56 protein-coding genes and 4 pseudogenes (2 of these 60 running past the window's edge) are annotated in these 57,313 nt (G+C 66.0%); 39 read left to right on the top strand and 21 right to left on the bottom strand.

Annotated elements, in window-relative coordinates:
- On the bottom strand, positions 1–894 hold the beginning of the coding sequence (locus AC5Y42_RS02240) for an FUSC family protein (protein WP_499895846.1). 1,182 nt of this gene lie to the left of the window's left edge; only the first 894 of its 2,076 coding nucleotides appear in the window; its start codon is at positions 892–894; the stop codon falls past the left edge of the window.
- A 70-nt stretch (positions 895–964) separates the two neighbouring features.
- On the opposite strand from AC5Y42_RS02240, the gene galT reads away from it, so the two are divergent.
- The 10 genes from galT to AC5Y42_RS02290 all read left to right on the top strand — a co-directional run bounded on the left by galT (position 965) and on the right by AC5Y42_RS02290 (position 8,071).
- A complete protein-coding gene (gene galT, locus AC5Y42_RS02245) occupies positions 965–2,038 on the top strand; it encodes a galactose-1-phosphate uridylyltransferase (RefSeq protein ID WP_499895439.1) in 1,074 nt (357 codons plus the stop codon).
- Complete coding sequence (locus AC5Y42_RS02250) at positions 2,035–3,126, top strand: galactokinase (protein ID WP_499895441.1); 1,092 nt, start codon at positions 2,035–2,037, stop codon at positions 3,124–3,126. The genes galT and AC5Y42_RS02250 overlap by 4 nt, the downstream gene beginning before the upstream one ends.
- Before the next feature lie 20 nt (positions 3,127–3,146).
- On the top strand, positions 3,147–3,359 hold the full coding sequence (locus AC5Y42_RS02255) for a type II toxin-antitoxin system VapB family antitoxin (protein WP_499895442.1): 213 nt from the start codon (positions 3,147–3,149) through the stop codon (positions 3,357–3,359).
- Entirely contained in the window at positions 3,356–3,760 is a 405-nt protein-coding gene (vapC, locus tag AC5Y42_RS02260; protein WP_499895443.1) for a type II toxin-antitoxin system VapC family toxin, read from the top strand. The genes AC5Y42_RS02255 and vapC (AC5Y42_RS02260) overlap by 4 nt, the downstream gene beginning before the upstream one ends.
- 51 nt (positions 3,761–3,811) lie before the next feature.
- Positions 3,812–4,072 (top strand): type II toxin-antitoxin system Phd/YefM family antitoxin, encoded by a 261-nt coding sequence (locus AC5Y42_RS02265; protein WP_499895444.1) that lies wholly within the window; start codon positions 3,812–3,814, stop codon positions 4,070–4,072.
- On the top strand, positions 4,069–4,476 hold the full coding sequence (locus tag AC5Y42_RS02270) for a type II toxin-antitoxin system VapC family toxin (protein ID WP_499895445.1): 408 nt from the start codon (positions 4,069–4,071) through the stop codon (positions 4,474–4,476). Before AC5Y42_RS02265 ends, AC5Y42_RS02270 begins: the two co-directional genes overlap by 4 nt.
- Before the next feature lie 47 nt (positions 4,477–4,523).
- The gene (locus AC5Y42_RS02275) at positions 4,524–5,270 is read left to right on the top strand and encodes a Mut7-C RNAse domain-containing protein (RefSeq protein WP_499895447.1); all 747 of its coding nucleotides are present in this window, start codon (positions 4,524–4,526) and stop codon (positions 5,268–5,270) included.
- The gene (locus AC5Y42_RS02280) at positions 5,267–6,433 is read left to right on the top strand and encodes an FAD-binding domain (protein ID WP_499895448.1); all 1,167 of its coding nucleotides are present in this window, start codon (positions 5,267–5,269) and stop codon (positions 6,431–6,433) included. Before AC5Y42_RS02275 ends, AC5Y42_RS02280 begins: the two co-directional genes overlap by 4 nt.
- A gap of 186 nt (positions 6,434–6,619) precedes the next feature.
- On the top strand, positions 6,620–7,111 hold the full coding sequence (locus AC5Y42_RS02285) for a DUF309 domain-containing protein (RefSeq protein WP_499895450.1): 492 nt from the start codon (positions 6,620–6,622) through the stop codon (positions 7,109–7,111).
- 21 nt (positions 7,112–7,132) lie between these two features.
- Positions 7,133–8,071, top strand: a complete 939-nt coding sequence (locus AC5Y42_RS02290) for a class I SAM-dependent methyltransferase (RefSeq protein ID WP_499895452.1) — start codon at positions 7,133–7,135, stop codon at positions 8,069–8,071.
- An 18-nt stretch (positions 8,072–8,089) separates the two neighbouring features.
- Here the strand turns inward: AC5Y42_RS02290 and AC5Y42_RS02295 are convergent, their stop codons facing one another.
- From AC5Y42_RS02295 to AC5Y42_RS02305, 3 genes are all read right to left on the bottom strand, one after another.
- Positions 8,090–8,518, bottom strand: coding sequence for a type II toxin-antitoxin system VapC family toxin (locus AC5Y42_RS02295; protein ID WP_499895453.1), 429 nt, complete (start codon positions 8,516–8,518; stop codon positions 8,090–8,092).
- Positions 8,515–8,766, bottom strand: a complete 252-nt coding sequence (locus AC5Y42_RS02300) for a FitA-like ribbon-helix-helix domain-containing protein (RefSeq protein ID WP_499895454.1) — start codon at positions 8,764–8,766, stop codon at positions 8,515–8,517. The genes AC5Y42_RS02295 and AC5Y42_RS02300 overlap by 4 nt, the downstream gene beginning before the upstream one ends.
- Positions 8,767–8,904: 138 nt before the next feature.
- The gene (locus AC5Y42_RS02305) at positions 8,905–11,268 is read right to left on the bottom strand and encodes a lysylphosphatidylglycerol synthase transmembrane domain-containing protein (RefSeq protein WP_499895456.1); all 2,364 of its coding nucleotides are present in this window, start codon (positions 11,266–11,268) and stop codon (positions 8,905–8,907) included.
- 116 nt (positions 11,269–11,384) lie between these two features.
- Here AC5Y42_RS02305 and AC5Y42_RS02310 point away from each other — a divergent pair.
- The 7 genes and pseudogenes from AC5Y42_RS02310 to vapC (AC5Y42_RS02340) all read left to right on the top strand — a co-directional run.
- Positions 11,385–13,685, top strand: a pseudogene (locus AC5Y42_RS02310) (GH92 family glycosyl hydrolase); the annotation flags it as partial.
- A 31-nt stretch (positions 13,686–13,716) separates the two neighbouring features.
- Positions 13,717–14,592, top strand: coding sequence for a DMT family transporter (locus AC5Y42_RS02315; RefSeq protein WP_499895458.1), 876 nt, complete (start codon positions 13,717–13,719; stop codon positions 14,590–14,592).
- A gap of 53 nt (positions 14,593–14,645) precedes the next feature.
- Positions 14,646–15,046, top strand: a pseudogene (locus tag AC5Y42_RS02320) (PIN domain-containing protein).
- A 130-nt stretch (positions 15,047–15,176) separates the two neighbouring features.
- Complete coding sequence (locus AC5Y42_RS02325; RefSeq protein WP_499895460.1) at positions 15,177–15,446, top strand: type II toxin-antitoxin system VapB family antitoxin; 270 nt, start codon at positions 15,177–15,179, stop codon at positions 15,444–15,446.
- Positions 15,443–15,841 (top strand): type II toxin-antitoxin system VapC family toxin, encoded by a 399-nt coding sequence (locus AC5Y42_RS02330; protein ID WP_499895461.1) that lies wholly within the window; start codon positions 15,443–15,445, stop codon positions 15,839–15,841. The genes AC5Y42_RS02325 and AC5Y42_RS02330 overlap by 4 nt, the downstream gene beginning before the upstream one ends.
- Before the next feature lie 167 nt (positions 15,842–16,008).
- Complete coding sequence (locus AC5Y42_RS02335; RefSeq protein ID WP_499895463.1) at positions 16,009–16,206, top strand: type II toxin-antitoxin system VapB family antitoxin; 198 nt, start codon at positions 16,009–16,011, stop codon at positions 16,204–16,206.
- Positions 16,203–16,601, top strand: a complete 399-nt coding sequence (gene vapC / locus AC5Y42_RS02340; RefSeq protein ID WP_499895465.1) for a type II toxin-antitoxin system VapC family toxin — start codon at positions 16,203–16,205, stop codon at positions 16,599–16,601. The genes AC5Y42_RS02335 and vapC (AC5Y42_RS02340) overlap by 4 nt, the downstream gene beginning before the upstream one ends.
- 38 nt (positions 16,602–16,639) lie before the next feature.
- Here vapC (AC5Y42_RS02340) and AC5Y42_RS02345 read toward each other — a convergent pair whose 3' ends face one another.
- Positions 16,640–16,885 (bottom strand): type II toxin-antitoxin system TacA family antitoxin, encoded by a 246-nt coding sequence (locus AC5Y42_RS02345; protein WP_499895467.1) that lies wholly within the window; start codon positions 16,883–16,885, stop codon positions 16,640–16,642.
- 193 nt (positions 16,886–17,078) lie between these two features.
- Between AC5Y42_RS02345 and AC5Y42_RS02350 the strand changes: the two genes are divergently transcribed.
- Complete coding sequence (locus AC5Y42_RS02350) at positions 17,079–17,876, top strand: hypothetical protein (RefSeq protein WP_499895469.1); 798 nt, start codon at positions 17,079–17,081, stop codon at positions 17,874–17,876.
- A 28-nt stretch (positions 17,877–17,904) separates the two neighbouring features.
- Positions 17,905–18,792 (top strand): annotated as a pseudogene (locus AC5Y42_RS02355) (ADP-ribosylglycohydrolase family protein); the annotation flags it as partial.
- A gap of 615 nt (positions 18,793–19,407) precedes the next feature.
- Here the strand turns inward: AC5Y42_RS02355 and tpx are convergent.
- A complete protein-coding gene (tpx, locus tag AC5Y42_RS02360; RefSeq protein ID WP_499895471.1) occupies positions 19,408–19,911 on the bottom strand; it encodes a thiol peroxidase in 504 nt (167 codons plus the stop codon).
- 58 nt (positions 19,912–19,969) lie between these two features.
- Between tpx and AC5Y42_RS02365 the strand changes: the two genes are divergently transcribed.
- Complete coding sequence (locus AC5Y42_RS02365; protein WP_499895472.1) at positions 19,970–20,239, top strand: hypothetical protein; 270 nt, start codon at positions 19,970–19,972, stop codon at positions 20,237–20,239.
- Positions 20,240–20,549: 310 nt separating this feature from the next.
- Positions 20,550–22,475 (top strand): DNA/RNA helicase domain-containing protein, encoded by a 1,926-nt coding sequence (locus tag AC5Y42_RS02370; protein WP_499895474.1) that lies wholly within the window; start codon positions 20,550–20,552, stop codon positions 22,473–22,475.
- A 212-nt stretch (positions 22,476–22,687) separates the two neighbouring features.
- Here AC5Y42_RS02370 and AC5Y42_RS02375 read toward each other — a convergent pair.
- A pseudogene (locus tag AC5Y42_RS02375) lies at positions 22,688–24,081 on the bottom strand (ISNCY family transposase).
- A 244-nt stretch (positions 24,082–24,325) separates the two neighbouring features.
- On the opposite strand from AC5Y42_RS02375, the gene AC5Y42_RS02380 reads away from it, so the two are divergent.
- The gene (locus AC5Y42_RS02380) at positions 24,326–27,424 is read left to right on the top strand and encodes a DEAD/DEAH box helicase (RefSeq protein ID WP_499895475.1); all 3,099 of its coding nucleotides are present in this window, start codon (positions 24,326–24,328) and stop codon (positions 27,422–27,424) included.
- Positions 27,425–27,607: 183 nt separating this feature from the next.
- Here the strand turns inward: AC5Y42_RS02380 and AC5Y42_RS02385 are convergent, their stop codons facing one another.
- The 5 genes from AC5Y42_RS02385 to AC5Y42_RS02405 form a co-directional block, all read right to left on the bottom strand.
- Complete coding sequence (locus AC5Y42_RS02385) at positions 27,608–28,684, bottom strand: HNH endonuclease (protein WP_499895477.1); 1,077 nt, start codon at positions 28,682–28,684, stop codon at positions 27,608–27,610.
- Between the two features lie 584 nt (positions 28,685–29,268).
- Positions 29,269–30,258, bottom strand: coding sequence for an SDR family oxidoreductase (locus AC5Y42_RS02390; protein ID WP_499895479.1), 990 nt, complete (start codon positions 30,256–30,258; stop codon positions 29,269–29,271).
- A 35-nt stretch (positions 30,259–30,293) separates the two neighbouring features.
- Entirely contained in the window at positions 30,294–30,605 is a 312-nt protein-coding gene (locus AC5Y42_RS02395; protein WP_499895481.1) for an EthD family reductase, read from the bottom strand.
- Positions 30,605–32,656 carry a phenylacetic acid degradation bifunctional protein PaaZ gene (paaZ, locus tag AC5Y42_RS02400; RefSeq protein WP_499895483.1) on the bottom strand — a complete coding sequence of 684 codons (2,052 nt, stop codon included), beginning with the start codon at positions 32,654–32,656 and terminating at the stop codon, positions 30,605–30,607. Before paaZ ends, AC5Y42_RS02395 begins: the two co-directional genes overlap by 1 nt.
- A 105-nt stretch (positions 32,657–32,761) precedes the next feature.
- Positions 32,762–33,385, bottom strand: a complete 624-nt coding sequence (locus AC5Y42_RS02405; RefSeq protein ID WP_499895484.1) for a TetR/AcrR family transcriptional regulator — start codon at positions 33,383–33,385, stop codon at positions 32,762–32,764.
- Positions 33,386–33,482: 97 nt separating this feature from the next.
- Here AC5Y42_RS02405 and AC5Y42_RS02410 point away from each other — a divergent pair, with 97 nt between their 5' ends.
- The 9 genes from AC5Y42_RS02410 to paaK are packed head-to-tail and all read left to right on the top strand — an operon-like array spanning position 33,483 to position 40,895.
- Positions 33,483–34,220 carry an enoyl-CoA hydratase/isomerase family protein gene (locus AC5Y42_RS02410; RefSeq protein WP_499895847.1) on the top strand — a complete coding sequence of 246 codons (738 nt, stop codon included), beginning with the start codon at positions 33,483–33,485 and terminating at the stop codon, positions 34,218–34,220.
- Positions 34,217–35,080: a 3-hydroxyacyl-CoA dehydrogenase family protein gene (locus AC5Y42_RS02415; protein ID WP_499895486.1), complete on the top strand. Its 864-nt coding sequence runs from the start codon at positions 34,217–34,219 to the stop codon at positions 35,078–35,080. The genes AC5Y42_RS02410 and AC5Y42_RS02415 overlap by 4 nt, the downstream gene beginning before the upstream one ends.
- A complete protein-coding gene (locus AC5Y42_RS02420; protein WP_499895487.1) occupies positions 35,077–35,862 on the top strand; it encodes an enoyl-CoA hydratase/isomerase family protein in 786 nt (261 codons plus the stop codon). Before AC5Y42_RS02415 ends, AC5Y42_RS02420 begins: the two co-directional genes overlap by 4 nt.
- Entirely contained in the window at positions 35,862–36,791 is a 930-nt protein-coding gene (gene paaA, locus AC5Y42_RS02425; RefSeq protein WP_499895489.1) for a 1,2-phenylacetyl-CoA epoxidase subunit PaaA, read from the top strand. Before AC5Y42_RS02420 ends, paaA begins: the two co-directional genes overlap by 1 nt.
- Positions 36,772–37,071, top strand: coding sequence for a 1,2-phenylacetyl-CoA epoxidase subunit PaaB (gene paaB / locus AC5Y42_RS02430; RefSeq protein ID WP_499895490.1), 300 nt, complete (start codon positions 36,772–36,774; stop codon positions 37,069–37,071). Before paaA ends, paaB begins: the two co-directional genes overlap by 20 nt.
- A 14-nt stretch (positions 37,072–37,085) precedes the next feature.
- A complete protein-coding gene (gene paaC, locus AC5Y42_RS02435) occupies positions 37,086–37,994 on the top strand; it encodes a 1,2-phenylacetyl-CoA epoxidase subunit PaaC (RefSeq protein WP_499895492.1) in 909 nt (302 codons plus the stop codon).
- A complete protein-coding gene (paaD, locus tag AC5Y42_RS02440; protein WP_499895494.1) occupies positions 37,988–38,491 on the top strand; it encodes a 1,2-phenylacetyl-CoA epoxidase subunit PaaD in 504 nt (167 codons plus the stop codon). Before paaC ends, paaD begins: the two co-directional genes overlap by 7 nt.
- 1 nt (position 38,492) lies before the next feature.
- Positions 38,493–39,560 carry a 1,2-phenylacetyl-CoA epoxidase subunit PaaE gene (paaE, locus tag AC5Y42_RS02445; RefSeq protein WP_499895495.1) on the top strand — a complete coding sequence of 356 codons (1,068 nt, stop codon included), beginning with the start codon at positions 38,493–38,495 and terminating at the stop codon, positions 39,558–39,560.
- Between the two features lie 15 nt (positions 39,561–39,575).
- Positions 39,576–40,895, top strand: a complete 1,320-nt coding sequence (gene paaK, locus AC5Y42_RS02450; RefSeq protein ID WP_499895497.1) for a phenylacetate--CoA ligase PaaK — start codon at positions 39,576–39,578, stop codon at positions 40,893–40,895.
- Between the two features lie 86 nt (positions 40,896–40,981).
- On the opposite strand, the gene AC5Y42_RS02455 is transcribed toward paaK, so the two are convergent.
- From AC5Y42_RS02455 to AC5Y42_RS02490, 8 genes are read right to left on the bottom strand one after another with little or no spacing between them, the layout of a single operon-like run.
- Entirely contained in the window at positions 40,982–41,887 is a 906-nt protein-coding gene (locus AC5Y42_RS02455) for a DUF1028 domain-containing protein (protein WP_499895499.1), read from the bottom strand.
- Complete coding sequence (locus tag AC5Y42_RS02460; RefSeq protein WP_499895500.1) at positions 41,888–42,274, bottom strand: SCP2 sterol-binding domain-containing protein; 387 nt, start codon at positions 42,272–42,274, stop codon at positions 41,888–41,890.
- A complete protein-coding gene (locus tag AC5Y42_RS02465; RefSeq protein WP_499895501.1) occupies positions 42,271–44,610 on the bottom strand; it encodes a xanthine dehydrogenase family protein molybdopterin-binding subunit in 2,340 nt (779 codons plus the stop codon). Before AC5Y42_RS02465 ends, AC5Y42_RS02460 begins: the two co-directional genes overlap by 4 nt.
- Positions 44,607–45,092: a (2Fe-2S)-binding protein gene (locus AC5Y42_RS02470; RefSeq protein WP_499895503.1), complete on the bottom strand. Its 486-nt coding sequence runs from the start codon at positions 45,090–45,092 to the stop codon at positions 44,607–44,609. The genes AC5Y42_RS02465 and AC5Y42_RS02470 overlap by 4 nt, the downstream gene beginning before the upstream one ends.
- A complete protein-coding gene (locus tag AC5Y42_RS02475; RefSeq protein WP_499895504.1) occupies positions 45,089–45,889 on the bottom strand; it encodes an FAD binding domain-containing protein in 801 nt (266 codons plus the stop codon). The genes AC5Y42_RS02470 and AC5Y42_RS02475 overlap by 4 nt, the downstream gene beginning before the upstream one ends.
- A gap of 8 nt (positions 45,890–45,897) precedes the next feature.
- The gene (locus AC5Y42_RS02480) at positions 45,898–46,674 is read right to left on the bottom strand and encodes an alpha/beta fold hydrolase (protein WP_499895506.1); all 777 of its coding nucleotides are present in this window, start codon (positions 46,672–46,674) and stop codon (positions 45,898–45,900) included.
- Positions 46,675–46,693: 19 nt separating this feature from the next.
- Positions 46,694–47,122, bottom strand: coding sequence for a YybH family protein (locus tag AC5Y42_RS02485; protein WP_499895508.1), 429 nt, complete (start codon positions 47,120–47,122; stop codon positions 46,694–46,696).
- Positions 47,123–47,141: 19 nt separating this feature from the next.
- On the bottom strand, positions 47,142–48,119 hold the full coding sequence (locus tag AC5Y42_RS02490) for an LLM class flavin-dependent oxidoreductase (protein ID WP_499895509.1): 978 nt from the start codon (positions 48,117–48,119) through the stop codon (positions 47,142–47,144).
- Positions 48,120–48,248: 129 nt separating this feature from the next.
- Here AC5Y42_RS02490 and AC5Y42_RS02495 point away from each other — a divergent pair, with 129 nt between their 5' ends.
- The 4 genes from AC5Y42_RS02495 to AC5Y42_RS02510 are packed head-to-tail and all read left to right on the top strand — an operon-like array spanning position 48,249 to position 52,448.
- The gene (locus tag AC5Y42_RS02495) at positions 48,249–48,878 is read left to right on the top strand and encodes a TetR/AcrR family transcriptional regulator (RefSeq protein WP_499895510.1); all 630 of its coding nucleotides are present in this window, start codon (positions 48,249–48,251) and stop codon (positions 48,876–48,878) included.
- Entirely contained in the window at positions 48,875–50,116 is a 1,242-nt protein-coding gene (locus AC5Y42_RS02500; RefSeq protein WP_499895512.1) for a metal-dependent hydrolase family protein, read from the top strand. Before AC5Y42_RS02495 ends, AC5Y42_RS02500 begins: the two co-directional genes overlap by 4 nt.
- A complete protein-coding gene (locus AC5Y42_RS02505) occupies positions 50,113–51,348 on the top strand; it encodes an XdhC family protein (RefSeq protein ID WP_499895513.1) in 1,236 nt (411 codons plus the stop codon). The genes AC5Y42_RS02500 and AC5Y42_RS02505 overlap by 4 nt, the downstream gene beginning before the upstream one ends.
- Positions 51,349–51,359: 11 nt before the next feature.
- A complete protein-coding gene (locus AC5Y42_RS02510) occupies positions 51,360–52,448 on the top strand; it encodes a Glu/Leu/Phe/Val dehydrogenase family protein (RefSeq protein WP_499895514.1) in 1,089 nt (362 codons plus the stop codon).
- Here the strand turns inward: AC5Y42_RS02510 and AC5Y42_RS02515 are convergent.
- The gene (locus AC5Y42_RS02515; protein ID WP_499895516.1) at positions 52,404–52,853 is read right to left on the bottom strand and encodes an Lrp/AsnC family transcriptional regulator; all 450 of its coding nucleotides are present in this window, start codon (positions 52,851–52,853) and stop codon (positions 52,404–52,406) included. The genes AC5Y42_RS02510 and AC5Y42_RS02515 overlap by 45 nt on opposite strands.
- A gap of 157 nt (positions 52,854–53,010) precedes the next feature.
- Here AC5Y42_RS02515 and pdhA point away from each other — a divergent pair, with 157 nt between their 5' ends.
- From pdhA to lpdA, 4 genes are all read left to right on the top strand, one after another.
- Positions 53,011–54,126, top strand: a complete 1,116-nt coding sequence (gene pdhA / locus AC5Y42_RS02520) for a pyruvate dehydrogenase (acetyl-transferring) E1 component subunit alpha (protein WP_499895848.1) — start codon at positions 53,011–53,013, stop codon at positions 54,124–54,126.
- Between the two features lie 5 nt (positions 54,127–54,131).
- Positions 54,132–55,124, top strand: a complete 993-nt coding sequence (locus AC5Y42_RS02525) for an alpha-ketoacid dehydrogenase subunit beta (protein ID WP_499895517.1) — start codon at positions 54,132–54,134, stop codon at positions 55,122–55,124.
- A 150-nt stretch (positions 55,125–55,274) separates the two neighbouring features.
- On the top strand, positions 55,275–56,435 hold the full coding sequence (locus tag AC5Y42_RS02530) for a dihydrolipoamide acetyltransferase family protein (RefSeq protein ID WP_499895518.1): 1,161 nt from the start codon (positions 55,275–55,277) through the stop codon (positions 56,433–56,435).
- A protein-coding gene (gene lpdA, locus AC5Y42_RS02535) for a dihydrolipoyl dehydrogenase (RefSeq protein ID WP_499895520.1) crosses the window boundary here: on the top strand, positions 56,435–57,313 show its 5' portion. The gene runs 486 nt beyond the window's last position; only the first 879 of its 1,365 coding nucleotides appear in the window; it begins with the start codon at positions 56,435–56,437; the stop codon falls past the right edge of the window. The genes AC5Y42_RS02530 and lpdA overlap by 1 nt, the downstream gene beginning before the upstream one ends.

Raw genomic sequence — 57,313 nt, forward strand, 5'->3', positions numbered from 1 at the left:
CGCCAGGCCAGCAGCCCGCTGCAACTCACCGGACTGGGGCGCCCGGATGGCCCTGGCGAGCTGAGCAAGTGTTAAGGCCAGGCCGGCGCGGGCAGCAGCGGGGATGTCGGCGTCCGCGGCTCGTGCGCCGGCCGTCGCGACCCGTTCGACGGTGAGCTCGGCGTCGAACAACCACAACGCCAGCTGCTCGCCGGTGACCCCGGCCCACACCGCGGCCGGGTTGACCTTGTCTTCGATCTGGCTTTGCACCATCAACGCGGTCTCGTTGAGCCGCGCGGTGCGGACCCGCAGCCGGCGGCGGCGTCGCTCATCGAACCGGCCGGCCTGCAGCGCCTCGGCGGTGGTGTCGACGACGATGGCCATCCGCGCCCGCAGTGAACGCATGCTGGCCCGCAGCACGCGTTCGGGTCGGTCGGGCAACACGTACACGCCGAGCACCAAACTGCAGATGGTGCCGACCACGATGGCGCCGATCAGCCACGGCAACTCGGTGGTGCGGGCATGCAGGAACAACGTGAAGAAGTACGACATGAACGTGACCATCCCCAGCGCCCGTCCCCGCGGACCGAACCGGCGGACGTAGACCGCGCCGAACACGACCAGCACGAACACGGCGTCGCTGACCACCTTGTACGGTCCGAGCAGCGTGCCGGCCGAGACGGCCACCGCCGCGGGCAGCGGCAGCAGCAGCATGGTGATCTTCTGTCGGCGCGGGTCGGGCTCGTTGACCGATCGCGCGGAAATCATGGTGATCAGCACACCCAGCAGCGCCACGGTGACGGGCTGGCCGGTCGCCCTGGTCAGCAGGTAAAGGATGGCCAGGGCGCAGGCCAGCGCGGCGGTAGTGCGGCCGGCCATCCGCAGCCGCAGCAGGCCGGGATCGGTGCCGATCACCCAGTTCTGCGCGCGCTCATAGCGCGCGGTGATCCGGGTGTCGTCCACGCTGTCGATTATTGTTCGACGCGTGACGGCGCCGATCCGCGCGGAGCTGGCCGATGGCCGTGACCTGCTGTTCTTCGCGCTGCCCGGCCATGTTCCGGCACCGGTTGCCGATCAGCGGCCATTGCCGAAGCGTGACGGGCTCCACTCGCAGTTGCGATTCGACCGGTCGACTGGGCAGTGGGTGATCGTCGCCGCGCTGCGCCAAGACCGCACCTACAAACCGCCGCCCGATCAATGCCCGCTGTGTCCGGGACCGACCGGGCTCACCAGCGAGGTGCCCGCGCCGGATTACGACGTCGTCGTCTTCGAAAACCGGTTCCCGAGCCTGTCCGGCGCGGGCGAGTCAGCGCTGGCGGTGCCGGAGGGGTTCGTGTCGGTGCCGGGCCGCGGCCGCTGCGAGGTGATCTGCTATTCCAGCAATCACACCGGTTCGTTCGCCGCCCTGGAACCGCCGCATGCCCGCCTGGTTGTGGAGGCGTGGCGACACCGCACCGCCGATCTGATGGCGCTACCCGGGGTTGAGCAGGTGTTCTGCTTCGAGAACCGCGGTGAGGAGATCGGAGTGACGCTGAATCATCCGCACGGTCAGATTTACGGCTATCCCTATCTGACCCCGCGAACTGCGACCATGCTGGGCCAGGCTGGTGAGCATCGAAAACAATACGGCGGCAATCTTTTTGCTGACCTGCTCGAGCGTGAGGTGGCAGACGGGAGTCGCATTGTCGCGCGCACCGAGCTGTTCACGGCGTTCGTGCCGTTCGCCGCACGCTGGCCGGTAGAGGTGCACATCTATCCGAACCGGTTCGTGCACAACCTCGTCGAACTCGATGCGGCAGAGCTGGACGGGTTCGCTTCGATTTATCTCGACGTGCTGCAGCGGTTCGATCGGATGTATTCCGCGCCGCTGCCGTACATGTCGGCACTGCATCAGTACACCGAAGCCCAGCGGGAGGGCTACTTTCATGTCGAGCTGATGTCGATTCGTCGCAGCGCCACCGCGCTCAAGTACCTGGCGGCCTCCGAGTCGGCCATGGATGCGTTCATCAGCGACGTGACACCGGAGAGTGTGGCTGGGCGGCTGCGAGAACTCGCGTGACGGTCCGGTATTCCGCACCGGGGCGAATAAACCTGATCGGCGAGCACACCGACTACAACCTCGGTTTCGCGTTGCCGATCGCGTTGCCGCAGCGCACTGCGGTGACGTTCGTGCCCGAGGACACCGATGCGATCACGGTGTGCAGCGACGGCGTCGACGGCTCGGTGCGGATTCCGCTCGACACGGCGCCCGGCGAGGTGACCGGCTGGGCCGGGTATGTGGCCGGGGTGGTGTGGGCGCTGCGCAGCGCCGGCCACCCGGTGCCCGGCGGTGCGATGTCGATCACCAGCGACGTCCCGATCGGGTCGGGCCTGTCGTCCTCGGCGGCATTGGAATGTGCTGCGTTGGGCGCGATGCTGTCCGCCGCCGGTCACAACATCGACCGCATGGAGCAGGCCCGGTTGGCGCAGCGCGCGGAAAACGACTATGTCGGTGTCCCAACGGGTTTGCTGGACCAGTTGGCGTCGCTGTTCGGTGCACCGTCGACGGCGCTGCTGATCGATTTTCGTGAACTTACCGTGGCGCCGGTGGCGTTTGATCCCGGCGCTTGCGGTGTGGCGCTGCTGCTGATCGATTCCCGGGCCCGGCACACTCACGCGGGCGGCGAGTACGCCGCCCGTCGCGCATCCTGCGAGCGCGTTGCCGCCCAGCTGCACGTGCCGTCGCTGCGTGACATCGGGGACGTTTCGGCGCTGGACGGTGTTGGTGACCCGATCGATGCTCGTCGTGCCCGCCATGTGCTGACCGAAAATCAGCGTGTCGTCGCTCTCGTTGCCGCCCTGGGTGATTCCGACTTCGTCGAAGCCGGGCGGCTCTTCACCGCCTCCCACCTCTCGATGCGTGACGACTTCGAGATCACCACCGCGCACATTGATCTGATCGCCGACAGCGCGGTGCGCGCGGGGGCGCTGGGTGCCCGGATGACGGGCGGTGGCTTTGGCGGCTGTGTCATCGCGCTGGTGCCGGTCGATCGGGTGGCGGCAGTCAGCGAGGCGGTGCGACGCGCGGTGCGCGAAGCGGGTTATGACGAGCCGGCGATCACCCGTACCCACGCCGCCCGCGGTGCTGGTCTGACGCCGACCGTGTAGTTGAGGTGCATGATTGGTGTATGTCGCGCACCAATATCGACCTCGATGACGAACTCACTGCCGAGGTGATGCGCAGGTTCGGCCTTACGACAAAGCAGGCAGCAGTGGACCTTGCGCTGCGTCGCTTGGTGGGTGCTCCGTTGAGCCGTGAGTTCCTGCTTAGTCTCGAAGGCGTTGGCTGGGAAGGCGACCTCGATGGTTTGCGGAGCGAGCGACCAGACGAATTTGCATGAGCCTCGTCGACACCTCCGCGTGGATCGAATACCTTCGCGCGACGGGATCGGCCGCCGCGATTGAGGTGCGCCGGTTGCTCTCCGAAGAAGCAAACCAGGTCGCGATGTGTGAGGCCATCGCAATGGAGATTTTGGCCGGAGCGATCGATGACGGCAGACATGCAAAGCTCGAGCAGCTAGTGAATGGTCTGCCGTCGTTGTCTGTCGACGATGCCGTCGATTTCCGGGTGGCGGCGGGTATATACCGCGCTGCTCGGCGGGCGGGTCAGACGATTCGGAGCCTCAACGACTGTTTGATCGCTGCGATCGCAATTCGCCACGGCGCGCGTATGGTTCACCGAGACGCCGACTTCGACGTCATCGCGGGGATTACCGACCTGGTTGCCGCATCGTTTCCATAACCGGCCGCGCGGGTGCCGGCAGTGATGCTACGAATGTGCTACATTCGTAGCATGTCCGAGGTAGCTTCCCGTGAGCTGCGCAACGACACGGCGGGCGTGCTTCGCCGCGTGCGAGCGGGGGAGAATGTCACCATCACGGTCAGTGGGCGCGCCGTCGCGGTTCTCACAGCAGTTCAACCGCAGCGTCGACGTTGGCTGAACAAAACCGAGTTCCTGACGAGATTGCGCCGCGCACAAGCCGATCCAGGTTTACGCGACGACCTCGCGGCGCTCGCCGGCGACACGACAGACGAGCTCGGGCCGATCGTATGAACGATATGCCCGACGCGGGTCTGCTCGACACATCAGTGTTCATCGCAACCGAAACCGGACGACAACTCGACGAGGCGCTGATACCGGCGGAAGTCGCCACCACTGTCATCACCCTCGCCGAACTCAACGCCGGCGTACTGGCTGCCAGGACTTCTGGCATCCGGGCGCGACGATTGGCCACCCTTGAGTCTGTTAGCGACATGGAAACGTTGCCCGTCGATGAGGATGCCGCGCGCATGTGGGCGCGGCTGCGTATACATCTCGCCGAGAGCGGCGGCCGCGTCCGGATCAACGATTTGTGGATCGCGGCGATCGCGGCATCGCGGGCACTGCCGATCATCACCCAGGATGGCGACTTCACCGCCCTCAACGGCGTCGCTGACCTCACTGTCGTCCGGGTCTGATCGGGCACGGCGTTGCACGGTGGCGAGGCCCTGCGCGAGCATGAGGAATGGTCGGCTATGTGGACGTACGGGCCTACGCCGAGCTCAACGACTTCGTGGGCGCCGAGATGCGCGGTGCGACCGTGCGTCGGCCGTTCCGATCGCATCAGACAGTCAAGGATGTGCTGGAGGCGATGGGCATTCCGCACACCGAGGTCGACCTGATCCTGGTCAATGGTGATCCCAAGGACTTTGGCTTCCGCCCAACAGCGGGCGACCGCATTGCCGCGTATCCGATGTTCGAGGCGCTCGATGTGGGGTCGACGGCGCGGCTGCGGCCGGTGCCGTTGCGCGATCCGCGCTTTGTCGTCGACGTCAACCTCGGCCGGCTCGCCCGGCTGCTGCGTGTGCTCGGCTTCGACGTGTGGTGGTCGCATGACGCCGACGACCAGACCCTTGCCGATATCAGCCTGCGGCAGCAGCGGATTCTGCTGACTCGCGACCGCGGACTGCTGAAGCGTCGCGCGATCACCCATGGTCTGTTCGTGCACGCAGAGCAGCCCGAAGAACAGACGCTCGAGGTGATCCGGCGGCTGGACTTGCGCCAACGGCTGGCGCCGCTGACCCGGTGTCTGCGGTGCAACGGCACGCTGGCCGACGTCTCCAAAGGCGAGGTGATCGAGCACCTCGAACCGTTGACCCGCCGCTACTACGACGAATTCCGTCGCTGCACCGACTGCGGTCAAATCTATTGGCCCGGTTCACATCACGCAGGCTTGGCGGCTTTCGTCGAAAGACTCCAGGACCAGTTGTGAGAATCGCAATCAGTGGCGCAGGCGTGGCGGGGACGGCGCTCGCCTACTGGCTGCACCGCACTGGCCACACCCCGACGCTGATCGAGCAGGCGCCGAAGTTCCGCACCGGCGGCTACATGATCGACTTCTGGGGCGTCGGCTACCAAGTGGCCCAACGGATGGGCATCGAGAAATCAATCCTCGACGCCGGATACGACATTCAACTCCTCCGCTCCCTCGGCCCGAATGGTCAGGTGAACGCAGACCTGGACGTCGGCGTGTTTCGTCGGGTGCTCGGAGCCGACTTCACCAGCCTGCCCCGGGGCGATTTGGCCGCCGCGATGTACACCACCATCGATGGTGAGGTCGAAACGATTTTCGGCGACAGCATCACCGCCATCGACGAACACGACGACAATGTGCGCCTGAGCTTCGAGAACAGCGCGCCGCGTGATTTCGACCTCGTCATCGGCGCCGACGGGCTGCACTCCAACGTGCGTCGTCTCGTCTTCGGGCCGGAAGACGACTTCGAGCACTACCTCGGCTGCAAGGTCGCCGCGTGTGTGGTCGACGGCTACCGGCCCCGCGACGACCTGATCTACGTCACCTACAACGCTCCCGGCCGACAGGTCGGGCGCTGCTCGCTGCGCGGCGATCGCACCATGTTCCTGTTCGTCTTCCGCGCCGAACACGATGACGCCCGCGTGGCGCCAAAAAACCAGCTGCGCAACCAGTTCGGTGATGCCGGCTGGGAATGCCGGGACATCCTGGCAGCACTCGACCGAGTTGACGACCTGTACTTCGACGTCGTCAGCCAGATCCGGATGGACCGATGGTCGCGCGGCCGGGTACTGCTGGTCGGCGACGCGGCCGGCTGCATCTCGCTGCTCGGAGGCGAGGGCACCGGATTGGCGATCACCGAGGCGTACGTGCTGGCCGGAGAACTGGACCGCGCTGCCGACGACCATCGCCGCGCCTTCGATGCCTACGAGGCGCGGCTACGTCCGTTCATCGAGAGTAAGCAAGCCGGCGCGGTGAGGCTGATCTCGTTCTTCACCGCGCGAACCCGGTTCGGGCTGTGGTTGCGCAACGTGGTGATGCGCACGATGAACTTCGGGCCGCTGGCCACGCTGTTCGCCGGCAGCGTGCGCGACGACTTCGACCTGCCCGACTACGGCATATGAGCTGCCTGCAGTCACATCTGCCACGCCAGTCACCGGCAGGAGGCATGTGGATGTTTGCCCGCCTCTGAGCGACTAATGCGGTGCAGCAGGCCGCCAAGTCGCTCAGAGGCGGGCACATCGGCACATGCCAAAGATTCTGAGACGCCTGGGACCGTCATTCGGGGCGGCGCACGCCATGATGGATGGATGGCCGAACGCGATCGGGACGAATCCGGGCGAGCCCGCAATGCTCGCCCGCGCGATGCGCTGGGCCGGCCGCTTCCCTATGGCAGTGACGGCATACCCCGCATTCCCGACGACCTCGAGCTGAGCCCGGCGGAAACCCTGACCTATGCGCAGCAGCTGTTGGATCAGGGCATGGCCTTCAACGCCCACGAGGTGCTTGAGGCGGCTTGGAAGAACGGGCCCGACGACGAGCGATCCCTCTGGCAAGGCCTGGCCCAGCTCGCGGTGGGCCTCACCCACGTCCAGCGCGGCAACCCCAAGGGTGCCATCAGCCTGCTGCGCAGCGCCTCAGGTCGTCTTTCGCGCAGCGACGGCCGCTACGACATCGACGTCGATGGCTTGACGGATTTCGCCGACGCGCTGGTCAGCGACCTCACCGCCGGCATCGAGGTCACCGCGGATCGGCTACGACCCTGCCTCACAGAAAGCTCACGTACCGTCGGCGACGAGTAGTGCTGGTGAGGAGGAGCGACGGTGCCGAGAAGCGACAACGACACATGGGACATCACCGAAAGTGTGGGCGCGACGGCGCTCGGTGTGGCCGCGGCGCGCGCCGCGGAAACCGAGAGCGAGAACCCGCTGATCGACGATCCGTTCGCGCGGGTCTTCCTCGACGCCGCCGGCGAAGGCATGTGGACCTGGTTCGCGGCTCCCAACCTGCCCGATGAGGTCATCGAAGCTGCCCCGGAACTGCCGCTGCGGATGCAATCGATGCTCAACTACATGGCTTCCCGCACAGCGTTTTTCGACCGGTTCTTCATCGATGCGGCCAACGCCGGCGTGCGACAGGCGGTGATTTTGGCGGCCGGGCTGGATTCGCGGTCGTGGCGGCTTCCGTGGCCCGACGGGATGATTGTCTACGAGCTCGACCAGCCCAAGGTGCTCGAGTTCAAGTCGTCGACCCTTTGGCAAACCGGCGCCAAGCCGACCGCCGGGCTGGTCAACGTCACCGTCGACCTGCGGCAGGACTGGCCAAAAGAGCTGCAGCAGGCCGGGTTTGATCCCGCCGCGCCGAGTGTGTGGTCGGCCGAGGGGTTGCTGCCGTTTCTGCCGGCCGCCGCGCAGGACCTGTTGTTCGAGCGGATTCAGGAGTTGAGCGCGCCCGGCAGCCGGATTGCGGTGGAGGCGCCGGGCCCGGGCTTCAACGATGCGGACGTCCACGCCAAGCAGCGCAACCAGATGCAGCGGATCCGCGACATCATCGCCAAACTGGACGAGTCCCGCGACATCCCCGACGTCCAGGACCTGTGGTACATGGAGGATCGCACCGACGTCGGCGAGTGGCTGCGTGGACACGGCTGGGACGTCGACGTGGTGGCGGCCGAGAAGCTGATGGCCGGCTACAACCGCCCGCCGGCCGATGTCGAGGACTCGGCGCCGCACAGTCTGTTCGTATCGGCGCAGCGGTTGTAGCCGACGGCAACGCTCCGGTCAATCCGCTGTCAGGTGCCACGGGTTGATGACGGGTACACCGGCCGCTTCGAAGGGTGCGGTGTCTCGGGTGGCGACCGCCATGCCGTTGTTGGCCGCTGTTGCTGCGATATACCCGTCTGCGGCGCCGATCGCGATTCCGGCCGCCCGGGCCTTGGTCATCAGGTCCGCGTAGCTCTGGGAGGCAGATAGATCGAACGCCAAAACCCGCCCGGCAAATAAGGGCAGCACGCGGCGTTCCAGGTTTTCATGTAGACGGGCCCGGCGCTGGCCGGCCGACAACGAGGCAACACCGAAGCGCAGTTCAGCAACTGTTATGGCGGATAGGAAGAGCGTTTCGATCGGCTGGGCGTCCATCCATTCGACGACACGCGTATCCGGGGCTGTGCGCAGCGGCTCTGAGATGACGTTCGTGTCGACCAAAATCATGGGATGCTGATCGGCTGAGCCGGCGTGCTGTCACGCTGCTCAAAGACCGCGAAGTCCTCATCGGTGAGTTTGGCACGGCGGCCGATGTCAGCCAGCAGGGAACCGAGCTTGATGCGGCCCTCTGGCTTTACTGCTTCTTCCAAGATGGCGCGGACCTCGGCTTCCGTACTGCGGCCGTGCAGCGCAGCACGTACCCGAAGAGCACGGTGCACCTCGGTAGGCAAGTTGCGCACTGTTAGGACCGACACAAGTCATTTCTTCCATCTGCAGTCGATGCAGTCATTATATGCATATGCATGCAACGTGGGCGCTCCGGTGGGAGAGCGCCCCTTCGCGCCGACGCTACGGGTGCGGCATAGCCGACGCACTTCAGCCGACGGCGGCTGTTAGATCATTTCGTTGCGGGTGAGCCAGCGCATCACCGGCCAGCCGACGAAAACCGGTAGCCAACAGGTCAATACGCGATACAGCAACACGGACGGCACGCCGACCGCGGCAGGGACGCCGAAGGCGGCCAGCCCACCGATCAGCGCCGCTTCGACGGCGCCCACCCCGCCGGGAGTGGGCGCGGCTGAGGCCAGCGTCCCGCCGACCATCGTCACCACGGTGACGGCGACGAAGGTGGTGCCACCGCCAAAGGCTTCGACGCTGGCCCACAGCGCCAACGCCGCACCGAGAGTCGTTCCGGCAGCACCTAATACGATCAGCGCCAGTCGTTTCGGTTCACGGGAGAGCGCGGCGAGGTCGCTGCTCACCTCGGTCAACTTGGGCCGCATCTCGGTGGCCAGCCAGCGCCGCAGCCTGGGGACGGCCAGGAATACGCCCACCGCGCCCAGCGCCACGCCCGCGATCAGGTACAGCACGGTGGCACTCGGCACGAAGTGCGACAGATCGGTCGAGGCGCCGGCCGCGGTGCTGAACAGGATCAGCAACGCGATGTGGACGATCACCTGGACCGACTGCTGCAGCGCCACCGCCGCGGTGGCCCGCACCGCGTTGAGTGCGCCCTTCTGCAAAAACCGGGTGCTCAGCGCCAGCCCGCCCACGCCGGCCGGGGTGGTAGTGGCCGCAAACGTGTTGGCCACCTGCATAATCGAGAGGTTCTTGAAGCTCACCAACCCGTCGGCGCAGGCCCACAGTGCTGCTGCCGCGCCGACATACGTCAACGCTGACACCGCCAACCCCAGCAGTGCCCACCACCAGTTCGCCCGGCCCAGTTCGGAAAAGAATGTCGGCACGGTGCTGATAAATGGATAGGCCACGTAGACCAGCGCCACCAGCAACACCAGTTGGATGAGTTGGCTGCGGGTGAACCGGGTAATTGTCGCGGCCTGGATTTGATCGGCCCCGGTTTGGTGCATCACCTCCGTGCGGGCCTGAGCGATGACAGCGCGCGGATCGGTCACCGCATCTCGGATACGCCGGGGCACAGCGGTTTTGGTGAGTCGGCGCGACGCGGTCAGCACGGTGTCCTTGCCGAACGCGTCGATGGCCGCGCTTACCGCCGATTGCGCACCATAGCGCGCCGAGGTGGTCACCAACAGCTGGGCGATGTCGGATTGCAGTTGGACGTCGGTGGCACCGTATTCGGCGTGGCGGTACCCGCCGAACAGCACGGCGCCCTCGTCGACCGTGATCTCGCTGCCACGCAAGTCACCATGCGCGATCTGGTGATCGTGCAGGCTGCGCAGCGCCGTCCACACCCGGGCAGCCGGAGTCGTCGCGCACTCATCGATCGCAGCACCACGAGCGGGCTTGTGCGCGTACAACGTCCAGCCGCGGTCGAGCGCACCGACGGCGATCGTCGATGTGTTGGCAAGCCCGACATCGCCGATGGCAATCGAGAGCAGCGCGCGATGTTCGACGGCGCGTTGCAGGGAGGCGTGCAGCGGCGCGGTCTCGCTGCGGCGCAGTCTGAACTTGCGCCAGAGTTGGCGCAGTGCGCCGCCGCTGCGTTGATGCGGGCCGTACAGCTCGATCACCGCTGGATGCTCGGCGGCGGCGGACAGGATCAGCGGCCCACGCCCGGCCGGCTGCAGCACGGTGAGCCCGGAGACGACGAATCCGCGCTGCGCCAATGCGCGCACCGCACCGTCGAGCGGCACCTCCAGCGCCGGCGTCCCCGAGATCAGCACCACCAGCGCACCGACCCACCAGCCCACCGCCAGTCCCAGCAACGAGCGGGCCGGCACGATGGCACTGACCACGAGATGGATCGGCACGAAGGCCAGCAGCAGTGCCCACCACCAGCGTCGCCAGCGGGCGGGCAGCCAGGGTCCGGACACGGTGAGCATCGCGGCGAGCATCGCGATCCAGCGCGGGTCGTCGAGAAACTGCGACAGCACCGTGGACAGCCGGTCCCTGAGGTCGAAGTGCCAGCGGGGTGCGGCGATGCCTTTGCTGTTGATCGACAGCGGCAGGATGGCCAGCAGCCCGGCGGCCGCGTAGGCGCCGAGCAGTGTCCACTGCCGGGCGACGATCAGCCCGATCAGGATCATGAACGGCAACGCCAGGATCGCGATGCCGTAGGCCAGGTACACCAGATTGGACTGAGTGGGGGAGAGCAACCCGATGATCTGCGAGACAGATTTCTCCAGCGTCATCCACTGCCTGCGGGTGATCAACGAGCTGGCGATCACGACCGCGAGGAACAGCCCGGCCAGCACCAGCCGCAGGATGTCGTTGGTGCGCCGGGTCAGCGGTTGCAGCAAGCTGCCGGACACGGTGATCTCGCGTCCGTCGACTCGCATGTCTCAATGGTCCTATGGTTCGGCGCCGCGGCTGGCGGCGGCTCGCCGCCAACTTAGCCGGATACCGGCGTCGTAGAAACACCTCCGGAGCAGACAGCTTTGCAGTAGAGACAGTTATGCGGTCACGAAGGCCCTTCGCCGTGCTTGTCGCGGTGGTGTGCATGGTGATGTGGGTTGCGCCCGTCGCTCACGCTGAAGAGGCCGGGTTCGTCGCGCACCCAGTGAGCTACGTCGACACGCTGATCGGCACCGGGACCGGCGGCGAGATGGTCGGGGAGATCAACAACTTCCCCGGTGCTTCGGTGCCGTTCGGGATGGTGCAGTACTCGCCGGACACCACCCGCACCTACGCCGGCTACAACCACGCCAACGAGCGCTCCACCGGATTCAGCATGACCCACGCCTCGGTGGGCTGCGCGGCGTTCGGCGACATTCCGATGCTGCCGACCACCACTCCGATCGGCGCGCAACCGTGGCACGCCTGGGAGCGGATCGCCCACGACGACACCGAAGTGGGGGTGCCCGGCTACTACACCGTGCGCTTCCCTGACACCGGCGTGATCGCCGAACTCACCGCCACGACCCGCACCGGCGTCGGCCGGTTCCGCTATCCCGACGACGGCCGGCCCGCCCTGCTCCAGGTGCGCCCGGGCGGATCGATCGCGGGCAACTCCGCGGCCAGCATCGCGATCGGCGAGGACAACACCACGATCACCGGATCGGCGACCACCGGGGGTTTCTGCGGTGCAAAGAACACCTACACCGTGTATTTCGCGATGACGTTCAGCCGGCCGTTCACCTCCTACGGCACCTGGGACGGCGACTCGGTTTCGGCCGGTGCCCGCAGCGCGGAGTCGAAACACAGTGGGGGATACGTCCAGTTTCCGGCCGGCTCGGTGCTCGAAGTGCGGACCGCGCTGTCATACGTCAGTGTCGAGGGAGCGCAGGCGAACCTGGCCGCCGAGGGCCGAGCAAGCTTCGACGACGCTCGTGCTGCCGCTTCCAACGAATGGAACGCGATGCTGTCACGCATCGCGGTGGCCGGCGGCAACGACGCCGACATCACAACCTTCTACACCGCGCTGTATCGATCGTTCTTGCACCCCAACACTTTCAACGACGTCGACGGACGCTACATCGGATTCGACGGGGTCATCCACGCCGTTGCCAAGGGGCACACCCAGTACGCCAACTTCTCCGACTGGGACACCTACCGCTGCCTGGCTGCGTTGCAGGCACTGCTGTTTCCACAGCGAGCCAGCGACATGGCGCAGTCGCTGGTGAACGACGCCGCGCAGAGCGGGTCGTTTCCGCGTTGGGCCCTGGCGAATTCGTCGACCGGCATCATGACCGGAGATAACCCGGCTCCGCTCATCGTCAACCTCTACACTTACGGTGCAACGGATTTCGACGTGAAAACCACGCTGTACTTCATGGTGAAGACGGCGACCGACGGCGGTGCCGGACGCGACGGCTACGTGGAGCGACCGGGAATCACCAGCTACCTCACGCATGGCTACGCGCCGCAGACCCAGGCGTTCGGCGCCGGCCACGACATCGCCGGCGCTTCGATCACGCTGGAGTGGTCGGTGGACGACTTCACCATCTCCCGATTCGCCGACGCACTCGGATACACCGCGATCGCCGCCGAATTCGGCAATCGGGCGCAGTATTGGCACAACGTGTTCAATCCGGCCACCGGGTACATCTCGCCCCGCAGTGCCGACGGCGCGTTTCCCGACGGCCCCGGGTTCGTCGAACCTGCCTCAGAGGCGTTCGGCCAGGCCGGGTTCGACGAGGGCAACGCCGAGCAATACCTCTGGCTGGTCCCGCAGAATGTCGACGGACTCGTGGCCGCGCTCGGCGGCCGCCAGGCGGCAGTCGACCGGCTGGACCGCTTCACGACCGAACTCAATGTCGGCCCCAACCAGCCGTATCTGTGGATCGGCAACGAGCCGGACTTCGGGGTGCCGTGGCTCTACAACTACATCGGCCAACCGTGGAAGACCCAACAGACGGTCGACCGGGTGCGTCGCGAACTGTTCGGCCCCACGCCCGACGGCGAGCCGGGCAACGACGACTTGGGCGCGGAGTCCAGCTGGTACGTGTGGGCCGCTCTTGGCCTGTACCCAGCTACGCCGGGAACGCCGATCCTCACGGTGAACACGCCGCTGTTCGACCGCGCCGAGATCGCGCTGCCCGCAGGACAATTCATCCGCATTTCCGCGCCCGGTGCATCGAACGGCTTGACGTACATCAACGGCCTGGCGATCGACGGCCAGCCCACCGATCAGACCTATCTTCCGGAGTCGATCATCCACACGGGCGGCGACCTCGCGTTCTCGCTCTCGCCGGTCCCGAACCGGGCGTGGGGCAGCGCCGAATCCGCCGCGCCGCCGTCGTTCGGTGGAGGCAGCGAAGGAGCATGACTGGCCGTATCGTCGGTGTGTGCTGACCGGGTTACTGCTCGCGCTCTGCTGCTCGGTGTGCTACGGCACGGCGACGGTGCTGCAGGCGATGGCGACGCGATCGGTGGAAGCCGGCAGCGGCTCGGGTATCGACGCGGTGTTGCTGTTGCGCGCCGTGCGGCAGTGGCGCTATCTAGCCGGCTTCGGCCTGGACGGCCTCGGCTTTGTACTACAGGTGGTGGCGCTGCGCTTGGTGCCGATCTACATCGTCGCCGCGGCGATCGCCGCCTCGCTGGCAGTCACCGCCATCGTGGCCGCGTGGCTGCTGTCGGCGCGCCTGTCATCAGTCGAGTGGACAGCCGTGGCCGTGGTCTGTGCGGGCCTGGCGATGCTGGGGCTCGCTGCCGGACCGGAGGGTTCCCGGCGCGGGCCGGCCGGGCTCGCCTGGGCCCTGCTGGGGGTGGTCGCCGCGGTGTTCGTCGCCGGCGCTGTGGGAGGCCGATTGAGCGACCGCCCCCGCGCACTGGTTCTGGGGCTTGGCGCCGGAACCGGTTTCGGTGTCGTCGAGGTCGGCGTGCGCCTGGTCGATCCGATCGATCCCACCGCAGCCACGTTCTATACCAACCCGGCTCTGTACGCGGTGCTCGCAGGCGGGACCGCAGGGTTTCTGTTGCTGACGTCTGCGCTGAACCGCGGATCTGTGACGACGGCTGTCGCGGGAATGGTTGTGGGAGAAACGATCGGGCCGGCGCTCATCGGAGTGGTATGGCTCGGTGACCGCACTCGCGGCGGCCTCGGCTGGATGGTTTTCGTCGGCTTCGCCATAGCAGTCGCCGGAACACTGGTGCTGGCCCGATTCGGCGAAGCGCCTGCTGCTGAACCTACGAAGAACCTGCCGACGCAGCCACACGTGTAATAGCCGGCTCATTGCGGCGGCGAGACGAAACTCACCTGCCCGCTGTTGGGCGGATGAACCACCGTGATGCCGACGTCGGTGCAGGCTTGGATGCCGGGACGTGGCTGCGGGTCGGTAGGCCAATTCCGTTGTCCGGCAACGTAGAACAACGCTGCCGAGTTGGGTTTTGCGCCGGGGCTAAACCGGCTTTGATAGATGCCGCTCGCTGCGACTTTCGTGTCAACCGCCGCTGGTGGCGTTGCCGGTTGAATACCTCACGCCGTCGATCGAAGATGGAGCCCTAGAAGTTCAGCTACTGCTCGCTGACAAAGGGATGCACCGTGGGCCCTCGATACCCGACCTGATCATTGCCGCGACCGCCGAGCTCACAGGCTTGATCGTCCTACACGTCGACAAGGACTTCGACGTCATCGCAAATGTCACAGGGCAATCAATGGAGCGACTGAATACCTGATGGGTTGCGCCGGGTTCCCACTACGTCATTACACAGGGTCAAATGCTGGACGACGACTGACCAAGCAGCGATTTGGTCCGGACGATTCGCAGCGTATAGACGCTATATACGGATACGGTATCTTTATACCATGGGGTTGAACATCAAGAATGAGCACACCACCGCACTGGTGCGAGAACTGGCCCAACGGACCGGCCTGACCCAGACCGGCGCGATCGAGGCGGCGGTGCAGGCCAAGCTGACCGAACTCGACCGCGGCCAGACCGCACAGGATGATGCGCGGCGGGTGAAGGCACAGCAATTGCTGGATGAGTTGCGCACGTCGCTCACCGACGCCGAGCGCGCGGAACTCAAAGCCGCCGAGCGACAACTCTATGACGACGCCGGACTACCTTCGTGATCGTCGACACCTCGGCGATCGTCGCGATCGTCCTGGGCGAAACACACTCCGACGGTCTCGCCGCGGCTTTGGCCGACACGCCGGCACCGAAGATGTCGGCGGCAACCGCCGTAGAAGTCAACGCCGTTCTGACCCGCCGCCTGCGGCCCGAGGACCAACGACGGGTCGAGCGTCTGCTCGAGGTGTGGGAAATCGAACTGGTGCCGTTCGATGCGCAGCAAGCCGAAATCGCCAGCAGGGCTTACCGCGATTTCGGCCGCGGCAGCGGGCATCCGGCGGCGCTCAACCTCGGCGATTGTTTTTCCTACGCCCTGGCGCAGGTGACCGGTGAGCCATTGCTATACGTGGGTGGCGATTTCGTTCACACCGACATCAGCGCCGCTTTCCCGGTGTAGGCGGCACAACATCAGACGCATAAATGCGTAATGGCCACAGCAGCCTCGGCAGTCACCGCGGGGAAGGATTTATTGATGTGCCCGCCTTTGCGCGACAAGACGATCAGTGCCACAGCGGTCGTGCGGGCACGCCTGCCTTACACAACACCTGGTGTAAGTTGATGTGTATGCGGACCAACATTGACATCGACGACGAGGTCTTGCGGGAGGCCCAACGCTTGGTCGGGATGCGGACGAAGCGTGAGACGGTGAACCTGGCACTGCGTGAACTGGTTGCCCGGCATCGCCAGATCGGCATCCTTGAACTGCGCGGGAAGGTGCACTGGGAAGGCGATTTGGCGCAGAGTCGTCGCGGCCGGTCGTGATCGTTGTCGACACCAGCGTCTGGATTGACGTATTGAACGATGCCCCCTCCACCCAGGCCCAGCGTTGTGTGGAGCTGATTGAATCGGGAGAACCCATCGCCCTCACCGATGTCATCCTGACGGAGGTGCTCCAGGGGCTGCGGTCGGACCGGGAGGCGGCGTTGGTGGAGCGGCATTTGCGCGCCTTTCCGATCCTTCGTCTGGAGGATGTTGATGATTTCGTGCTTGCCGCCAAGCTGTATCGCACGGCACGACGCGCCGGCGTGACCATCCGGAAGACGCTCGACTGTTTGATCGCCGCCCCTTGCGTGCGTACCGGTGCGCCGCTGCTGCATGCCGATCACGACTTCGACCGCCTTGCCGGCTGCACACCGCTTCGGATCTGGTCAAGCTGACACGGAGAACCGCAGGCGCGGGCCGGCATCGGTCAGAGTCACGTGGGAGTAGGGCCGCCGGCGAGCAAGTCGGAGAATGCTTGGCCGCTTCGCCGTGCACGATCGCCGCCGCCGTGAATGACGCCCAGTACGTCGCTGAAGTCCTCGTGCGGGTCGGCGGTCAGGACCGCGTCCGCGCGCTGGGTGGCAGCCTGGCGAATGAATTCCGACAACGAGACGCCGGTTATCGAAGCCGCGCGTTGCAGCCTCTTTTCGAGCTCGGGGTCCAGTCGGAGTGACTTCACGACGGTCAGCGTATCGCGCTAGATGCAGCCCGTGATACGCCTCCGGCAACCGCCTCGAAGCTCCACCCGCGGCGGACCCTACGGCCAGTGCAACCGGACTTGTCGGTACCCCGCGCTACCTTGATGTCGGCTTCATGAGACGCCGCCGGTAAGGGCGTTTCGCGGGGGAGGCATCGGGCATGAGGAGGTATCTATGGCGCATTTTCCGGATCACTCAGCGGCGGGATCGCGGGTCGTTTTGCTCGGCGACCACGACACGGTGCAGCACCGTGACGAGCTGTCCGGGCTTGCGGCGCAGCAGAACTGCGTCATCGCCGACGCTTTCGGGTTCGCGGAGGGCGCGGCGGCGTCGACCGATGACCTGACCGAGGTCGACGCGGTGGTCTCGGCGCTGGGTTGCGCGATCGCCGGCCGGATGGACGTCTGGGTGCCCTTCCTGTGCCCGGACCTCGGACGCGAGCAGCACTGGCGACGGCTGGGTCTGGTGCTGCAGCGCCACGGCCTCAACCTTCGGTTCGGCCGGCAACTCGAGTCGTTTCCGACCACCGGCGGGTACAGCGAGATCGACTTCGCGCTGCGGCGCGAAGTCCAGGTGGTCGACGAGCTCGACCATGCGGCGCTGGCGGCGGTGGGAGCCGAAAGCCTCGGGCGGGAAATCGAACTGGCGCTGGTGGCCGCGGGCGCCTCGGCGTCGGTGACGCCGACGGCGCGACGGGTTCCGTCGGGTGTTGGCACCGAGGCGAGTTCGGACACCGAAAGCGTTTCGGCGCCGATCCTTCCGGCGCCGACGACGCCGTGGTCGCAGCGTCAGCCGATGCTCAAGCGCTACGTGCGTTGGCTGGTGCACGGCTGCGGTGTCACGCAGGCGGCCACGGCGCGGGTGCTGAACTCGACGGGCCAGCGCACGCCCAAAGGCCGCCCCTGGCAGCCGGCGACGGTGTCAGCACTGCTCAACGGCCGCTACGACCACGGCGCCAAGGCCTGCCGGTGATCGACCCAGGCCCTGAAGGAGGTAACGCATGAAACTTGATGCCGCACAATTGGACCGGGCTTGTGGAGTGCTGCTGGCGACCGCCGCCGGCGACGCGTTGGGTGCACCGTTCGAGTTCGGCGACCCGCTGGGGCCCGACGCGAAGGTCGCGATCGATGACGAGGTCAGCACGCGTTCGATCTGGGAGACCGGTGAATGGACCGATGACACGTCGATGGCGATTGCGATCGCCGAGGTCGCGGAAACCGGCGTGGATCTGCGGGATGAGACCGCGCAAGACGCGGTCGTGCGCCGCTGGCATCAGTGGGCAAACGAGCCGGGCACCAAAGACGTCGGCATTCAAACTCGTGCGGTATTGAGTGCAGTGGGCCGGCAGGGACTCTCGGCGGCGGCCGCCCGCCAGGCGTCGTCGGCGGAGCACCGGCGGGAGGGCAGGAGCGCGGGCAACGGCTCGTTGATGCGGACCGCCCCAGTGGCGTTGGCCTACCTGCACGACGAAGTCGGTTTGGTGGAGGCGGCGCGCGCAATCAGCGCGCTAACTCACCATGAGCCGGACAACGCGGATGCGTGTGTGTTGTGGTGCTGCGCGATCCGCCACGGTGTCCTGACCGGTGACTTGGACGTGCGGATTGGGTTGGATCACCTCGATGCCGCGGCGCAGACCCGGTGGTCGGCGCTGATCGATACCGCCGAGCGGTCACAGCCGGCGGACTTCACCAAGAACGGGTGGGTGGTCGAGGCGCTGCAAGGAGCGTGGTCGGCGATCTCGACGACGCCGGTGCCGCAGGAGGATCCGGCAGCCGCGGTGTTCCACGCCGATCATCTGCGGTTGGCACTGGAAGCGGCCGTGCGTGGTGGGCGGGACACCGACACCGTCGCCGCGATCGCCGGTGGGCTGCTCGGCGCGGTGTGGGGCGCGTCGGCGGTGCCCGCGCAGTGGCGGCGCCGGCTGCACGGTTGGCCGGGGTGGAACGCGCGCAAGCTGGTCGCTGTCGCGACCACCATCGCGCTGCGCGGCCAACCGGATACCTTCGACTACGGCTACGCGACGATCCCAGAGCAGGGACCGCTCTTCAAGCATCCGCACGATGACGGGGTGTGGGTTGCCGGCGTGCGGGCGCTCAAGTCATTGCCCGACGGCGTCGGTGCGGTCGCATCACTGTGCCGGGTCGGCGATTTCGACCTGCCCGATACGGCCGAGCACCTGGACGTGCGGCTCATCGATCGGGTCGGCGAGAGCCCGAACCTCGACTTCGTGCTGTACGACACCGTGCGCGCGATCGAACAGTTCCGCGCCGAGGGCAAGACCGTGCTGTTCCACTGTGTGCAAGCGATCAGCCGCACGCCAACCATCGCGGCCCTCTACGGCGCGCGTCGCAAGGGCATCACCATCGAGGACGCGCTCAACGACGTCACCGCCCTGCTGCCAGGTGCGTGGCGAACGACGAATTCCGACGAGCGCTGCACCGGCTGCACCCGGAGCCGGACGCTGCGTCGTAGAGGCGGCCTGGCGCGGCTGAAGACAGCGGCGTTACGCCGAGGAGTTCACTGCGGACAGCGCCGCGTCGTAGTTGGGCTCCTGGGCAATTTCGGGGACAAGTTCCGAGTACGCGACCTTGCCGTCGGTGCCGATCACCACGACGGCGCGTGCCAGCAAGCCGGCCATCGGGCCGTCAGCCAGGGTGACGCCGTAGTCCTCGCCGAAGCTGTCGTGGAACGCCGATGCTGACTTGACGTTCTCGATGCCCTCGGCGCCGCAGAACCGCGCCTGCGCAAAGGGGAGGTCTTTGGAGACGCACAGTACCGAGGCACCGCTGCCGGCGGCACGCTCGTTAAAGGTCCGCACGCTGGTCGCGCACACCGGGGTGTCGATGGATGGAAAGATGTTGAGCAGCAGGGGCTTATCGCGGAACTGGTCGCTGCTGACCGCGCCGAGGTCGGTGCCGGTCAAGGTGAAGTCGGGAGCCGAGGAGCCGACGGCCGGGAGCTCGCCAACTGTGTTGATCGCATTTCCACGCAAAGTTATCTGTGCCATGGGGACAGTCTGCCAAGCGCCATCCGTTGCTTCGGACGAGGGTCCGTAGCACGGGTGGGTGTGCTGGATCGTCGTCACGAGCCACGCAGGCGAGGCACAAGTCAAGCGCTGGGTTCTGCCCCACCGCCATCCCTGGCTGCAGGCGGGATTGCGCGCCAAGGTCCCCATCGAGCCGACGGCCAACAGCCGGCGATCAGGCGACTTCAAGACACCCACTCAGGAGCTGAACACTATCCAGAAGCTTCGCGGGGAGGTCGCCCAGCCTGAAGCAACCATCCGCCAGCTCAAGCAGATCGTGCAGGTACTCGCACTTGAAAAACACGATTGAAGGACCGCAAACGGCGAGCGTCCCGCCAACGGACTCAGTGGTTCCCGACAGGAGGATGGGCCACAGGCAGCGTTCGGCGGGCGATCCACGACACGAGCGACAGTCGGCGCTAGTGCGGCCGTTCGGTTCGGACGGCATATTGCAGTGTTTCAAAGCCAACCCTGCCCTAACATGACCTCTGCGGCCCGACGGACTTCCCCGGCGTTCTGTAGCCGGCACGGATATGTCCCCACCCGCACGGATGTATTCGTGCTGCTCTGGGGACCTCGACGTGACGCTCATTCGGACGACTGCGGCTCGTGTTCGTGAAATGGCGCCTGAGTCATTGGTTGAGCAGTTGCTGGAGCAGATGCTGTATCGGACTGGTCGCCGGGCTGCACCCGCCGAGCAGGCCTCGTGGAAGCGCAGTCTTCCGGTCTTGGCTGCCGACCTTGCCGATGCTGGCCTCGGCGAGGTCGAGATGCTGGTCGAGTATCACCTTCCATTGACATCTCAACGGGCCGATGTCGTCCTCGCTGGCACTCACCCCCGGACGGGCGGGGTGTCATACGTCGTTGTCGAGTTGAAGCAGTGGTCAGCGGCCTACACTTTTGAAGGCGACCCGGAGATCGTTGAAGTGCCGGGGGCCCCTGGGGGACCGCGGCTGCATCCGGTGATTCAGGTGCGCGGCTACTGCGAGTACCTCCTGGACTTCGCGCGCGTGGTGGCGGATTATCCCGATTCGGTGGCCGGGATGGCCTATCTGCACAACGCCTCGAATCCCGCTCTGGTCAAAGATTTGCTGGCCGTGCCGATCTCTACGTCGGGCCGCCTCTTTACCGCAGGTGAAAAGGGTGCCATGCTCGACTTCCTTCGGTCTCGCCTAGCTCCGGGGCCCGGACGGCAGGCGGCCGATCTGTTGGTGAACTCTCCGGTGGCTCCGTCCAAACAGCTACTGAAGCTCGCTGCCGCGGAGATCCGCGACCGGCCGCAGTTCCGCTTGATCGGAAACCAGCAGCTGGCAGTCGATTTGGTCATGCACGCCGTCGAGCACGCGCGTGCCGGAAATAGCAAGCGGGTGATCGCTGTAACCGGCGGCCCCGGCAGCGGCAAGAGCGTCATCGCGCTGTCTCTTGTCGGCGAGTTGGCACGACGGGGCCGTACCGTCATCCATGCGACGGGGTCGCGCTCCTTCACCCAGACGCTCAGGAAGGTCGCCGCCGTCAGGGCTCCTAAGGTCAAAAGACTGTTCAAGTATTTCAATCAATTCATCACGGCTGATCCCAACGGCTTGGACGTCCTGGTCATGGATGAGGCTCATCGCATCCGGAAAACGTCGGTCGACCGGTTCACCCGCGCGGAGTTGCGCACCGATCGCTCGCAGATCGACGAACTCATCGCCGCTGCACGGGTCCCAGTTTTTCTGCTCGACGAACACCAAGTGGTGCGCCCCGGTGAGATGGGAACCCTCAAGCAGATCGAGCACCACGCACGGCACCTCGGACTCGACCTTCAGCATATTGAGCTCGGCGAACAGTTCCGCTGCGGTGAAAGTAGGGAATACGTGCACTGGGTGGTCGGGCTGCTTGGACTCGACGGCGCTCATCCACCGGTGGCATGGTCCGGTGATCCCCAGTTCCACGTCCGCTTTGCTGAGACTCCTGAGGAGTTGGAGCATTATCTGCTAAGCCAATCGCACCAGGGATACTCGGCACGTATCACAGCCGGGTATTGCTGGCCATGGAGCGACGCACGGAAAGACGGGACGCTCATGCCAGACGTTCGGATAGGGACGTGGTCGCGACCGTGGAACAGCAAGAGCGACAGGCGGGTCGGAGAGGTGCCTCCCAGCTCACTATGGGCGACTGACGACGGCGGATTCGAGCAGGTGGGCTGCATCTACACCGCCCAGGGTTTCGAATTCGACTGGAGCGGTGTGATTCTCGGACCCGATCTCGTGTGGCGCGACGGGCGGTTTGTGACGGTCCGCAGTGCAAATAGGGATCCCGAATTTCGAAACTCGAAGACAGTGCCCGACAACAGGTTCGATATCCTCGTGCGTCACGTTTACAAGGTCCTTCTGACGCGCGGGATGGTCGGAACAGTCATCTACTCCACCGACCGCGAGACGCGGGAGGCGCTACGCATGCTTGTCGCCGCTACTCAACGCGTGGAGCATTCCTGGCCTATGGCGGGGGTAGCCGCCGCCACAGATACCAGCGACTGCACGGAGGGCGGTCCGTTCGTAGCGGGGTAATCGCGCCGACGGTCCCACAGACAGGGAACGAGCGCAAGCGCCTGGGCTCAAGCACGAACGACTACTGCGATGAGGCGAGGAAGGCCCTAGCAAAGCATTAGGACTCCGGCAGCGGGTGCTTAGCTACTAAGACCTGAAAAAGGGTTTCGCCGGGATGGTGGCGGTCAGCGGTGACCGGGTTTTGGGTTGGCCGGTCGGCTGTGGTGTCGGTTTCATGCTGCCAGGGTGCTGATCTTGACCAAGTTGTGGGCGAACACGCCATGTCCGCACCAGGTTCGGACACCATCGATGCCGGTGAGGTGTGTGCGGTTCCAGCCGTAGCTTCGTTTGAGGTGGTTGATCCGGCCTTCGGATCCGGTGCGCCATTTGATTTTTTCGCGGAAGGATCGTCGGTGCTCGAACTCGCGACGGGCCGTACCGGGATTGCTCATCCGGGGAATTGCCGCGTTACGCACGCCGAGCTGGTGTAGGTCACGTTCGACCGACGCGAGACCGTAGCCGCGATCGGCTGTCACTGCCCGTGGTGAGCGCCCGGTTCAGCGGGTGATCCGTTTTGATCGCCGGCGCCAATTGCGGTGCACCGGTGGGGTTTCCGATCTCGACGCTGTGGTCGAGGATCACTCCGTCGGCGTTGTCAACAACCTGGGCTTTGTAGCCGAACTCGACCGGTTTGCCCAGCCGTCCCTTGCGGATCGGGCGAGCATCCACATCGTGGAGACTGACCACTCGCTGCGCCGACTCAGGCATTACCCCGGCCAAACGGCTGCGGGTCTGGGCCACCACCCGCTGGGTGCGCTCCACCACCGTGGTGAGGTGGTTGATCGCCTGGCTGAGCCGGCCCCGACGCGCCCCAACAGCAGCGCGCATCACGCGTTTGGCGTTGCGCAGTACCACCGCAGCCTCGCGAGAGACCTGCTCGGCGATGTCGGCGAACTCCCCAGTAATGCGCCGCACCGCGGCCTGGGACCTGATCACGCTGCTGCTGTCCACGCAGCCGCAGCTTGGACGCGATCGACCGAGCCCGTCGACCCGCCGCACGGCGCCGGTCACGAGCCCGGGTGCGGGTAGCACCGCCAGCGGCTTTGATCCGCGCGATGGTGCGACACATCGACCCGACCGCCTTGGCCAGCAGCCCCGAATCGGTCGGATAGCCGGCATCGGCCTCCACCACCGTGGTGTCGGCGCGCACCCGATCGGTACGCAGCAACTTGCCGGCGGCCGCCTTGGCCAACAGCGCCTCGTTGAGCCCGGCTATCGCGTCATCGCCACAACGGCCGGTGATCTTCATCAATGTCGTGGGATGCGGCACCCGCATACGCAGCGGAATCCGGCAAAACCGCTGCCAGGAGATCGAATCGGCCACCTCGCGACACAGCAGCTCATAGCCCAGCCGGTAGCGAAACTTCAATAACATCAATCGCAGATAAGTCTCCATCGGGATCGACGGGCGGCCGATCCGCGCATCGAAATACGCCGCGAACGGCGCGAAGAACACCGGATCGTCCAGCAGCGCATCCACCCGACCCAATTCCGTCGGCAACACCAACAGCTCCGGCGGCAAGATCGCGTCCCACAACGTCGCCTGGTCGATTACAATTCTGAACACGATGGCCTCGATCCCTTCTAGCCCAAGGGGTTGAGGCCATGTTCCCTGTCCAAGGCGTTCCAATCCCGAACCAACGCGCCGACTTCAGGTCTTAGTAGCTAGAGGGACCACGGCTCGAAGCATGACCGGGCTAAGCAACGCCTGAGCCAATTCCTCCGCGTCTTCACGGTGCCGAGTGTGCGGCATGACTGTAGTGGCTTGATTGTGAGCCAGGTGTCGGACCGCTCCTGCTACCGTCCCGAGCGTGGACGAGGGTCTCTACGAGTCGCTGCTGACGGAGCGGTTGAACCAGGCACTGGCCGCGCGAGCCGAAGTACGCGCCGAGATTGAGCCGGTCGACGAGGCCGAACAACCGCTGACCATCGCGCGACACCTGACGCCGCTCATCGAGCGGTCCTTACGCGGGGCGGCAACGCCGGAGGCGCGCGCGGCATTGGTGCGCAAGATCTTGGTTGCGTTGGCCGATCCCGACGTGATGGGCGAGGCGCTACACCAACGCGACCCCAGCAGGATTGAGCGCCTGGATGGCGTCGTGGCGGCCAACCGACTCGGGATCGCTAGGTTGCCGCGGCCGGCTACCCCATTGTCGGACGCCGCGCTAATGACCAATGCCCGCAATGAGCCGACATTGGCCGCCGAGTTGCGGGCCGAGCTAGCCAGCGCCAATCAAGTGGATTTGTTGTGTGCGTTCGTCAAATGGCAGGGCCTGCGGCTGCTCGAAGGGCCACTTACCGAGCTGCGTGAGCGCGCCGTGCCGTTGCGGATCATTACGACCACCTATTTGGGCGCTACGGATGCTCGTGCGCTCGACGCTTTGGTGGACGAGTTCGGGGCCGAGGTCCGGGTGAACTACGAAACTGACCGTACCCGGTTGCACGCCAAGGCGTGGCTGTTGCGGCGCAACACGGGTTTTCATACGGCGTATGTCGGCTCGAGCAACCTGTCGCATGCGGCACTGGTTGATGGACTGGAATGGAATGTGCGCCTCTCGGCGGTGTCGACGCCGCATCTGCTGGAGAAGTTCCGGGCGACCTTCGAATCCTACTGGGAAAACCGCGAGTTCGAGCGCTACCAGCCCACTGTTGACGGCGACCGGCTCCGTGCCGCGCTAGACGTGGCCGCGGGCGGCCGCCAACGCGACCGACTCACGGTCACTCTATCTGGCCTGGAGGTTCAGCCCAAGCCATACCAAGCCGAGATGCTCGAAGAACTCGACGCCGAACGTGTGCTGCATGATCGCCACCGCAATCTGATCGTGGCAGCCACCGGAACTGGCAAGACGGTCGTTGCCGCGCTCGACTATCGCCGATTGGTTCGCGAGATCCATGGCGGCGACTTGACATTGCTGTTTGTGGCGCATCGCAAGGAAATCCTGCAACAGGCCCGCCGCATGTATCAGGAAGTGGTGACCGATCCAACATTCGGTGAACTGTTGGTCGACGGTAACGAGCCGATCAAGTGGCGCCACGTATTCGCCAGCATCCAATCGCTATCCGACGGCCGACTTTCCAAGCTAGAGCCCAACCACTTCGACGTGGTGGTGATCGACGAGTTCCACCATGCCGAGGCTGCCTCCTACCGTCGATTGCTTAGCCATGTGCAACCCATGGAGCTGCTTGGGCTGACCGCAACGCCAGAGCGCGGTGACGGCGTGGATGTGCGGGAGTTCTTCGGCGGTCGCGTGGCCGCCGAGCTCCGGCTCTGGGAGGCGCTGGAGCAAAACCTGTTGTGTCCCTTCCACTACTTTGGCGTTCACGACCAGACTGACCTCGGTGAGCTGCAGTGGAGGCGCGGCGGATATGACCTTGCTGCGCTGAGTCACCTGTACACCGGCAACGACGCCCGCACGCGCATCGTGCTCAAGGAGCTGCAAGACAAGGTGGCTGACGTGGCCGCGATGCGCGCTTTGGGGTTCTGCGTGAGTGTCGATCATGCCCGTTACATGGCGGGCAGGTTTGCTGCCGCGGGTATTCCGGCGCGTGTTGTGTCTGGCGAGACGTCGGCCATCGAGCGCCAGGCGGCACTGAATGCGTTGCGTAACAGGGAAATCAATGTCCTATTTGCCGTCGATCTCTTCAATGAAGGTCTGGATATCCCTGAGGTCGACACTGTGTTGCTTTTACGACCGACTGAAAGCGCCACAGTCTTCCTACAACAACTCGGCCGTGGTCTGCGGTTAACGCCGGGCAAGACCGTGCTGACCGCGTTGGACTTCGTTGGCAATCAACGTCGCGAGTTCCGTTTCGACCAGCGCTTCCGGGCGCTAACCGGGCTGAGCCGCAAGGCCCTTGTTCGACAATTGGCGCAGGGGTTTCCATTCCTGCCTTCGGGTAGCCAGATCGTGCTTGACGCCGTGGCGCGAGACCTGGTGCTGGAAAATATCCGCCAGCAGGTGGCGCCGCGCTGGGCGGCCTTAGTCTCTGAAGTGCGAGACCACCCGAACGCCGATCTCGCCTCCTATCTCGATGCTTCGGGTCACGGACTGGAAGATGTGTTGCGCTCCGGTCGGTCGTGGACGGCGTTGTGCCGTGAAGCCGGAAAGCTCGCTGCCGAACCCGGCCCGCGTGAGCGTGAGTTGGTCAAGCGGGTTCGCGCGCTAGCCCATGTCGATGACCGCCTGCGCCACGACGGCTACCGAAAGATCTTGGACGGTGATGTGCAGGAAGTCGGTCCTACTGAGGAGCGGTTGGCCGAGATGCTGTTGTATTCACTGTTTCCCGATGGCGGCGGATTCGACAGCGCCGCAGCGGGACTTGCGGTGGCCATGCAAGAGCCGGTGGTCGACGAGATGCGCCAGATTATCGACATCGCCTTCGAGACTGCGCACCGCAGCACGTATTCGCTGGGCGAACTCATCCCTTTGCTGAGCGATCTACCGCTGGCACTGCACGCCAGCTACTCCCGCGAGGAGATTCTAGCGGCGCTGGGTGTGGCTTCGCGGCGCCGACCGAGCACCTTCCGTGAGGGCGTTGTATGGTGCGAGGGCATCAACACCGACGCCTTCTTGATCACGTTGAGGAAGACGGAGACGGACTACTCACCTACGACGATGTACCGCGACTTCGCCCTCAGTCCGGAGCTATTCCATTGGGAATCGCAGTCGACAATTTCTTCAGTATCGCCGACGGGACAACGCTATATCCACCATCGCCACCGCGATTCACATATCCTTTTGTTCGTCCGTGAGGCCAAGACCAACACGCTGGGCACCGCGCCGTATGTCTTTCTCGGACCAGCGGACTACATGTCGCACGAAGGTGATCGACCGATGGCGATCACCTGGCGGCTGCAGCGGGCGATGCCGACGGAGGTGTTTATGGCGTCGCGTGCCGCGGTGGCATGAGGATTCTGTGTTGTGGCCCGAATAATTGCGAGCGCAAGCGACGCGGTTACAACAACAGCTTGGAATATTCGATGCCAAGCTCAGTTACGCAGAACAGCCCATTGGACGCGACCACCTCGAGCTGAAGCGAAGTGGTGATTTGCCGGTATGGCGGCGGCCCTATTCACTCCCGCTCATTACAGCTCATCCCCACTTCGGCAGGAAGCCGATATCCAGCCGCTCAGTCTGCTTGTAACCCGACCACGTCGGGACTCCGACGGGCTGCCCGCGATAGATACCGCGAGCAGCGGCCACGACACGGTCATGCTGCGTTGGCCACTGAATCTGGGATGCGATCTGCTCCAGCACCCCTCGGTCGCGGTCCAGCACCCGGTCGACTATCGACACCGCCGGCAAAGCACCGCTCTTGTCGCCATTACAGCGCGCGCATGCCAGCACGAGGTTGGCCAGACCGTCGATACCGACCAGGGACCACGGCAGCACGTGATCGACCGGATTGTTGGACGGAAGGTAGGTTCCGCAGTAGAAGCAGTGCGGGCCGAATGCTTCCTTAAACGGCTCGCGGACTGCGGCCAGTGCGGTGCGTTCACGACCGAACAGGTGACCTGCGACGTCGGGTACTTTGTCGTAGAGGAACTTGTTCATCCGACGCACGTCATCAACCCACATGATCTCCAGCGCCGGCTTGAGTAGCCCGGCCAATCGTGCGAGACCGTGCGCCACACCGGGTTTAAGTTGTATCGCGTCGCCGTGGGTCCGCAGGGTCGACCGCGACACTTGGTCATGCAAGAACGAGTCGTCGTATAGAAATGGGTCACTCGCGGACGACCCCGGCAGTTTTTGCAGCCGATGCAGCGGCTGCTGCGCAAGGCACAGCGCGATCTCGTCGATGGCGCTTCGATATATGGCAGGCGCGCGCAATCTGGCAATGTCCACCGACACGGTGGTGCCTGTGACCCCGGCCGCTTTGCGTAGCGCAGTCGTGGCATTCAGAATTCGCGCCCGCGGCTGCGTCGATTGGCGTAATTCGTTGCCCTCGAACGGGCGCGCCTGCTGCCAGTAGATCTCCAGTACCCGGTGCGCCAGATCGGCAATCGGTACCTCCAGCACATCGCTGGACTGCCCGGGCATGTTCTCGATGCAGTGATCGATCAATGCCATCAACGTGGCCAGCTTGTAGGTGGCCGTGCGCTGGCCGGTCTCCAGGATCGCGACCACGCGTTGCCCGAGCAGAAGCGGGTCGGCGGTTTCATCGCTCACGGCGCACCCTCGCCGGACGGGTCGGATAGAACGGCACCACCGCATTATTGCGATCGGACGGGACAACATGGGCACACTTGCGCGGGACAAGATGCCCGGCAATATTCGGGCCTCCGGACACACACCTCGTGTAACGACGCTGCGCCTGGGCGAGTACCGAGCCGCGTTGCACGACAAGTTGCTTGAACAGGTCGACGAGCTCATCACCGCTCATATTACTAAGTCCTCACTGCGATTACCGGCGCTCAAGGCCTCACGCTCGACAGCATTGTCGCTGTTGAAGAACGTAAGCGCACGGCGAAAGGAGATTCGGGCATGCGGCTATGCTGAACACGTTGACCATTAAACGGGTCACCGCGGCAATCCGCCGGGAGGTCTCACTCGGCAAACAGCGCAAGGTAGCTACCTGTAGCCGTAGGTGCAGCTGCTCCCATATCTCCCATATGTATCTGCTGAGACTGTCCGCAGTAACGAGTGCCGAGGCGGCGGCTCACCCGCAACGGCGTTGATCGCGGGTCATGACCAGCATCCCGAATCAAGCCTGAGAAGTCCATGACGGCTCCGGGTCGGCGCCGGCCGCAGACTTAACCCCTCGCCGGAACGAACACGTCCTTCATCTCGCGAAGCCACGACTTCAACGGCAGCGCCTCAAAACCAAGCATCTCAGGGGTGAAGTGTCGTTCGGTGCCGTGCAAGCTGTTGCCGTTCTTCAGCAGCTCTTCGATGAAGGGAACTTCGTGGTGACAGTAGGTGAGGATGTACTCGGCGGCGTCATCGCGGCGGTAATAGGTGCGCAGCCCGACGCCGAGTTCGCGCAGGAACGCCTCGTCGCTGCCGTCGTAGCTGATCGGCACGCCCCACGCATCGCTCATCATCTTCGGGATGGTGCTGAACCTGACCAAGTCGTCGACGCCGTTCTCCAGATGAACCGTCTCGCCAATCTCGGTCAACGACGGATCCAGCAGCAACTCAGCAACGCAACGCCCGATGTCGCGAGTGGCAATGAAATTCATCGGCCGGTCGGCGGCCATCACGAACGTCTGCTTGTCGCGGATGGGCTCCAGCAAAAACCCGGAGAAGTCCTCGAAGAACCACCCCGGCACATTGGCGTAGACCACCGGCACGCCGGCACCCGTTAACACCTTGCGGGCCCGCAGATGCTGCACGTTCGTCTTCTCGCCGTCGAAGCCCGGCAACGGAGTAACTTCCGACTCGTCGCGCAGCCCGGGCGGGTCACCGATCAACCGGATGAGTCGCACCAGTCTGCCCGATGCCTTGATCGCCTCGGCCACATTGGCCATCGCGGTATGCTCGTCCAGGAAATCGGGAGTGACCACGAACGCCGCATCGATGCCCTCGAACGCCGCGACCATGTCCTCGCCGTTCAGATAGTCGGCGATCATGACCTCGGCGCCCGGGTGCATCGTGGCCAACTCGTCGGCCATCTCTGGGCGGCTCGAGACGACGCGGATGGTAGCGGTCGGGTGGCGCTGGGCGAGCCACTGCGCACAGGGACCACCAATGTGCCCGCCGGCACCGAAGACCAGAAACGACGGGTCGGACGGCAATGTCATGCTGACTTCCTTTGTAGTGCCCAATGATTCGGTGTCTAGCCGACGATGACGTTCTCCTCCTGGACATACATCGTCACCCCGCCGGTCGCGAAGTTGGCGACATCGGCGCCGGCGGCGCGCATCTCCGGCGAGGTCAGCCCCGTCTTGAGCGACTCGGCGGTCTCGAACCCCAGCCGGGCCACCATGTAATACGGCGGTTCGGAACGATCCAGCGACTGGCACGTACCCGTGGTAAAGCTCACCAGCCCCGGCACTTTCAACGCCAACGGCGTGTGCGTGGCGGCGTAATAGTCGTCGAACGCGGCCGGGTCGGTGGGCTGGCCGTAGCAGACGGACACGACGTGCATCAGTGCTCCTCGGAGGTCACGGGTCGCTTGGCCACCAACGTCAACACGTCGTAGGTCGCCACCGGCGAGTCATCCTGGTTGGTGACCACGGCGTCCCACCGGACTTCGCCGTAATCGGCGGAGATCCTCGGCGTGAGCTGTTTGGCGGTCAGCGTGACGGTCAACGCGTCGCCCGCCTTGACCGGAGTGAGGAACCGCAGCCCGTCGACACCGAAGTTGGCCAGCACCGGGCCAGGGTTAGGCTCGACGAACAAGCCCGCCGCCAGCGACACCACCAGGTAGCCGTGCGCGACGATGCCGCCGAACAGCGGATTGGCCGCCGCCGCTTCGGGATCGGTGTGCGCATAGAACGTATCGCCGGTGAACTCGGCGAAATGCTCGATGTCCTCGAGCGTCACCGCGCGCGGGCCACCGACGATGGTGTCACCGATCCGCAGCTCCTCCAAGTGCTTCCGGAACGGATGCACATCGCCGACCTCGCGGGCGGCACCGGCCGTCCAACGCCCGGTGATGGCGGTCAGCATGTCGGGGGAGGCCTGCACGGCGCTGCGCTGCATGTGGTGCAGCACGCCGCGGATCCCGCCGAGTTCCTCACCGCCGCCGGCCCGCCCCGGCCCACCGTGCACCAGGGTCGGCAGCGGCGACCCGTGCCCAGTGGACTCCTTGGCGTCGTCGCGGTCCAACACCAGCATCCGGCCGTGATACGGCGCGATGCCCAGCACCACACGGCGCGCCACCTCGCGGTCATGGGTGACCACCGAGCCGACCAGGCTGCCGCGGCCGCGGGCGGCCAGCGCGACCGCCTCGTCGACATCGCGGTAACCGATAACGGTGCTGACCGGGCCGAACGCCTCCACGTCGTGCAGCGCGGCGGCGGCACCGTCGTCGGCGCGCAACAGCAGCGGCGGCACGAACGCGCCGCGCTCGGCGCCGGCGCCCTCAACCGCGAAGTTGTCCGGGTCCCCGCTGACCAGTGTGGCGGCGTCAGTCAGACTCTTCAGCGAGCGCAGGACTTCCTCGCGCTGGGCGATGCTGGCCAGCGGACCCATCGTCACGCCGTCGACGCCCGGCTTGCCCACCACCACCGTGGCCAACCGGGCCGTGGTGGCCGCCACCACGTCGTCGACCAAATCCCGTGGCACCAGGGCGCGGCGGATGGCGGTGCACTTCTGTCCGGCCTTGGCGATCATCTCGGCCACGAGTTGCTTGATGTAGAGCGCGAATTCGGGGGTATCGGGGGTGGCGTCGGGTCCCAGGATCGAGCAGTTCAGCGAATCGGCTTCGGCGTTGAACCGCACCCCGGCGCCGACGACGTTCGGGTGCGCCCGCAGCGCCGCCGCTGTGCTGGCCGAGCCGGTGAACGCGACGAGGTCTTGCTCGTCGAGTTGGTCGAGCAACCCGTGCGGGCTGGCGCACACCAGCTGCAGCGAGCCCTCCGGCAGCAGGCCGGTGTCGATGATGTGGCGCACCACCAGCTCGGTCAGATACGCCGTCTGGTGGGCGGGTTTGACGATGGTCGGGACACCGGACAAAAACGCCGGCGCCAGCTTCTCCAACATGCCCCACACCGGGAAGTTGAACGCGTTGATCTGCACCGCGACGCCGAGGCGTGAGGTGTAGATGTGCTGGGCGCTGAAGGTTCCTGCGCGGCTGATACTTTCGGCCGGGCCATCCAGGTAGATGGTGTCGTTGGGCAGCTCGCGGGTGCCCTTGCTCGCGTAGCTGAGCAGCGTGCCGATGCCGCCGTCGACGTCGATGGCCGAGTCACGCGCCGTCGCGCCGGTCGCCAGCGACAGCGGATAGAACTGCTCCTTGTCGGCCATCAGCTGCTTGCCGAGCTGCTTGAGCAGCGCGGCCCGTTGATGGAAGGTGAGCTCCCGCAACGCCGGCCCGCCCACGCGCCTGCCGTAGTCGACGACCGCGGCGAAATCGAGGCCCGTCGTCGAAAACCGTGCCACCGCCTCGCCGGTCGCGGCGTCGGCAAGGATGACGCCGTCATCCGGCGCGGTGCTCCACTGCCCGTCCACATAACTCTGCAACAACGCCGCCATCCGACCGCGATCCTTTCCCAACCGTCCGTTCGTTCGGTTATCAGACTGGCAGCCGGAGCGGGTCGGCGTCAAGAGGCGCCGCGACCGCGGCGGAACCGGAAAGCGTCAGCGTTGATCGGAGGAGGGCACCCGCAGGCCGTCGAACAGCGCCTTGACGACGGCGTCGGCCAACTCGTCGGCGCCCAGGCCACGCGTCGGCTTGTACCACTCGACGAGCGAGTTGACCGTGCCGAAAATCAGCCGGCTGGTCAGGGCGGGGTCGACGTCGGGGCGCACGCTGCCCTCCTCGGCGGCCTCCTGCACCAGCTGCTCGACGATCTGATCGAACTCGCGACGGCGCGCCAGCGCGCGGCGCTCGACGGTGGTGTTGCCCCGGATTCGCAGCAGCAGTGTCACGTACGGAAGTTGCTCTACCAGCACATGAATGCTGCGCCGGACCAGATTCTCCAGTCGATCGATAGCCGGCCCGGTAGTGGTGTCGAGTTCCCGGGTGGCCGCGAACAGCGCATCGAGTGCCCGATTGACCGACAGCCGCAGCAGCTCGGCCTTGCCGGGCACATGGTGATAGATCGACGACTTGGTGATCCCGAGCCGGCTGGCCAGATGCTCCATGCTGGTGCCGTCGTAGCCGCGCTGGTTGAACACCGTCACGGCGACGGCCAGCAGCGAGTCCAGGTCGTAGCCCGGGCGTCCGACCTGGCCGACGGGTCGCGAACGCGGCGCAGCCATACCGCACATCATCGCACTGCGGAAGCCGGTCACGGCGCCGATCGAACAACCCGGGCTTGATACCCGACCGAAAGGTCGGTTATTGTTGGCTGTTGTGATGGTCTTCGACACGCTTCGGGTGCACGCGGCCGACGACCGCGTCGTCGTCGAACTGCACCGACCCGAACAGCGCAACGCCATCAACGCCGCGATGGTCGCCGAACTGCACCGCGTCTGCGCCGACCTGGAACGCGATCCGCGGCTGCTGATCATCACCGGCGCCGGGACCGACTTCGCCGCCGGCGCCGACATCGCCGAACTACGCACGCGGCGCCGCGATGACGCGCTGGCCGGGATCAACCGCGCCGTGTTCGATCGGATCGCCGCGCTGGCGATGCCGACCATCGCCGCCGTCGAAGGCAATGCGTTGGGCGGCGGCGCCGAACTTTCCTACGCCTGCGACCTCCGAATCGCCGGCGCGGGAGCCCGGTTCGGCAACCCGGAACCCGGGCTGGGCATTGTGGCCGCGGCCGGCGCCAGCTACCGGCTCGCCGACCTGGTCGGTATGTCTGTGGCCAAACACGTCATCCTAGGTGGACGGCTGCTCGATGCCGACGCTGCTTTGCGCCATGGGCTGGTGTGCGAGGTCGTCGAGACGGGCTCGGCGCTGTCGGCCGCCCACGCGCTGGCCGACCGGATCGGGCGCTCCTCCGCGCTGGCGCTGCGGCTGTCGAAAGGCGTGCTCGATGCCGCATCGCCACACCCACTGCTCGACGACTTCGCGCAGGCGCTGTTGTTCGAGAGCGCCGATAAGGCCGAGCGGATGACCCGGTTTCTGGAAAAGAGCCGCGCATGAGTTGCCTTGTCGCGGTGATCGGCGGCGGACGGATGGGTGCCGGTATCGCGCAGGTATTCACCGCCGCCGGCGCGACGGTCATTATCGCCGAAGCCAACGCCGATGCCGCCCGGGCCGCGCGGGAGCGGGTGGCCCGCGGCCTGGCCAAGGCCGCCGAAAAGGGTGCCGCCCAATTCGACACGGCGCTGGACCGCCTGCATCCCGTCACTGCGCTGACTGATCTGCCGTCCGACGCCGGCCTGGTGATCGAGGCGGTGCCCGAACGCGTCGAGGACAAGGTCGCGGTGCTCAGCGCCGCCGAGAAAGTCGTCGGCCGCGACACGGTGCTGGCCAGCAACACCAGCTCGCTGTCCATCGCAGATCTCGGTGCCGCGCTGAAGCAGCCACACCGCTTCCTGGGCATGCACTTCTTCAACCCGGTCCCGGCGTCCAGCCTCGTCGAAGTGGTGCGCGGACCCGACACCGCCGACGCCACCATCGAGTCGGCCCAGCAATGGGCGCACGCGCTGGGCAAAACCGCTGTCGTGGTGAATGATTCGCCGGGCTTTGCGACCAGCCGCCTGGGCGTGGCGCTCGGTCTGGAAGCCATCCGCATGCTCGACGAGGGGGTGGCCGACGCCGCGACGATCGACTGCGCCATGGAACTGGGTTACCGCCACGCGATGGGGCCGCTGCGCTCTACCGACCTGGTGGGCCTGGATGTGCGGCTGGCCATCGCCGAGCATCTGCACGCCACCCTGGGCGAGCGGTTCCGCCCGCCGCAACTGCTGCGCGACAAAGTCGCCCGCGGCGAGCTGGGCCGCAAGTCCGGCCAGGGCTTCTACTCGTGGCCGCACACCGAAGGAGGACAGCCCCGATGACCACCGTCAGCTACACCGTCGACGACGGCGTCGCCAGCATCGTGTTGGATCGGCCCGCCGCGTCCAACGCCCTGGATTGCGCGATGAAAGAACAACTCCTGGAGGCGCTGTCAAAGGTCCGCGCTGACGCCAGCGTCCGAGCGGTGGCCCTCACCGCGTCCGGGAAGAACTTCTGTGTCGGCCAAGACCTCGGCGAACACGTCGAGGCGCTGCGGGCTGACCCCAGCCACGCCATGGACACCGTTGCGCAGCACTACAACCCGATTATGCTGGCGCTGGACTCCATCGAGGTCCCGGTCGTCGCCGGCATCGGCGGAGCCTGTGTGGGCGCCGGTCTGGGCATCGCGTTGGGCGCCGACATCCGTATCGCCGGGCAGCGCAGTAAGTTCGGCACCGCGTTCTGCGGCATTGGGCTGGCCGCCGACTCGGGGCTGAGCGCAACCCTCACCAGCTTGATCGGCAAGAGCCGGGCCACCGGGCTGTTTCTCCTCGGCGACACCATCGACGCCGACACCGCACACGGCTGGGGACTGATCCACCGGGTGGCGCCCGACGCCGACGTCGCCGACGAAACCGCCGCGGTGGCACGGCAACTCGCGGGCGGTCCGACCGCTGCGTTCAAAGCCGTCAAACAGCTGATCGCCGAGAATAGCGGCGCCGACCTCGCCGACGTGCTCAGCCGCGAAGCCCACGCCCAGGCGCTGCTGGGCGCCAGCACCGATCACAGCGCCGCCGTCGAAGCGTTCCTCGACAAGCAACGCCCGACCTTCGTCGGACAGTGATGACCGACACCTTCGACGAGATCATCGCTGCGGGGCAGCGGATAGAGCCGCGCGATCAGATGCCCGACGGCTACCGCAACACGTTGATCCGCCAGATCGCCCAACACGCGCATTCGGAGATCATCGGCATGCAGCCGGAAGGCAATTGGCTGACCCGGGCGCCGTCGCTGCGCCGCAAGGCGATCCTGCTGGCCAAGGTGCAAGACGAAGCCGGCCACGGCCTGTACCTGTACTCCGCCGCGGAAACCCTGGGCGCCGACCGCGACGACCTCACCGCGAAACTCATTGCCGGGAAGCAGAAATACTCGTCGATCTTCAACTATCCGACGCGCAGCTACGCCGATATCGGCGTGATCGGCTGGCTGGTCGACGGCGCCGCGATCTGCAATCAGGTGCCGCTGTGCCGCAGCTCCTATGGACCGTATGCCCGCGCGATGATCCGGATCTGCAAGGAGGAATCGTTTCACCAGCGGCAGGGCTACGAACTGCTGCTGACGATGATGCGCGGCACCGACGAGCAACGGGCGATGGTGCAGGACGCGGTGGACCGATGGTGGTGGCCGACGTTGATGATGTTCGGCCCGCCCGACGACCAATCGCCCAACACCGCCCAGTCGATGGCTTGGGGCATCAAGCGCCACACCAACGATGAACTGCGGCAGCGGTTCGTCGACATGACCGTCCCGCAGGGCGAGGTCCTCGGCGTCGGTTTCCCCGACCCCGAGCTGGCGTGGAACGAGCAGCGCGGCTGTTATGACTTCGGCACACCCGATTGGTCGGAGTTCCTGGCCGTCGTCCACGGCGACGGGCCGTGCAACCACGAACGGATCGCCACCCGCAAATCCGCCCACGACGAGGGCCGCTGGGTGCGGCAGGCCGCCACCGCTTTCGCCGACACAAGGAAACACGATGAGCGACAAGCAGGTTGACGCGGCCTGGCCGCTGTATGAGGTGTTCGTCCGCGGCAAACGCGGCCTCAACCACGTCCACGTGGGATCGCTGCACGCCGCCGATGACGAGATGGCGCTGCGGCACGCCCGCGACGTCTACACCCGGCGCAACGAGGGCGTCAGCATCTGGGTGGTGCGCTCCGCGGCGATCACCGCCTCGAGCCCCAGCGAAAAAGACCCGTACTTCGCGCCCAGCGGCGACAAGATCTACCGCCACCCCACCTTCTACGACATCCCCGACACCGTCGCGCACATGTGAGGCCAGGACCAGCCATGATTGACCACGACTCGGCCTACACCGGCCTTGTTGACATCGATGCCGCCGACCAGTGGGCATTCGGGACCAGCTTCGACGATCCGCTGGCCGGGGTGGACACTCGGCTCGGCGACGGCATCGACGGCACGGATCTGGCCGGCTACTGCCTGATGCTCGGCGACGATGCGCTGATCACCGCGCAGCGCCTGACCCAATGGCTCACCTGGGCACCCGAACTCGAAGAAGAAGTCGCGCTGGCCAACATCGGCCTGGACCTGCTCGGCCAGGCCAGGCTGCTGCTTGCCCGCGCCGCCGCCGCCGACTCCGACGTGGTTCCCGCCCTGCCCGAGGGATCGCCCGTCCCCGCCGAGGACGCACTCGCGTTCTTCCGCGACGAACCGCAGTTCCGCAACGTGCGACTGGCCGAACTGGACAACGGCGACTTCGCGGTCACCATCACCCGGCTGCTGGTATTCGCCACCTACCGACTGTCCCTGCTGCAGCAGTTGCGCAGCTCGTGCGACCCGGTACTGGCCGCAGTGGCGGTCAAGGGCGTCAAAGAGGTCACCTACCACCGCGACTACGCCGCCCGCTGGCTGATCACCCTGGCCTGCGGCACAGCAGAATCGCGGCGCCGCATCGATGCCGCGCTCGCCGCGGTCTGGCCTTACGTCGGCGAACTGTTCACCAGCCATCCGATCGAGACGCGCCTGGCCGCAGTCGGCGTCGGCGTCGACCCGGCCGACCTGCGCGCAGAATTCGATGCGGTGATACGCCAGGTGTTTCACGCCGCCGAACTCCCGATTCCGTCGCCGGCAACTCCGGGCGAGCGGAGCGGGCGCGACGGTTGGCACACCGAAGCGATGGGGCCGCTGCTGACCGAAATGCAATCCATTGCCCGGGAACATCCGTTGGGGCAGTGGTGATCCCGCTGGACCGGGCGCGACGGGTGGCCGCGGAGGTCACCGATCCGGAAATGCCGATCCTGACACTCGCCGACCTCGGGGTGTTGCGCGACGTGTCCAGCGACGAACACGGCCGGGTGGTCGTCACCATCACCCCCACCTACTCCGGGTGCCCGGCCATGGGCACCATCCGCGCTGACCTGCAGCAGGCACTGGCCAGGGCCGGGTTCGACGACGCGCAGATCCGCACCGCGCTGAGCCCGGCCTGGAGCACCGATTGGATCAGCGACGACGGACGCCGCAAGCTCGCCGACTACGGCATCGCCCCACCCGGGCCCGCGCCGAGTCACAGCTGCCCGGTCCTGCTCACCCTGACTCCGCGCCGCCAGGTGGTCCACTGCCCGCGGTGCGGATCGGCCGACACCGACATGACGTCGGAATTCGCTGCCACACCGTGCAAGTCGCTGCACCGCTGCCGGTCCTGCGCCGAACCGTTCGAGCGGGTGAAGGAGATCTAGGATGGCTACCCGCACCCAACCGTTTCACCCGCTGTCGGTGGCCGCGGTGCAGCACCTCTGCGACGACGCCGTCGCCGTCACATTCCGTGTGCCCGACGAGCTGCGGCCGGCCTTCGCGTTCCGGCCCGGCCAGTCCGTGACATTGCGAAAGCGGTTGGGCAGCACCGAAGAACGGCGCAGCTATTCGATCTGCGCACCGACGGGCCAGCAGCTACGGATCGGAATCCGGGAAGTAGCAGGCGGAGCCTTCTCTCCGTGGTTGGTCCGCGACCTGCGCCCCGGCGACACAGTGGAGGTGCAGACCCCGGCGGGCAGCTTTGCGGCCGAACCCGGCGGCGGTGCCCGGCACGTGCTGATCGCTGCGGGATCCGGTATCACCCCGATCCTCTCGATCGCCGCAAGCGTGCTGCAACAACCGGATTCGCACGTGACCCTGTTCTACGGGAACCGGCACGCCAACTCGGTGATGTTCGCCGAGGAACTCGCCGACCTCAAGGACAGCTATCGCGCGCGATTCGAACTGATCCACGTGCTCTCGCGCGAACCCCGCGGCGTGGACCTGTTCAGCGGCCGGCTCGACGCCGACCGCATCCGGGCGCTCCTGCAGACACTGGTTCCGATCGATGCCGTCGACCACTTCTGGCTGTGCGGCCCGCACGGCATGGTCGTCGACGCCGAACAGGTGCTGCGCAATCTCGGCGTCCCCGACGACCGGGTCCACCGGGAACTGTTCTTCGTCGAAGATGTTGCCCCGCCACCGGCTCACCACCTCGAGGCCACCGCTGACGGCCCCACCAGCGAGGTCACCATCATCCTGGACGGGCGCGCTAGCACGCTGCGCCTGCCGCGGCACAGCACGGTGCTCGACGCTGCGCAACGAACGCGCGACGACTTGCCGTTCGCGTGCAAGGGCGGGGTGTGCGGCACTTGCCGCGCCAAGGTGACCGCCGGCGCCGTCGACATGCGCCGCAACTACGCACTCGAAACCACGGAAGTAGAAGCGGGTTTCGTGCTGACCTGCCAATCGCTTCCGTGCAGCGACGCCGTCACCATCGACTTCGACGCCTGACCGAGGAGTCACATCATGACCGAGATCGTCGACCTCCCCGTGGCGTGCAGCACCCGATCGCCCGATGACCTCGAGCCGATCGAGACCGCGTCCCGCGACGAGATCTCCGCCCTGCAGCTACGTCGGCTGAAATGGTCACTGCAGCACGCCTATCGCAACGTGCCGCACTACCGCGCAGCGTTCGACGCCAACGGTGTACACCCCAGCGACCTCAACGAGCTCGGCGACCTCGCGTTGTTCCCGTTCACCACCAAGGCCGATCTACGGGCGAACTACCCGTTCGGCATGTTCGCGGTGCCGCAGTCCCAGGTGGCGCGGCTGCACGCCTCGTCTGGCACCACCGGGCGCCCCACCGTCGTCGGCTACACCGCCGCCGACATCGACACCTGGGCCAACCTGGTCGCCCGCTCGCTGCGCGCCGGGGGCGTGCGCTCGACCGACAAGGTCCACATCGCCTACGGCTACGGGCTTTTCACTGGCGGGATCGGCGCCCACTACGGCGCCGAACGACTCGGCTGCACCGTCATCCCGGTGTCGGGCGGCATGACCGACCGGCAGGTCCAGCTCATTACCGACTTTCGGCCCGACGCCATCATGGTCACCCCGTCCTACATGCTGACCATCGCCGATGCCATGGATGCGGCCGGCATCAACCCGCGCAGCACGTCGTTGCGGATCGGGGTCTTCGGCGCCGAACCGTGGACCGAAGAGATGCGTGTCGAACTCGAACACCGCCTGGGCATCAGTGCCGTCGACATCTATGGCCTGTCCGAAGTGATGGGTCCCGGTGTCGCCCAGGAATGCGTGGAAACCAGGGACGGCCTGCACATCTGGGAAGACCACTTCTACCCGGAGATCATCGACCCGGTCACCCAGGAAGTATTGCCCGACGGCAGTGACGGCGAGCTGGTATTCACGTCGCTGACCAAGGAGGCGTTTCCCGTAATTCGGTATCGCACCCGTGACCTGACTGCGCTGCTGCCCGGCACCGCCCGGTCCATGCGCCGGATACGCAAGATCACCGGCCGCAGCGACGACATGATGATTCTGCGCGGTGTGAACGTATTCCCCAGCCAGATCGAGGAATTGATTCTCCAGCAGCCCGCCCTGGCGCCGCAGTTTCAGTGTGTGCTCGACCGCCCGGGCCGGCTTGAGCAGTTGACCGTGCGGGTCGAGCACCGCCGTGGCGTTGGGGTTGAATACCGCCAGCTCGCCGCTGACGCGCTGGCGCAGCAGATCAAGAATCGTATTGGCGTCAGCGTGATCGTGAGTGTGGTGGCAGCCGGTTCGATCGAACGATCAGTGGGCAAGGCTAACCGGATCGTGGACCAATAGGACAGTTTCAATTGCGATATCACCGGCGATATCGCAATTGAAGATCACCTCATGGTCAGCTCACGGTACTGATGTGGCTCAAGTGATTACGACAGTACTTCGGCCTCGTCAGCAGTCAGAATTCCCGCGTCGGCCAGTCTCGCCACAAAGCGCGGCAGCCTCGGGTTGCGTCGGGTGGCGTCAGCCAGCAGGCGTCGAGCCTCGGCGCGTCGCCCCCACCGGGCATGCAGCACCGCCGACCAAAACGTCGCCTCGGGGTTCGGTTCCAGCACACCATCGGCAGCCGCGAGTGTCGCGGCGGCCGCGACGAATTCGGCATCCCGTTCACCGAGAACGGCGCCCAATGGGTTGAACACCACCCGGGAGACATCGTCGTATGCGTCGCCCAGATCGATGAGTCGAGTGAGTTCGCCGATCGGATCGGGGTGGTCATCCACCCGCACGTCGCGCAGCACACCGTCCCACGGGGAGTCGGTGGGTTGACCGTCGACAACCAGCAGTGCCGCCGACTGCCTGCCCCGGATATCGCCGCCGGCGTCATCGCCGCCGCGCAGACCGGCGACTAGACGATGCGCAAGATCGCCCTCCACCTGCTCGAAGCCGCGCAGCATCGCGCCCAGCACCTCGTCACTGTCCAGCATGTTGCCCAGCGCGGCGGCATGATCGGTTGTCGCCACACCGGCCGCGGCTACACACCGCTGTCCGCTGTGGATTGCCAAGCCGCCGCTAGAGTCCAGATAGCCGACTTGCCGCAGTTCCCGATCAGGGTCGGCGTCGAGTAGCAGTGACAGTGCCTCGCGTGCAGATCGGCCGTCACGCATTAACGCCAAGCCCTGCGGCCCGTACGAACGTTGCGGAAATGCCTGCGTCGCCACCACTCCCACGCCCGCTTCCGCCCACGTCACCACCGCACCGACGCCGAGATAGTGCGACTGCGATGCGACGCCCAGCGCACCGGTGGCCGGGTCGCGAGCCAGCAGCGAAAAGGTCATTCAAAAATCGGTTTCCTCGACCAGCTGCGCGTAATGATTGCGGTATTCGGTGGTCTGCGTAATCGGCATGAGCGCAGCCAGCTTCGCGACATTGCCGGTCAGCTTGACCCGGCCTTGCATGAACGCGGCGTTCGGCGCCAGTTCGCCGCGCAGCATCGCGACGGAATCGGCATACGACGCCGACATGGTGCCGTCCGCAGCCGGGTCATCGCCGAGTTGCTGCAAGACGATCCGGCCATCCTGCACATCGGCGAAATAGCGGATGTCGGCACCGTCGGGCGCCTGGGTGAGCCGGTATTGCACCCGCGCCGACGCGCCGGGCCGCCGGCCGAACGCTTGTTGCAGCTCGCGCTGACGGTCCAGCCACTCCTGCGATGCGTACTTCATACCTTCTCCTTGGGTTGAGTTGTGCTGGGCTGTCGATCAATCACCGCCAGCAGGTGTTCCGCGGTGATCGGAATGGTGTCGACGACGGTGCTGCTGTCGCCATCCAGCGCGTCGCGGATGGCGTTGGCCAGCACCGCCGGCAACGGAATCGCGCCGCTCTCACCGGTGCCCTTGGCGCCGTTGAGCGAGAACGGCGTGGGTGTTTCCAGGTGCACCAACTCCACGGCGGGCATGTTGGCCGGCAGCGGCGGAAAGTAGTCCCACAGCGACTCAACCACCGGTTGGCCGTCCGCGGTGTACGGCAGCTGTTCGTAGAGCGCGGCGCCCAGCCCCTGCGCCGCCCCGCCGATGATCTGGCCGGCGACGTTGGCCGGATTCAGCTGTACACCGCAGTCGTGCCCGAACACCATCCGCTGCACCGACACCGCGCCTGTGTCGCGGTCGATCTCCACCACCGCGGCGACCGCGCCATAGGAGAACGCGAACGCCTGCGGATCGTAGGTATACGACGATTCCAGCCCGGGTTCGGTATCAGGCGGAAGATCCCGCGCTTGGTAGGCCGCTTCGGCGACCGCGGAAACCGTTAGCGTGCGCCCGGATTCGTGGGCGAAGCCGCCGTCGACGTCACGCACCGCATCGGCCTCCAGCAGGTGGGCCGCGATACTGCGCATCCGATCCCGCAGCCGGCGCGACGCCATCATCACCGCCGAACCGGCCACACCGGCGCCGCGGCTGCCGCCGCTGCCATAGCCGGTGTACGGGCAGGACAACGTGTCCCCGCAGATCACCGACACCGACTCCAACGGTACCCCGAGCTCGTCGGCGGCGACCTGCGCCAGTACCGTCTCGAGACCCTGCCCCATCGGCATCTGGCCGGTCAACACCGTGACCAACCCCGACGCATCCATCCGCACTACCGCGCGGTCATGCCCGGGGCTGTTGATCCCCATCATCGCCGCGGTCAACGACGGCCCGAAATTCGTGGCCTCCAAATAGCACGCGACACCGACGCCAACCAGCCGGCCGGCGGCGCGCGCCTCCGCCGCCTCCAGCCGAGTTCGGCCCCAGTCGATCTGCCCTGCAACGAGATCCAGCATCTCGCTGTAGCGTCCGCTGTCCAAACACATCATCGCTGCCGTCCAATACGGCAGCTCGTCGGGTCGCAGTAGGTTGCGGTGCCGAATCTCGATCGGGTCCATACCGAGTCGGCGCGCACCTTCGTCCATCGCGCGTTCGATCGCGAACGTGGCTTCGGGCATACCGAATCCGCGGTAGGCGCCAATCGGCGTCTTGTTCGTGACTACGGCCACCAGCTCGCTGAGCGCGTCGGGAATCCGGTACGGACCGAGCACCGTGGCGGCGGTGACCATCCCGGTCCCACAACCCACCATGTACGGCGTCGCCCCGCAGTCGAGGAACACGTTGGCCCGCAGACCCGATACCGCTCCATCGGCGGTGAATCCCAGTTCGAGGTCGACGACGGTTCCGCGACCGTGAACCGTGGCGACAAACGCCTCCGACCGGCTCTCGATCCAGCGGACCGGCCGGCGCACGACGCGGGCGGCGAACGCCACCAGGGTCTCCTCGATATAGGCGCAGGCCTTGTTGCCGAACGCGCCGCCCATATCCGGGCACAGCACCCGCACTCGACTCTCCGGGACTCGCAGCGTCGCACTCAGCGAACCGCGCACCTGATGCGGTGACTGTGTCGAGGTCCACACCGTGACCGACTCGCCGGTTATATCCCAGGTAGCCCGCACCCCGCGGGCCTCCAACGACAACCCCGCGACCCGGCTACTGGTATAGCGGCCACTGATGACCACCGCCGCGTCGCCAAGCGCCGCGGCGGCATCTCCTGCCTCGAAACGATTGCGGCCGAACACATTATCCGGCCAGTCGTCATAGAGCAGGGGTCGGCTGTCCGGGCAGGCGTCGACGACGGCGGGCAGCTTGCGGTAGCTGACGTCGACGAGTTCGGCGGCGTCCTCCGCCTGATACGCATCGTCGGCGATGACCGCGGCGATCGGCTCACCGACGTAGCGGACTTTGTCCGTGGCTAGGCACCAGGTGGGCGCATCGGCTTGGATCTGGGCATTCCACATCATTCCCATCGGCTCGGTGCAGTCGCGGATGTCCGCGCCGACGAGCACCGCGTGCACGCCGGGCGCGGCGCGGGCTCGCTGCGGGTCCACCGTGATGCGGGCGTGCGGTTCGCGCGAGCGGACGATCACCACATGCAGTTCGCCGGCCGCGTATTCGTCGGCCAGATAGCGTCCGCCGCCGGCCGCCAACCGCGCCAGGTGCAGCCCCGGCGGGCCCGCACCGACGTGGCTCATCGGCTCTGCTCGACAATCTTGGCGGCGACGAGTTCCTCCGCGGCCGCCACGATCGGCGCGTACCCGGTACAGCGACACAACGACGCGGCCAGTCGATCCCGCAACTCCGCTGGGGTGGGCCGAGCACCCGCGTCGACCTCGGCCAGCAGCTCTTCGATCAACACCACGAATCCGGGTGTGCAGAATCCGCACTGCAGCGCACGGTGTCGAACCAGGCAGTCCTGCACAGGGGAGGGTGCCACCGGCTGGCTCAGGCCCTCGATCGTGACGACATCCGACCCGTTGGCCTGCACGGCTAGCGTCAAACACGCTCGCACCGAACGAGAATCGAGTAACACATTGCAACTGCCGCACAACCCCTGGCCACAGCCGATGTGAGTGCCGGTCAGGCCGAGCCGCTCGCGCAGGAAGTCGGCCAGCGACATCCGTGCCGGCACGTCCGCGCGGGTCGGACGACCGTTCACCCGTAGTTCGATGGTCACGGCACGTCCTTCCGTAATCGACGCAGCAGCCGCGCGACCATGCGCACCGCGAGCCGACGGCGATGGTCCCCGGAGCCGTGCGCATCACCGGTGAAGGTGAGACCCGCCGCAAACGCGTCGGTGAGCACCGGTACTTGTCCAGCACCCCCGACCACGATGCGCACACCGGTGGCCTCGCCGTCGACCACGGTCGCGGTGACCGCGGCACTGATCAGCGGCGTGTCACCGGCGCCGCGCAATGTGACTTCGTCGAAATAGCCGACGGATTCGTTCTTCGGTCGACGGAACGTGACGCTGTGCACCATCTCGCCGGGATGCAGCGCGGTGTGAAACGGCGCCCGGAAAAAGTCCTCGGCTGCAATAGACCGAAACCCGTTCGACGACACGGCGGTGATCTCACCGCCGAGGGCGACGAGGCAGACACCGAGTTCGGCGGCCGGGTTGGCGTGGGCGATGCTGCCGCAAATGGTGCCGCGATTGCGGGTGGTCACCTTACCCACCCGCGGAAGCGCTTGCGCGAGAACGTGGAAACCGGCGAGCGCGGGCGAGAACTCGGCGGCGCGTTGGGTGGTGGCGGCGCCGACTCGCAATCCATCGGCGGTGGCGGACAGGTCGTGCAGTTCCGTGATCCGGGTGATGTCGACCAGCCGGCGTGGTCGCTCCAGTCGGCGAACCATCCGTGGCATCAGGCTCTGTCCACCGGCGAGAACCCGTGTGCCGCTGGGATCGTCCGCTAAAGCAACGCAGGCTTCGTCGACCGACATAGCTGCCAGGTAGTCGAACGGCGCCGGATGCATCGCAAACCTCAGCCGGTCGGCACGCTGCCGATGTGCTGCAGCCGTTCGTCGATCAGCTGTGCGACCAGCGCCGGATCTTCGATGTGGGCCAAGTGTCCGCGTCCGGCCAGCACCCGGCACTCCGCCCCCAGCGCCGCCGCGAGCTCGGCACCCAGCGCCGGCGGGCACGTTTGATCGTGTTCGCCGGTCAGCACCAGCGCCGGTGCCGCGACGTGTGCTGCGGCGGCGGAAATATCAGCGGAAAACGCCGCACGGATGATCTGCTCTATCGTGGTGCTGGCGTTGCGCGCCGCGCGGCGTACCGAGTCGGCCAGCAGCGCGTCGTCGGTACCGGGCGCAAAGCTTGCCACCGCGAATTTCTTGAAGAACAGTGTCGGCCCGAGCCGGTGTAACTCGTCGACCACAGCGGCGCTGTCCACTCCGCTGACCCGCAACGCGCTACCGATCACCGTGATCGACTGGACCCGCGTCGGCTGGGTGGCGGCCAGCACGACACTTGCGCTACCGCCGAACGAGGCACCCACCAGATGGGCTCGCGGAATGCCGAGATTGTCCATGACCGCGGCGATATCGGCGGCGTAGTCGGCCGCGCCATAGGTTCTACCGCGATCCGAAAATCCGTGTCCCCGTAGGTCGACGGCAATCGAGCTGCGGACGGTGAGTAGCTCCATCACCGGCAACCACTGTTCGGCGGCGCCGTTGATGTGATGCACGAACACGACCGGCGCGTCTGGTGAGTCGCAGGTGCGTCGCACTCCGCGGATCACACCGACCGGTCCCGACACCGCGTATCGCTCCATGTCGCTAGCCGGCCTCGTTGGGCGCGTGGGCGGAGAAGTGTGCGTGCACCAGTGCCCATGTGCCGTCGCGGCGCCGCCAGATCTCGGTGCTGCGCATGCCGGCGTTATAGCTACCCAGATCGCCGAAGTCGGCCTGGTAGTGGTTGAGGTAGGTCACCCAGGCGACATCACCGACCACCTCGATGCGCTCGTCGCGAAGCTCGGCGCTGATCGCGTCGCCGCTCATGGCCGACGACAGCATGTCCCAGAGCTCGGCAATCTGATCCTGCCCGACGTAGACCGCGCCGTTGAGGTTGTACCAGACCAGTTCGTCGGGAATCGCGGTCACCCGTCGCCGCAAATAGCTCGAGTCGAGCGGCCCGTTGGCGTCGACGAATTCGCGGTGCAGGCGCCTGATCTCCCGCGTGTCGCCGTCGAGCAGGGTGTCGGTCATGGCGTGTTCCGTTCTTCGGTCAGGGTTGGGCGGCCAGCAGCGGACGGCACTCGGCTATCGAGGCGATCAGTTCGGGTAGCTGGTCGGGCGGCGCGAACGGCACGATCGCGATCTCGTCGATACCGGTCTCGGCGTATGCCGCCAACGAATCGCCAATGGCCTCCGGCGGGCCCACCATCGCCACGGCGTCGATGACGTCGGGAGTAAGCACCTTGGCGGCCTCGCCCCTGGCGACTGCCTCCACCAGTGCGCCGTCCGGGATCGCCCCGGCGGCAAGGTATTCGGTGGTAGCGGGATCGAACGCGGACAACAGTTCCGCCACCTGGATGCGGGCCGCCTCTATGTCGTCGGTGATGAACGCGGTGACTACAGCCGAAATGCGGAAGCTGTCGCGCGGGCGGCCGGTTTCGGCGAGCGTCGCCTCCGCCCGTTGCACGGTGTCGGCCAGGTATTTGCGCGATGCGCCGGCGCTGAGACAGACCCCGTCGGCGTAGCGGGCGGCGGTTTCCACCATCTTCGGGCGCACGGCCATGATGTCGAGCGCGGGCGGTGCGGCCAACGGGTTCAACTTGTATTGCTCGAACCGGAACCCGGGGTAGTCGGCGGTCACCTCGTCGCCGGCCAGCGCGGACGTGAGGGCACAGTGCAGCGCGACCGTGGACCCGATCGGCTTGTCCACCGAGCGGCCAAGTTTGGCGATCATGTCCGGCACCCCGGTCCCGATTGCCGCCCGGACCCGGCCGGGTGCGATTTCGGCCAGCGAGGCCAGTTCCATCGCGGCCACGCCGGGATGACGTCCGGCCGCGCTGATGCCCATCAGCACCACTTCGAGCCGCTCGGTCTCCCGCAGGTACACGGTCGCGGGCACCACCGCGTCGTGGGCGCAGATGTGCTCGGCGTACCAGAGGCCGTCGAACCCGCACTCGTCGGCAGCGCGGACGGCCGGCAGGTCGGCCAGGATCGAGCCGAATCCGGTAAACGACAGGCTGACTCGCACGGTCCGACCCCATCTCTGTATGCCAGATTCGCCGGCGAAGGCCGGCGGTGCGGTCAACGTAACTCCATCTGTGACACGATGTCAACGTTTATGTTGTACATAGCGTCCAAACATGCCAGACTCAGCGGTGTGACGACGCGACAAAGCGATCTGCAGGCGCGGCGGCGCGAGCATCGGCGAAATGCCCGACGGCGGCTACTGGACGCCGCCCATCGGCTGCTGGAGAACCAACCCTGGGCCGAGATCTCGCTTGACGACATCACTTCCGCGGCCGAGGTTGCCCGGACCGCGTTCTACCGCCATTTCGAGGATCGTCAGCATCTGCTGATGGCGATGCTCGACGACGTCGGTCTGGAGTTGGGTCATGTCGCCGACGAGTGGATGGCCGATAGCGACGATCCGGCCGCCGAGCTTCGGCACAGCCTGGCCGACCTGACGGCGATCTTCGTCGAACATGGTCGGCTCATTCAGGCGATCTCGGATACCGCGCGGTACGACTCGGAGATCAGCGAGCTGTATGCCGCTCTGGCCGAGGGTCTGGTCACGGCGACCGCGCGCCGCATAGAGGCGGACATCGCGGGCGGCCGCAGCCAAATTGCGCAGCCGCGCGAGGTGGCGCGGGCGCTGACATGGATGAACGAGCGCTACCTGCTGGCGTCGTTCGGGCAGCGGCCGTTCGCCGATCCCGCCGCCGCCACCGAGGCGCTGACCACCATCTGGATCAACACGCTTTACCGGCCATCGGCGGAGGGGCCGTGAGCCCACGGCTGCTGGTCCACGGCGGCTGTGTCTTTGATCCGGTCTCCGGAACGGCGGCCCCCGCCGATGTGGTCATCGACGGTGAGCATGTCGTCGAGGTAGGGCCGGGTCTGGACGGCGACACCGCCCTGGACGCCACCGGGCACCTGGTGGTGCCGGGCTTCATCGACTGCCACGTTCATGTCACGCTCGACGATGTCGACGTGCTGCGGCTGATCCAAACCCCGTTCTCGCTCAGGTTCTTTCACGCCGTCCGCAACCTGCGGCTGACGCTGCACGCCGGCGTGACCACGATCCGCGACGCGGCCGGCGCGGACCTCGGTGTCAAACAGGCGGTGGCCACCGGCGTGATCGACGGCCCCGACATGCAGATCGCGATCGGAATGCTCAGCCAGACCGGCGGCCACGCCGACGAATGGATGCCATCGGGGGAGTGCGTGCACGCCCTGTGGCCGCCCTATCCGGGCAGCCCGTCGACGATCGTCGACGGCGCCGACGAGATGCGCCGCAAGGTCCGCGAATTGATCCGGGCCGGAGCCGATGTCATCAAAGTCGCGACGACCGGCGGGGTCATCAGCGCACGCAGCGACCCACGGCGCGCGCATCTGGCCGCCGACGAACTGGCAGTGATGATGGCCGAGGCCCGAGCCGCGAGAGTTCATGTGATGGCGCACGCGCAGGGCACCGACGGCGTCAAGAATGCAGTGCGCTGCGGTGTCCGCTCCATCGAACACGGGGTGCATCTCGACGAGGAAGCGGTTGCGATGATGGTGGAGCGCGGAACCTGGTTGGTGCCAACACTATCGGCGCCGCGCGCGCTGCTGCAGATGGTGCAGACGGGAGCCGGCGTCACGGAGGCCACCCGGGCGAAGGTGGCCGATGTGGTGGAGGCACACGACGCATCGCTGCGGCTTGCCCACGCGGCCGGGGTGCGCATCGCGATGGGAACCGACGCCGGGATCGCACGCCATGGCGACAACCTCGCCGAGCTCGAACTGATGCACCATCAGGGTCTCTCGGCAGTCGAGGCGCTGCGCGCCGCGACGACGTCGGCCGCCGAATTGCTGGACGTCGGTGATGATATCGGCGAGCTGGCGCCCGGCAAGCGGGCAGATCTGGTGCTCTTGGACGGCACCGACATCGGCGTGCGCGGTCTCTCCGAGCGAGTACGGGCCGTCATCCACCGCGGCGCTATCCATCTGGACAAGATCCGCGCGCGGGTGGCCGAGTACGCGTGAACGAGGAAATTCGCCGGCGGTGGCTGCGTGGCGAAGGGGTCGTGGCAGCGACCGTGGTCCGGACATGGGATTCGGCGCCCCGGCCGCCGGGGGCGATGATGTTTGTGGCCGAGGATGGCTCGGTCGTCGGCAGCGTGTCCGGCGGATGCGTCGAATCGGCGGTGTACGAACTGGCACTGCAGGTGCTCACGGACAGAGTACCGATTATGCAGCGTTTCGGATTGGCCGACAACGTCTTTGAGGCCGGTCTCACCTGCGGTGGCTCCCTCGAGGTATTCATTGAGCGGATCGACCGCGACAGCTATCCGGAGTTCGGCGAGGTGGTCGGCCCGACGCGGGGGCCGGTTGTCGTCGCGACCACCATCCGGGCGATGGATCCGGCGTGGGTAGGCCGGCGACTGGTCGTCCGGCCCGGGTCGATCGGCGGATCGCTGGGCTCGGCTCGCGCCGACGCGGATGTGGTGCGGATACTGGGCGATACGCTACCTCCGGCGGTGCTGCGCTACCGCCCGCCGGGCGGCGGTGTCGATGACGAACTCGAGATCTTCGTATCCGCGCATCGCGCGCCGGCCCGGATGATCGTCTTCGGGGCGATCGACTTCGCCGCAGCCACCGCGGGAATTGGCTCGTTTCTGGGTTATCACGTCACCGTTTGCGATGCCAGGGCGGTATTCGCCACACCGGCACGGCTTCCCGACGCCGACAACGTCGTGGTGCAGTGGCCGCATTGCTACCTGCGGGTGGAGCGCGATGCCGGTCGCGTTGATGGTCGTACGGTCTTGGTAGTGCTGACCCACGACCCGAAATTCGATGTGCCCCTGCTCGAACTCGCCCTGCGTGACGAGGGTTGGGCGGAGCGACCGGCGTATGTGGGTGCGATCGGTTCCCGGCGGGCGCATGCTGATCGGGTGGCTCGGTTGCGTGAAATCGGGCTGACGAACCGGGAACTCGACCGACTACGCGCGCCCATCGGTCTTCAACTCGGTGCCATCACCCCGGAGGAGACGGCTGTTTCGATCGCCGCGGAGATCATCGCGGACCGCCGTGGTGGGAGCGGTGGTCGCCTGACCGGGACGGCCGCGCCCATTCATCCGTCGGCATCGTCGCAAAATGCCCTACGCGGCGGAGTCGCGGACCGAACCGGTGAACATGATGCTCTCCCCGGCCGCGAATCTACACAATGTGTACCTGCTTATGCGCATGCAAATGCAAACACACTTCTCAAAGCCTAACGTCTGTGGACATGACCTTGGACGATGTGTTGCGCTGGGACGGCGAATTGACTGTGACCCGGCACGACCCCGAGACCGGGGCGTCGTTTGTCATCCGGGTGGACTCGACACGGTTGGGGCAGGCCGCCGGTGGCACCCGCGCCGCGCAGTATCCGTCGCTTGCCGGTGCCCTCGATGATGCCGGGAAACTCGCCGGGGCAATGACGTTGAAGATGGCGGTGAGCGAACTTCCGATGGGCGGCGGCAAATCCGTGATCGCGCTTCCGGCGCCGCGCAAAGACATCGCCCCGGAGACGTGGCAGCGGATCCTGCAGCTGCATGCTGAGAACATCGACCGGCTCAACGGCACCTACTGGACGGGGCCCGACGTCAACACCGACTCCGCGGATATGGACGTCCTCAACGAGACAACGGAATTCGTCTTCGGCCGTTCGGCAGATCGCGGTGGTGCCGGGTCCAGTGCCGTCAATACCGCGCTCGGGGTGTTCGAAGCGATGAAGGCCACTGCCGCCCATGCCGGCCTCGGAGCTCTCAGCGGACTGACCATTCTGATCCAGGGACTCGGCGCAGTCGGCGGCCACCTGGCCACGTTGGCCGCAGAATCCGGCGCACGATTGTTGGTTTCGGATACCAACTTTCAACGGATATATTGGGCTCGTGAATTCGGTTTCGCGGTGGTAAAGCCCGAAGCGGTGTCGACGACGCCCTGCGATATTTTCGCTCCGTGCGCGATGGGCGGAGTCATCGACAGCGCCACTGCCGCCCGGCTGACCACCTCGGCGGTCGTCGGCGCGGCGAACAACATCCTCGCGGACGAGCGTGCCGGGGCCGTCCTGCGTGAGCGCGGCATTCTGTATGCGCCCGACTTCGTCACCAATGCCGGCGGCGCCTTCCACCTCGTCGGCCGTGAAGTGCTCGGCTGGGACGACGACACTGTCGCCCAGCACACCGGTCGAATCGGCGACACCCTGATCAAGGTCTACGCGATCAGCGAGGCCGAAGACATCACCACCGACGCCGCCGCGCAGATACTGGCCCACCGACGGGCTGATCGTTCAAAACCATTCGGTCGGCAGGCCATTCCACTCCTCGAACACTAGCCAGGTGCGGGTTGATCGGATGCCGGCCATGCCGTGCAACCGTTCCAGCACGACGGTACGCAGCGTCGCGTTATCCGGGGCGCGGACCACGACCAGCACGTCGAAGTCGCCGCCGACCAAGGTGAACCGCTCGACGAACTGCAACGTCTTCAACTGCTCCGACAGGCCACGCCAGGCATCCTGCTGAATGGACAGCGCGATCAGCGCCGACGTCGCAAAGCCCGTTCGCTCCAGATTGATTCGCGCGGTGAACCCCTCGATGATCCCGCGCTGCTCGAGCCGTTCGATCCGCGAATACACATGGGTCCGAGAGATGTGGGCGCGTTTGGCCAACTCCAGCATCGACACCCGGCCGTCCTTGACCAATTCCCGGATCAGCCGCCGGTCGATATCGTCCAACTCCATGTGTTCGCCCCCTCGCCTACTTCAGTCGGTTATGTGAACAGTATGCACGCGTTCGGCGTCTGTATAAACCAATACATCTCCAGAACCGCGCCTGGTAGTGCATCGGTGACTATAAATCTCGATCATTGGGAGGCAAGTAGACAACGTGGAGGCAGCGGTGACGGTGGTCGAGCAGATCGGCGTGACATACACGAATTTTCTCCCCGCCGACACGCCCGTGCAGTACCTCGACCCGACAGGACAGCTGACCGACAGCCCCGCGAGATACCCCCGACCGTCCGGTCAACGTTTGATCGACATGTATCGAAACATGGTTTTCGGACAACGTTTTGACGAACAAGCGACCGCGCTGACCAAGCAGGGCCGGCTGGCCGTCTATCCGTCCGCACGCGGACAGGAAGCCTGCCAGGTCTCCGCCGCGATGTCGCTGCGGGCCGAGGATTGGCTGTTCCCGACCTACCGCGATTCGATGGCGTTGGTCACCCGCGGGGTGGATCCGCTCGAGATCCTCAGCATGCTGGCTGGTGATTGGCATTGCGGCTACGACCCGGTACGCCACCGCTGTGCGCCGCAGTGCACACCGTTGGCCACCCAACTCCTGCATGCGGCTGGGCTGGCGCATGCCCAGACGCGCAAGGGCGCCGACGCGGTGGTGCTGGCGCTGTGCGGTGACGGGGCGACCAGCGAAGGCGACTTTCACGAAGCGCTGAACTTCGCAGCGGTCTTCGGTGCACCGGTGATCTTCCTGGTGCAAAACAACGGGTTTGCGATCAGCGTGCCGTTGGCGGGGCAGACGGCGGCGCCGTCGTTGGCGCACAAGGGAGTCGGATACGGCATCGGCAGTGAGCAGGTCGACGGCAACGATCCGATAGCGATGCTCGCCGTGATGGACGAAGCGCGCAACTACGTACTGCAGGGCAATGGCCCCGTCATCGTCGAAGCCCACACCTACCGGGTCGAGGGGCATACCAACGCCGACGACCCCACCCGGTACCGCACCAACGACGAAGTGGCGCACTGGCGTACCAAGGACCCGATCGCCCGGCTGGAAAGCTACCTGCGCGCCGAGAGCCTGATCGACGACGCGCATGTCAGCGCCATCGCGGCCGAGGCCGAAGACCGCGCCGCGGCGCTACGGGCCGGGATGAACACCGAACGCCAAACCGACGCCGACGACCTATTCCGCTACGTCTTCGCCGAACCGAGCAGTCAACTGCGTGAACAACAACGCCAGCTACGCGCGGAATTGGCCGCCGAGGCCCGGGAGGGCTGACGGACATGACCATGATGACCATGGCGCAGGCCCTCAACACCGCCCTGCGTGATGCGCTCGACGAGGACGAGTCGGTACTGGTATTCGGCGAGGATGTCGGCGAACTCGGCGGAGTCTTTCGGGTCACCGACGGACTGACCAAAACATTTGGCAGAGAACGATGCTTCGATACCCCGCTGGCCGAATCGGGGATCATCGGGTTTGCCATCGGCATGGCGATGGCCGGCTTTCGGCCGGTGGTCGAGATGCAGTTCGACGCTTTCGCCTACCCGGCTTTCGAGCAGATCGTCTCCCACGTCGCGAAGCTCAGGAACCGGACCAGAGGAGCGCTTTCGGCTCCGATCGTGATCCGCATCCCGTTCGCCGGCGGTATCGGCGGCGTCGAGCACCACTGCGACTCCAGCGAGGCTTACTACGCGCACACCCCCGGGCTCAAAGTCGTTGCCCCGGCGTCGGTCGCGGACGCCTACAGCCTGTTGCGGCAGTCCATCGACGATCCCGATCCGGTGGTGTTCCTCGAGCCCAAACGGCTGTACTTTTCCCGCGCCGACGTCGAGCTCGAGCGCGGAGTCCCGATCGGACGCGCGCGAATCCTCCGGCCGGGACGCGACGCCACGCTGATCGCCTACGGCCCGGCGGTCGATCGGGCGTTGCAGGCCGCAGAGGCGGCCGCCGACGACGGCCGCGACATCGAAGTCGTCGACTTGCGATCGATCGTTCCGTTCGACGACGAGACCGTCGCGGCATCGGTACGCAAGACCGGGCGATGCATCGTGGTGCACGAGTCCCAAGGATTCGCCGGCGTGGGAGCCGAGATTGCGGCCCGCGTTCAGGAACGCTGCTTCCATCATTTGGAGGCGCCGGTGCTGCGCATCTGCGGATTCGACATCCCCTACCCACCACCGAAACTCGAGCGATTCCACCTGCCCGGATGCGATCGGATCCTCGACGCGGTCGATCGGCTGCAGTGGGATGACCGCATCCACATCGTCGCCTGAAGGGAAAGGGAGTGAATCCGTGCTCACTGCAATCGGATCGTTAGGGTTGATGCTAGTGCTGGTGCTGTTCCCGCTACTCATCCCAGCGCTCGTCACCATCGGGCACGCTGTCGGCTCGGCGCGGCTTCGCCGCACAGAGGGGACGCCCTAGTGGCCGACCAGACGTTTCTGCTTCCCGACCTCGGTGAGGGCTTGACGGACGCCGTCATCGCGGAGTGGCGGGTGCAGGTCGGCGACACCGTGGCGGTCGACCAGGTGATCGTCGAGGTGGAAACCGCCAAGGCAGCCGTCGAGGTCCCGGTCCCGTTCGCGGGCACCGTGATTGAACTTCACGGCGAGATCGGTTCGACTCTAGCCGTGGGTACGCCGTTGATCACTGTCCGCGCCGAGGAGCAGGCCGGCTCGGGCAACGTACTGATCGGGTACGGCACAAGCGAACCAGAGCGTCCTCGTCGACGGCGCACGCCGGTGGGCCCGACGAAGGTGATCTCACCAGTGGTCCGTAAATTGGCCCGTGACAACGGGGTTGACGTCACAAGCCTGCCGGGTACCGGCTTCGGCGGCGTCATCACCCGAGCAGACATCGAGCGCTCGCTCACCCAGCCCGAAACCAGCAGTCACGACGAACACCGCACCCCAATCACCGGAGTGCGCAAAGCAATTGCGGACAAACTCTCGACCAGTCGCCGGGAGATTCCGGATGCCACCACGTGGGTCGACGTCGACGCCACCGGGTTGCTGGACGCCAGACAGTGCATCCAGGACGCGGTGACGCGCAAAGTCAGTCTGCTGGCGCTACTGGCCCGGTTCGCCGTCGCGTCGCTGCGGCAGTTCCCCGAGCTGAACTCGTCGGTCGACACCGCGCGCTCGGAAATTGTTCGCTACCGGCACGTCAACCTCGGAATCGCGGCGCAAACCCCGCGTGGACTGATGGTGCCCGCTATCGAAAACGCCGACCAGCTTGACCTACTGCGGCTCTCGGATGCGTTGACCGAAGCAACGGCGATGGCCCGAGACGGCAAACTGCCACCCGCTCGGCTGACCGGGGGGACTTTCACCCTGAACAATTACGGCGTCTTCGGGGTCGACGGATCTACCCCGATCATCAACCATCCGGAAGCAGCAATCTTGGGTGTCGGCCGCATCATCGACCGGCCGTGGGTGGTCGAAGGCGAAGTGACCGTGCGCAAGGTGACGCAAGTGTCGCTGAGCTTCGATCACCGGGTTTGCGACGGCGGCACGGCCGGCGGGTTCTTGCGGCTGTTCGCCGATTTCATCGAGAACCCGATCGCGGCGCTGGCACGGTTGTGATGGCTGATTCCGACGTGCTGATCCTCGGAGGCGGCTCGGCGGGCTACGCCTGCGCGTTACGGGCCAGCCAACTGGGGCTCTCCGTGACCCTGATCGAGGCCGACCAGGTTGGTGGTACCTGTTTGCACCGCGGCTGCATTCCCACCAAAGCCCTGCTGCATGCCGCCGAGATCGCCGACGTGACCCGCGCGGCCGAATGCGTCGGTGTGCAGGCAACGTTGACCGGCATCGACATGACGGCTGTACACGCCTACAAACAGTCGGTGGTCGACCGGCTACACACCGGACTGCATGGGTTGATCGATCGTCGTGGTATCACCGTCGTGCCCGGTAACGGCCGCTACGTCGGAAATCGCACGGTCGTCGTGGACGGCAACCGTTACACCGGCGGTGCGGTGGTGCTTGCCACCGGTTCGGCTCCGCGAGCCATCGCGAACATCCGGATCGGTGATCAGATCATCGACAGCGATCACGCCCTGCAGCTACCCGAGATCCCGCGGACCGCGATTGTGTTGGGTGGCGGCGTGATCGGTGTCGAGTTCGCCAGCATGTGGGCGTCGTTCGGCGCCGCGGTGACCGTCCTGGAAGCCATGCCGAGGCTGTTGCCGGGGGAGGATGAGTGGACCTCGAAGATGCTCGGCCGGGCCTTGCACCGGCGGGGTATCACCGCCAAGACCGGCGCCGCCGTCACCGGGGCAAAGCAGCACCGTGCCGGCGTAGCAGTGGAATTGGCCGACGGCGAGGTCATCGAGGCCGAGGTGCTGTTGGTCGCTGTCGGCCGGGAGCCCAGATCGGCCGGGTTCGTCGAGGCGGGAATCGAGATGGATCGGGGGTGTGTGAGGGTCGATCACCGGCTGGCGACCAACCACGCCGACGTC

It is taken from the genome of Mycobacterium sp. NGS48 (assembly GCF_059812585.1).

Bases quoted from the DNA above. Each gene is read 5' to 3' on its own strand.
- AC5Y42_RS02485 (WP_499895508.1), bottom strand. From the start codon at position 47,122: ATGACCGACACCCTGCTCGACGGCGACACGCGGGAGATCAGGCGCCTG.
- paaZ (WP_499895483.1), bottom strand. From the start codon at position 32,656: ATGGCGGCGTTGTTGCAGAGTTATGTGGACGGGCAGTGGAGCACCGCG.
- AC5Y42_RS02410 (WP_499895847.1), top strand. From the start codon at position 33,483: ATGGTCTTCGACACGCTTCGGGTGCACGCGGCCGACGACCGCGTCGTC.
- AC5Y42_RS02390 (WP_499895479.1), bottom strand. From the start codon at position 30,258: ATGACATTGCCGTCCGACCCGTCGTTTCTGGTCTTCGGTGCCGGCGGG.
- AC5Y42_RS02455 (WP_499895499.1), bottom strand. From the start codon at position 41,887: ATGACCTTTTCGCTGCTGGCTCGCGACCCGGCCACCGGTGCGCTGGGC.
- AC5Y42_RS02265 (WP_499895444.1), top strand. From the start codon at position 3,812: ATGTCCGAGGTAGCTTCCCGTGAGCTGCGCAACGACACGGCGGGCGTG.
- AC5Y42_RS02370 (WP_499895474.1), top strand. From the start codon at position 20,550: ATGGCGCCTGAGTCATTGGTTGAGCAGTTGCTGGAGCAGATGCTGTAT.
- AC5Y42_RS02460 (WP_499895500.1), bottom strand. From the start codon at position 42,274: ATGAAGTACGCATCGCAGGAGTGGCTGGACCGTCAGCGCGAGCTGCAA.
- AC5Y42_RS02525 (WP_499895517.1), top strand. From the start codon at position 54,132: ATGACCATGATGACCATGGCGCAGGCCCTCAACACCGCCCTGCGTGAT.
- AC5Y42_RS02405 (WP_499895484.1), bottom strand. From the start codon at position 33,385: ATGGCTGCGCCGCGTTCGCGACCCGTCGGCCAGGTCGGACGCCCGGGC.
- paaC (WP_499895492.1), top strand. From the start codon at position 37,086: ATGATTGACCACGACTCGGCCTACACCGGCCTTGTTGACATCGATGCC.
- tpx (WP_499895471.1), bottom strand. From the start codon at position 19,911: ATGGCACAGATAACTTTGCGTGGAAATGCGATCAACACAGTTGGCGAG.
- AC5Y42_RS02465 (WP_499895501.1), bottom strand. From the start codon at position 44,610: ATGAGCCACGTCGGTGCGGGCCCGCCGGGGCTGCACCTGGCGCGGTTG.
- AC5Y42_RS02295 (WP_499895453.1), bottom strand. From the start codon at position 8,518: ATGATTTTGGTCGACACGAACGTCATCTCAGAGCCGCTGCGCACAGCC.
- AC5Y42_RS02285 (WP_499895450.1), top strand. From the start codon at position 6,620: ATGGCCGAACGCGATCGGGACGAATCCGGGCGAGCCCGCAATGCTCGC.
- AC5Y42_RS02510 (WP_499895514.1), top strand. From the start codon at position 51,360: ATGACCTTGGACGATGTGTTGCGCTGGGACGGCGAATTGACTGTGACC.
- AC5Y42_RS02335 (WP_499895463.1), top strand. From the start codon at position 16,009: ATGCGGACCAACATTGACATCGACGACGAGGTCTTGCGGGAGGCCCAA.
- paaB (WP_499895490.1), top strand. From the start codon at position 36,772: ATGAGCGACAAGCAGGTTGACGCGGCCTGGCCGCTGTATGAGGTGTTC.
- AC5Y42_RS02275 (WP_499895447.1), top strand. From the start codon at position 4,524: ATGGTCGGCTATGTGGACGTACGGGCCTACGCCGAGCTCAACGACTTC.
- AC5Y42_RS02255 (WP_499895442.1), top strand. From the start codon at position 3,147: ATGTCGCGCACCAATATCGACCTCGATGACGAACTCACTGCCGAGGTG.
- AC5Y42_RS02515 (WP_499895516.1), bottom strand. From the start codon at position 52,853: ATGGAGTTGGACGATATCGACCGGCGGCTGATCCGGGAATTGGTCAAG.
- paaE (WP_499895495.1), top strand. From the start codon at position 38,493: ATGGCTACCCGCACCCAACCGTTTCACCCGCTGTCGGTGGCCGCGGTG.
- AC5Y42_RS02325 (WP_499895460.1), top strand. From the start codon at position 15,177: ATGGGGTTGAACATCAAGAATGAGCACACCACCGCACTGGTGCGAGAA.
- paaK (WP_499895497.1), top strand. From the start codon at position 39,576: ATGACCGAGATCGTCGACCTCCCCGTGGCGTGCAGCACCCGATCGCCC.
- vapC (WP_499895443.1), top strand. From the start codon at position 3,356: ATGAGCCTCGTCGACACCTCCGCGTGGATCGAATACCTTCGCGCGACG.
- AC5Y42_RS02415 (WP_499895486.1), top strand. From the start codon at position 34,217: ATGAGTTGCCTTGTCGCGGTGATCGGCGGCGGACGGATGGGTGCCGGT.
- paaA (WP_499895489.1), top strand. From the start codon at position 35,862: ATGACCGACACCTTCGACGAGATCATCGCTGCGGGGCAGCGGATAGAG.
- AC5Y42_RS02350 (WP_499895469.1), top strand. From the start codon at position 17,079: ATGGCGCATTTTCCGGATCACTCAGCGGCGGGATCGCGGGTCGTTTTG.
- AC5Y42_RS02270 (WP_499895445.1), top strand. From the start codon at position 4,069: ATGAACGATATGCCCGACGCGGGTCTGCTCGACACATCAGTGTTCATC.
- AC5Y42_RS02305 (WP_499895456.1), bottom strand. From the start codon at position 11,268: ATGCGAGTCGACGGACGCGAGATCACCGTGTCCGGCAGCTTGCTGCAA.
- AC5Y42_RS02475 (WP_499895504.1), bottom strand. From the start codon at position 45,889: ATGCATCCGGCGCCGTTCGACTACCTGGCAGCTATGTCGGTCGACGAA.
- AC5Y42_RS02395 (WP_499895481.1), bottom strand. From the start codon at position 30,605: ATGCACGTCGTGTCCGTCTGCTACGGCCAGCCCACCGACCCGGCCGCG.
- AC5Y42_RS02420 (WP_499895487.1), top strand. From the start codon at position 35,077: ATGACCACCGTCAGCTACACCGTCGACGACGGCGTCGCCAGCATCGTG.